Genomic DNA, 57,671 nt, shown 5'->3' on the forward strand with positions numbered 1-57,671 from the left:
TTCCGGGGAGGATTTAATCAGCTACCTCACCGACAGCGGACATTGTCCTTTTCGATCGCGTTACCGGCAGCAGCGCCCGCCAACGCGCCGAGCAGGATGCCCAGCGGCTCCGACCGGCCAGAGGTCACCGCCGCGCCCAGCGCGCCGCCGGCGATGCCGCCGACGATCAGCCCGGTCGTGCCGTCCGAGCGGCGGCAATAATAGCGGCCGTCGCGGCCGACATAGACGCGGTCGTTGCGGCTCAGGCGCCGCTCGCGATACCGCGGACTGTCGACATAATATTGGTCGGCATAATAGCCGTTATAGCGCGGGTCGGGCCGGTTATAATCGTACTGGCGATAGGACCGATAGTCGCTCGCATAGCCTGGCTGGTCATAAGTCTCGGCACAGCCGCCGGTCGTCGCCGCCGTGGCGGCAATCAACGCAAGGGTTAGGGTACGCATTCTACTCTCCTCCTGTAGCCCCGCACTGGCGTATCAATGCGTCGCGACGCGAATAGTTGCGGAGGCGTAAGAATAGCGGCGGGCAACCTAACTCCTCCCCGGGACGGGGAGGGCGCTGGGGCTTTGGTTCGCCCCCGGCGAACCAAGATCGTGTCCGGGGGACACGATCTCGCCCCAACGCAAGACGCGCAGCGGCTTGGTGGAGGGGGTGCGCCGCAAGCGAGTCCGTTGGGGCCCACCCCCTCCACCACCGGCCTGCGGCCGGCGGTCCCCCTCCCCACAAGTGGGGAGGATCTTGCTAGATCAATGCACCGATGCCGGCTTCAGCGCCTCGCGTTCGGCCTCGGTCGGGATCGCTTCCGGATCGGGCCGGAAATCCACCGGCGCGCGGTCGGTGCCCGGCTTGGCGGCGTCGAGCGCGAGGTCGGGCGCTTCATGCCCTTCGGCATCGCTCATCCACGGCGCGCGCGGCATCTTCACCCATCCGCGCCACAACGCGGTGGCCAGTCCCGCGCCGACCGCCAGCACCGCGCCCGCCGCGATCGAGCGGTTGCGCGTGCGGTTGTCGCTCTTGAAGCGGCCGTGGCTGTCGCGGGCTTGCTTGGAATTGGGCATCTCTCGTCTCCCATATCGACTGATGCGGGATCAACGGTGCGCGGGCCCGGCCGTTCCCCGCTCCGCCGCACCGCGCGATCGTGCCGCCGGATCAATCCCGGATCGTGCATTGCTGCTTCTGCCGTTTGTGCCGGTCGAGCACGCGCCGCCGCTGCTCGACTTCATCCAGCAGCCGGGCGAGCCGCGCGCGGTCGCTTTCGTGGCGCTGGCGCATGGCGGCGAGCGCGAGCGAGAGGTCGGTGGTCGGCTCCACCCCGACATGGCGGCAGATTTGCGGCCACATCCGCCCCAGCTCGCTCATCCGGCGATGATTGGCCTGATGCTCGGACATCGTGGGCGAGGGCGCAAGCTGGCTCGACTGCCAGAAGGCGTCGAACACCCCGCGTTGGCCATGCTCCCCCAATGCGAACAGCGTCGCCAGCACCGCGCGGAATTGCGGGGAGGGCACTGCCGGCGCGGTCGCGCACCCGCGCATGATGTCGTCGATCGCGGCGAGGCAGAGGAAGATCAGGCGGTCACGGGCGAGTCGCATTACCGGAACATAGAGGGAACATGTCGCGGCGGCGACATGTTTGGCACCAATCAGGATCAGTCCCGATCGCGCCCGATCCGCTCGGCCCGCCTGAACCTCCCCCAACGACCGGGCCACGGAACATTCAGCGGCGCTCGCGCATACCCCTTTGGTCGCCGCACCCTGGCGTCGCAACTACAGGAGACCCACATGAAAATCGCAACCGCCCTGGTGGCGGCCGCGACGATGGTCGCTTTCCTCCCCTCGACCGCCGGCGCGCAAGGCTGGCAATCGATGAACCAGCGCAAGGTGAATATCGAACGCCGCATCGAAATGGGCGTCCGCAACGGATCGTTGACGCGGCGAGAGGCGTCGAACCTGCGCACGCGCTTCGCCAATCTTCGGCGGCTCGAATGGCGCTACAGCCGCAACGGCCTCAGCTGGACAGAACGCCGCGATCTCGACCGGCGCTACAACGCGCTGAGCAACTCGGTCCGCGTCGAGCGCCACGATCGGCAGGACCGCCACCGCCGCTGGCGGTAACGGCGCAGACCGACGGCGCGGGACGGGGTCCCGCGCCGGGTTCGTGGGGCTATTGAGCGGGGCAATGCTATTTGGGGGCTAGTGCACATGGCGCCGTGATGCCCGTGACAAGGCGATCGAGGCAGAGTGCCGCCACCGCCCACGCCTCGTCTCGGGCAGCGCGATCGATCCGATCTGGACCCATTGCCGCTTGCAATTGCGCCCTCGGCAATCACGATGCGCGCATCGCAATCCGGGGGGATTCCGCATGAAACTGGCCCAGATCGCCGCCGCCGCGGTGCTCGTGACGTTGTCGGGCGGGTGCGCCACGACCAGCTTCGCGCCGCCCAGCGTCAACCTCAACAACAAGACCGGCTTCGGCCAGAGCGGCTATGCCGGCAATTGCATGCCGACCGAGGTGAAGAACGGCACCGCCGTCGTCAGGATCGAGCCGACCGTCGACGGCGCGCAGTCGCTGGTCGACAATTTCACCTATGTCTATCGCTGCAGCCGCAACCGCGCCGCGGACGGGCGGCAGTTCTTCGAGGTGCCCAGCCTGCTGATCCAGATCGGCGCCGCGGCCGCTCTGGCCTTCGGCGCGCCGAAGGAAGTGGCGATCGGCGGCGGCGCGGCGACGGGCGCGCTGGCGGCCGGCAACAAATATTGGTCGCCGCAGCAAAAGGCCGATTTCTACAACAAGGCATTGCTGGCGGTGATGTGCATCAAGAACGAGTCGCTCGGGCTCGATCCGGTGAAGCTCGACACCGTCAGCGTGGCGCAGGACCAGAATCGAAAGGCGGCGCTTCTCGCGGCCGGGGGCGGCGGCGGCAGCACCGTCGGCGTGACCGCCAGCCAGCGCTATTTCGGGCTGATCCAGACCAATCTGTTCGCGGTCGAAAGCGTGCTCGAGCAACGGCTGAGCAAGGCCGGCACGTTCGACCCCGAAGGCGTCGTCGCGCAGATCGAGAAGATCAAGGACGATATCGACGCGAAGAAGCAGCAGGCCCAGGCGAGCGCGCCGGCGGCCGCGAAGGCGCTGGTCGCGGCGCGGGCGGGCGCGGGCGCGCGGTCGCTGACGGCGGGAGAGACGGCGGAAGCGGCGAGCCTGGAACAGACGTTGGTCGATATCGAAACGCTGGGCCCGCGGCTGCAGCAATGCGTGATGGTGGCGAAGGCGACGTGAGCGGGGACAGACTCGTGGACGAACTCACTCGGGTTTGGTGCATTTAGTAAACTGACACCGTAACTCCGGGTCTGGTGGGTCTAATTGAATTGGCACCTATCCGCATTGGTTCAAATCGAACCAATTGAGACCCGCGTCAGCATTGACCAGAGCTCCGCGGTAAGCAAAGCTAACTTACGTTAGTACGAGGGATCGATGCAGCCACCCCGAAACGCTTGGCCAACCGGAATAGCAGCCGATCACGCGTTATTTATTGTCCAGCTTTTCAGAGAGCTGCTTGGACCGAACACTTACGAGAGTTTTCGGGTTTCTTCACTAGACCTCTTTGCTAGATTAGCAGAAGTTCACGGAATCAGCGACGATATCCAATCTGAAAAGGTAAAGTTTCCATCTCTAATTCCTGCTCTTGAAGAGCTAAAATATTCTCTACTGCACGACAAAGTCGTGTCAGCCATCATTCCACGAGAAGTTGAATTTCTTAAGAGAAATTGGCCTCCGAATAGTATATGTGAGGCGGACATACCGCAACTAATTAGATTTATACAGACATTTTTTGACAGAATAAGCGGAGAATATCGTAAATCTCTCGAACAAGAGATTGTTGCGTCGAGATCAAGCCCCGAAAGAAAAGAGCATATTCGGCAGCTAGCTATTTCGTATTGCAGTCACTTGATTAATATAGGATACAATAGGCAGTATATATATCAGGAAGTGAATAAAAGATTCTTCACATGTCCAATAAGAAAGGTAGAAAAAAGAACTCTTGAAGCATTCTTCAGAATTTTTAACGAAGTAAAGAAGAGATTCTATATCACGATACCAGTGAGTGACTCATTCTCGACTTACATATCGAGCTTGAATCAGTTAGCTCTCTCGGTCAAAGTTCACGCCGACCTTCCACCCGACGCGCGGCTTGGGTTTGAAGCGCTTCCCAATTTTAAACTCGAACGGAAATACGTCGTAGGCGTTGTCTCCGGACTTGACGAATTTAGTGCGGCTCGAGAGCTGACAGAGGCGCTCGAGTCTCTTATTGCTATGACTTATCTGAACCGCCGCGGTGTAGAACTCGAATGGGAAAACCTAGCCTACGCCAAAGGAATTAGAAGTCATAGCGGGAATATCTTGAAGATCGATCAGGTGGTTCTTCAAAGCCGCCAAAAGAAATTAAGTGGAAGAACCCTTCGAGAGTTGACGCTGCAGGCTGAGCAAATAATGACTAAATTTGATGAGGCATCTACAGACCGTCTCGTTAGTGCTGTTAACATGAGCGCGATCTCCAGATCATCATATAGACCCGAAAATCAACTTATCACTCTTTGGTCCGCTGTAGAGGTACTAATTGACAATCCTAGACCTGGAGTGGCTCGGATAAGCCATTATCTCGATGCGCTCATCCCAGCGATTTGTGTTAAATACCCTAGAAGATATATTATCGCGGTATTTGACGAACTCTTGCGGTACAACAGATCGCATGTCAGCGCGTTCTTGAAGAGGCCGGAATTCTATCCATCTGATGATCAATACACCAAGTTTACAAAATTGATATTCAGAGACGATCTAAAGTATCTGCATGCGGAATTTTGCGCGGGCCTTCACAGAAGTCCACTGGCTTTGTATAGGCTCTGGAAATTGGAAAAAAGCTTTGAAACGCCGCAAGCTTTGATCAGGGCGATAGAGGGCCATGAGCAACGAGTGCGATGGCAGATATCTAGAATATACAGAACAAGAAACAATATTGTGCATAGCGGGCGGCTGCCGACGTTTCTCGTTCCGCTGGTCATAAATGTATTCGAATATTTCAGGTCGGCGCTGATACCGGTCTTAGTGCGCGCAAGTGCGAATGCAAATAGGGGAAATATTGACCAGATCGTTGCCGAGATCGGATTTGACTATCAAATGCAGAAGAGCGAATTGAAGTCACTGGGCGCGGCGCGGTTCGAAGCGAAAGATATTATGAAATACTTGCGTTAAATATTCCGTTATGGCTGCAAACTTCACTCCGCCGCCACAGCCTCCCGCTTCCCGGCAACCTTCCCGTCTCTCCCCCGCAGCAACGGCCCGAGATACTGCCCGGCAAAGCTCCGCCCGACCTCACCACATCCCCCGGCGTGCCCTCGGCGACGATCTCCCCGCCCTTCACGCCGCCTTCGGGCCCCAGGTCGATGATCCAGTCCGCGGAGTTGCGGTGCCACCTGCAATAACCGCTTTAATACTCAGGATCGCCCGTCGTGCAGCTGCTCACCACCCCAACCACAATGCTCCCTTGCGCAGGAGAGGGTAGGTGGACGTCAAGGAAAGGTGTCGCCGGGTGGAGCGATGCGCTGCGCGACTCTCGTGCACGGTAGGCGACGGCGCCGAGTCCGCGGTGCGCTGAGGTCCCCAGCGATCGCACCAGGGCGTCGCGCGCAAAAGTGGCACCTTTTGTGCACCACGCGACGCTGCCAAATGAAGATTATCACACTGAAAAGTCAGTGCTTTTCCCGCAAATAGATCGCCTTGATGGGTTTCGCGCGAAACGAGCGGATACCGCTTTTCGACAAAAAACCGTTAGGAATATCAGTCGTTTACAGCTGCGTGCGGATAGAAATCACCCCCCGCATAGCAAACCCATCACGCACGCGCATGCCCATGCCCATGCCCATGCGGGTAGGCAATCAAGTCTTCGACGGAAATGCATCAGCCTCGCTGACCCGCGCGAGCAACCGGAGCGCGGCTTCGCAGTCGCGTCGGGTGGGGCTCACTCCGCTGCCACAGCCTCCCGCTTCCCGGCAACCTTGCCGTCCCGCCCCCGCAGCAACGGTGCGAGATACTTCCCGGTAAAGCTCCGCTCGACCTTCACCACATCCTCCGGCGTGCCCTCGGCGACAATCTCGCCGCCCTTCACGCCACCTTCCGGCCCCAGGTCGATGATCCAGTCCGCGGTCTTGATGACGTCGAGATTGTGCTCGATCACCACCACCGTATTGCCCTGCTCGACCAAGGCATGGAGCACCTCGAGCAGCTTGCGCACGTCCTCGAAATGCAGGCCGGTGGTCGGCTCGTCCAGGATGTAGAGCGTGTTGCCGGTCGCGCGGCGGGACAGTTCTTTCGACAGCTTCACGCGCTGCGCCTCGCCGCCCGACAGGGTCGTCGCCTGCTGGCCGACCTTGATATAGCCGAGCCCGACCTCGACCAGCATTTCCATCTTGTCGCGGATCGGCGGCACCGCCTTGAAGAACTCCGCGGCGTCCTCGACCGTCATGTCGAGCACGTCGGCGATCGAATGCCCCTTGAACTTCACTTCCAGCGTCTCGCGATTGTAGCGCGCGCCGTGGCACACGTCGCACGTCACATAGACGTCGGGCAGGAAGTGCATCTCGATCTTGAGCACGCCGTCGCCCTGGCACGCCTCGCACCGGCCGCCCTTGACGTTGAAGCTGAACCGCCCGGGCTTGTAGCCGCGCGCCTGGCTTTCGGGCAGGCCGGCGAACCAGTCGCGGATCTGGGTGAAGGCGCCGGTATAGGTCGCCGGGTTGGACCGCGGCGTGCGGCCGATCGGCGACTGGTCGATGTCGATGACCTTGTCGAGATATTGCAGCCCGGTGATCTTGTCGTGCTTGCCCGACAGGATGCGCGCGCCGTTGAGCTGGCGCGCGGCGGCGGCATAGAGCGTGTCGATCGTGAAGCTCGACTTGCCCGATCCCGACACGCCGGTGATGCAGGTAAAGGTGCCGATCGGGATCGACGCGGTCACCCCGCGCAGATTGTTGGCGGTGGCGTTGTGCACGGTCAGCTGCTTGCCGGTGCCCGAGCGGCGGAGCAGCGGCACCGGCACCGATCGCGTGCCGTTGAGATAATCGGCGGTGATCGAGTCCTTGTGCGCGAGCACTTCGGGGAGCGTACCCTTGGCGACGATCTCGCCGCCATGCATGCCCGCGCCCGGCCCCATGTCGACGATATAATCGGCCGATCGGATCGCATCCTCGTCATGCTCGACCACCAGCACGGTGTTGCCGAGGTCGCGCAGGCGGCGGAGCGTCGCGAGCAGCATGTCGTTGTCGCGCTGGTGCAACCCGATCGACGGCTCGTCGAGCACGTAGAGCACGCCCGACAGCCCGCTGCCGATCTGGCTGGCGAGCCGGATGCGCTGGCTCTCGCCGCCCGACAGGGTGCCGCTGGTGCGGTCGAGGTTGAGGTAATCGAGCCCGACATTGTTGAGGAAGCCGAGCCGCTCGACGATCTCCTTCAGGATGCGCTCGGCGATTTCCTTCTGTTGGCCGTTGAGGTGGTTGGGCAGATCCTGGAACCAGGCGAGCGCGTCGACCACCGACAGATGCGTCGCGTGGCTGATGTCCTGCATCGCGACCTTGACCGCCAGTGCCTCGGGCTTGAGCCGCGCGCCGTGGCAGGTCTCGCACGGCTGCGACGACTGATACTTGCTCAGCTCCTCGCGCATCCACGCGCTCTCGGTCTGGAGCATGCGGCGGTTGAGGTTGCCGATCACGCCCTCGAACGGCTTCTTCACGTCGTACGATTTCTTGCCGTCGACGAAGGTCAGGGTGACCGGCTTGCCGCCGGTGCCGTGGAGGATGATGAGCTGGACTTCGCCGGGCAGGTCCTTCCACGGCGTCTCCAGGCTGAACCCGAATTCGCGCGCCAGGCTGCCGAGCACCTGCATGTAATAGGGGCTGGGCGGGTTCGACTTGGCCCAGGGCACGACCGCGCCCTTCTTCAGGCTGAGGTCGTGATTGGGGACGACGAGATCCTCGTCGAAGATCAGTTTCTCGCCCAGGCCATCGCAGGCCGGGCAGGCGCCCTGCGGGGCGTTGAACGAGAACAGCCGCGGTTCGATCTCGGCAATGGTGAAGCCGGAGACGGGGCAGGCGAACTTCTCGGAGAAGACGATGCGGTTGTCGGGCACGCCCGCGCCCTTCATTGCGCCGCCCAGGGTGGCGATGCCGGAGGTGTCGGCCTGAAACTCCTGCCGCATTTCCCGGACGCTATTGCTCCCGCCTTCGCTCCCTTCCTCCGTTCGTGCTGAGCTTGTCGAAGCACGTGTATCCAGACCCCGTCCTTCGACAGGCTCAGGACGAACGGTGGACGTGGCCGCCACCGTGGTGTCCACCAAATCCACATAAGCCAGCCCCTCGGCCAACTTCAGCGCGGTCTCGAAACTGTCCGCCAGGCGCGTCGCCATATCCGGTCCGACCACCAACCGGTCGACCACCACTTCGATGTCGTGCTTGTATTTCTTGTCGAGCGCCGGCGCCTCGTCGATCTCGTACAGCTCGCCGTCGATGCGGACGCGGGTGAAGCCGGCTTTCTGCCACTCGGCGAGTTCCTTGCGATACTCGCCCTTGCGCCCGCGCACGACCGGCGCGAGCAGATACAACCGCGTGCCCTCGGGCAGCGCCATGACGCGGTCGACCATCTGGCTGACCGTCTGCGCCGCGATCGGCAAGCCGGTGGCGGGCGAATAGGGCACGCCGACGCGCGCCCAGAGCAGGCGCATGTAATCGTAGATCTCGGTCACCGTCGCGACGGTCGAGCGCGGGTTACGGCTGGTGGTCTTCTGCTCGATCGAGATCGCCGGGGAGAGGCCCTCGATATGATCGACATCGGGCTTCTGCATCAGCTCGAGGAACTGACGCGCATAGGCCGACAGGCTCTCGACATAGCGCCGCTGCCCCTCGGCATAGATGGTGTCGAAGGCGAGGCTCGACTTGCCCGATCCCGACAGCCCGGTGATCACCGTCAGCGTGTCGCGCGGGATATCGATATCGACGCCCTTGAGATTGTGCTCGCGCGCGCCGCGCACCTGAATGTGAGTCAGCATGTAGGTATTTGTTCCAGATTTGTTCGCGTCAGGCAAGCGCCTCGCGACGGGGGAGAGATGGGAAGTGTGGCGCGCGGGGGCAAGTTGCGAAAGGATTGATGCAGATCGCATTGACGGGTCGCGGCCCGAAATCCTTCCCCCCTCGCGGGAGAAGGATAGCGTAGCTTGGCGGCTTGCGGCCTGGCGAAGCTTGGATGAGGGAGCGGCGCTTTAGCGCCGCGCCACCGCTTTGCGGTCGCCCCCTCACCTCCCATCGGCCTGATGACTGATGCGCCCACAAGGGGAGAGGGGTTAATCTAAAAAAGCCGGATCGCAGCCGATATGATCGCATTGGATTCACTCGAATCTGGGTCTATTGCTGAACGCCGATCAGTAGAAAGCGTGCGATGTCGCGGTCGGGGGGCAATAAGGAATCCGAAATCCGCGCCGCGCTGGCCAAGCTGCGCGGCGGGTTCGGCGCGATCGTCGCGCTCAGTGCGTTCATCAACCTGCTGACGATTACCGGGTCGCTGTATCTGATGCTGGTCTATGACCGCGTGCTGCCGGCGCAAAGCCTGCCGACCCTGTTCAGCGTCTTCGTGATGATCCTGATCGCTTACGCCTTTTACGGCGTGTTCGACGTGATGCGGTCGAAGATGCTGGCGGACGTCGCCGCATCGCTCGACCGCTCGCTGTCGGGGCGCGTCCAGGCGATCGAGGCGCGGATCGCGCTCGAACGGCCCGAGGCCAAGGAACAGGTCAGCCCGGTGCGCGACCTCGACCAATTGCGCGCGTTCATCGCCAGCGCGGGGCCGCCGGCCTTGATCGACCTGCCCTGGATCCTGCTGTTCCTGATCATCCTGACCGCGGTGCATTACTGGCTCGGCGTCGTGACCCTGGTCGGCATGCTGGGCCTGGCCGCGCTGACCCTGGTCGCCGAACGCGTCAGTAGCCGCCACGTCGCGGCGGTGGCGCGCGCGGCGGCGAAGCGGCGGCTGCTCGCCGATCGCCAATGGCGCCATGCCGAGATCATCACCGCTTTGGGCATGCGCGACCGGCTGATGCTGCAATGGCGGCGGATCCATCATGAGTATCTCGACCAGCAGGCGACGCTGACCGACACCACCGCGACGCTGTCGGGGATCAGCAAGGTGGCGCGGATGGTGCTGCAATCGGTCGTGCTGACGGTCGGCGCGATGCTGGTGATCGACGGCAAGGCCACCGCGGGGATCATCTTCGCCAGCTCGATCCTGTCGGGCCGCGCCTTGGCGCCGGTCGATTCGGCGATCGCCAACTGGAAGCATTTCGTCGGCGCGCGCCAGGCCTGGGCACGGCTCGACAATTTGTTCGGACAAGTCCCGCCGCCGGTCGGCGAGCGCACCGAATTGCCGGCACCGTCCAAGTTGCTGACCGTCGACACGCTGTCGTTGACGCCACCGGGCAGTCAGTTGACCACCGTCGCCGGCGTCAGTTTCCAGGCGCAGGCGGGGCAGGTCGTCGGGATCATCGGCCCGAGCGCGTCGGGCAAGTCGTCGCTGGTGCGCGGCGTGCTCGGCGTGTGGAAAGCGGCCAAGGGTGCGGTCCGGCTCGACGCTGCGGCGATCCAGCAATGGGATAGCGAGACGCTGGGCCGCTCGATCGGCTATGTGCCGCAATCGGTCGAACTGTTCGCCGGGACGATCGCCGAGAATATCGCGCGGTTCGAGGTCGGCGCGCCGTCCGACGTGGTGATCGCCGCGGCCAAGGCGGCGGGCGTGCACGAGCTGATCGTGCAATTGCCGGGCGGATACGATCTCCAGGTCGGCGAGGACGGCCAGCAATTGTCGGCCGGTCAGCGCCAGCGCATCGCCCTCGCCCGGGCACTCTATCGCGATCCGTTCCTGGTCGTGCTCGACGAGCCCAATTCGAACCTCGACCCTGATGGCGAGGTCGCGCTGGCGCGCGCCGTCGCCGGGGTGAAGGCGCGCGGCGGCATCGTCCTGCTGGTCGCGCATCGCCGCGAGATATTGAGCGTGGTCGACCTGTTGCTGGTGATGCGCGGCGGCACCGCACAGGCCTTCGGTCCGCGCGACGAAGTGTTGGCCAAGCTCGCGCCGCCGCCGCAGCAACCGCCCCGGTCCGATCCGGTGGCACGCGGCGGGAGTGGCGGCAAGGCGCCCGGCGGCCTGGTTGTGAGCAAGAAGGCCGGACAATGACCGCGCAGGTTCCGCTCCACGCTTTCTGGCCCGATGCCGAGCCCGATCCCGGCGCCGAGCGGCTGCGCCTCCGTACGCGCCGCGCCTATCTGCTGATCGCCGCGTTGGTGCTCGGCTTCTTCGGCCTGTCGGCGATCCTCCAGGTCGGCGGCGCGGTGGTCGGGTCCGGCGATGTCGCGGTCGAGTCGAACGTGAAGACGCTGATCCATCCGACCGGCGGCATCCTCAAGGCGCTGATGGTCCGCGACGGCGATCATGTCGCCAAGGGACAGCTGCTGATGCGGCTCGACCAGGGCGTGTCGTCGGTCGGCGCCGAGTCCGCGGCGTTGGGCCTCGAGCAATTGCTGGCGCGGCGCGCGCGGCTGGAAGCGGAGCGCGACGGCGCCTCCTCGATCCTGTTCCCGCCCGAGCTGACCACCAAGGCCGACGCCCGCGCCCGCGAAGCGATGGCACGCGAGCGGCAATTGTTCGCGCTCCGCCGGCGCGAGCGCGACGGATCGATCGCGCTGCTCAACCAGCGTGTCCGCCAATATGACGAGCAGATCGCCAGCTATCAGGCGCAGATCGCCGCGATCGAAAGCCAGATGACGCTGATCGAGCCCGAACTCGCCGGGTTGCGCAAGCTCCATGACCGCCAGTTGGTGACGATCAACCGCCTCAACGAAATGGAGCGCACCGCGGTCCAGATGAAAGGCAGCAAGGCCGCGCTCGAATCGAACATCGCCGAGGCGCGCGCGCACATCTCCGAGGCCAACGAGCAGATCCTCAACGTCGACAAGCAGATCCGCAGCGACGCCGGCACCCAGCTTGCCGAGGTGGTCGGCCAGCTCAACGACCAGCAGGTGCGCGTCGCCACCACCACCGACACGGTCGACCGTAGCGAGATCCGCGCGCCGCAATCGGGCGTGGTCGACAAGATCGCCTTCACCACGATCGGCAGCGCCGTGCCACCCGCGCAGCCGCTGCTTCAGATCGTGCCCGACCGCGACAGCATGATCGTCGAGGCGCGGATTCGTCCGCAGGATGTCGATCAGGTCCGCGTCGGCCAGGCGGCGCGGGTCACCTTCTCGGGCTTCAACCGCCAGACCACGCCCGACATTCCCGGCAAGCTGATCTTCGTCTCGCCCGATCTGACCACCGACCAGCGCACCGGCCAGAGCTATTACCGGATCAAGGTGCGGCTCGACGCCGACGCGCTGGCCAGGGCGCCGCAGATCGCACTCAAGGCGGGCATGCCGGCCGAGACGTTCGTCCAGACCGGTGACCGTTCGATCCTGTCGTTCCTGCTCAAGCCGCTGCTCGACCAGTTGCGCTATTCGATGCGCAGCGAGGGTTAGGGTGCAGACCTGCTGGTTGTAACCGTTTACCGGGACGGGGCGGCTGGTCTAAGGTTCGGACAAGGCGCCGCGCCCTCCATCGATCGAGCGCCGTCCGAGGGGATCATTGCATGACCGCGCCCAACGCGCCGCTCAAGACCATCACCATCGTCGGCGGCGGCACCGCCGGCTGGATGACCGCCGGGCTGCTGTCGCATCTGTTCAAGAGCTACAAAATCCGCCTGATCGAGTCCGACGAGATCGGCATCATCGGGGTGGGTGAGGCGACCATCCCGGCGATCCGCGACTATATGACCATCGCCGAGATCGACCAGGTGGAGATGATCCGCGCGACCCAGGCGACGTTCAAGCTGGGGATCGATTTCGTCGGCTGGAAGAATGGCGACGATCGCTATTTCCACGGCTTCGGGCGGATCGGGCAGGACTTCATGTGGCTGCACACGCACCAATTATGGCTGCTCGAACGCGCGGCGGGCAAGGCGCGGCATTTCGACGATTATGCGCTCAATTGCGCCGCCGGGATGGCGAACAAATTCGCCTTTCCCGATGCGCGCAATCCGGCGTCGCCGCTGGCCGGGCTGGACTTCGCCTATCAGTTCGATGCGTCGTTACTGGCGCGCTATTTACGCGTGCGGTCGGAAGCGGCGGGAGTCGAGCGGATCGAGGGCAAGATCGTCGACGTCAGGCTCGACGGCGAGACCGGCTATGTCGATCACGTCGTGATGGAGGACGGGCGAACGGTCGATGGCGACCTGTTCGTCGATTGCTCGGGGATGCGCGCGCTGCTGATCGGCCAGGCGCTCGGCATCGACTATGAGGATTGGAATCACTGGCTGCTCAACGACCGCGCGCTGGCGGTGCCATGCGAACGGGTCGAGCCGCTCACGCCCTATACGCGGGTGACGGCGCGCGATCATGGCTGGCAGTGGCGGATCCCGCTCCAGCATCGCACCGGCAACGGCCACGTCTATTCGAGCAACCATATCTCGGACGACGAGGCGGCGTCGGTGCTGCTCGCCAATCTCGACGGCAAGCCTCTGGCCGATCCGCGTCCGGTGCGGTTTCGTCCGGGCAAAAGGCGCAAGGCGTGGGAGAAGAATGTCGTCGCGATCGGCTTGTCGTCCGGGTTCCTCGAGCCGCTCGAATCGACCAGCATCCACCTCATCCAGACGGGGATCATCAAGCTGCTCGGCCTGTTCCCGCACCAGGGGTTCGCCGCCGCCGATATCGCCGAATATAACCGCCAGCACGATTTCGAATTCACCGACGTGCGCGATTTCATCGTGGCGCATTACAAGGTGACCGACCGCGAGCACACGCCGTACTGGCAGTATCTCAAGCACATGGCGATTCCGGACAGCCTGGCGGAACGGCTGGACCTGTTCGCGTCATCGGGGCGCTTCTACAAGCGCGCGGCGGCCGAACTGTTCCGCGTCGAAAGCTGGGTGCAGGTGCTGCTCGGGCAGGGGTTCGCGATGGGGCACGATCCCAATGCGGCGATCATGCCGGCCGAGGTCCGCAGGTCGTTCCTGGCGGATATCGAGGAAGTGATCGCCGATGCCGCGGGACGGATGCCCGATCACGCCGCGTTCATCGACCGTTATTGCAAGGCGCCGGCGCTCGCTGCCTAATCTCCCCTCCCGCTTGCGGGAGGGGTCGGGGGAGGGTCTGTCAGGTACGTAGGGGAGGAAAACATGCCCTCCCCTAGCCCCGCACTGGGTGAACGATGCCCCGCATCGTTCAGGCCATGCCGGGGGCATGGCCGACCCAGTGCGCGCAAGCGGGAGGGGGATCAGGTTGATCGGCCTCAGAACTTGTAGCGAGCGCCGACCTTGAAGTTGCGGCCCTGGCTCGCGACCTCGCCGAGATTGTACTGGCCGCTCGGTCCGGTATCGCCGACGTTGCGGAAACCGCCACTCCATTGCGAGTAGTTGCGGTTGACGAAGTCGAACGCGTTGAGCGCCTGGAAATAGACGGTCAGCTCATGCGACTTCGCCCAGGGCATCTTGAACGTCTTGGAGAAATTGAAGTCGATGTTCGCGTAACCGATGCCGCCCGGCTTGTAGATGCCGAAATTGGTCTCGGCGCAGCCATCGACGGAAGGAGCGGGGATGCCGCAAATGACCCCGCCATAATAGGGGCCCGACGACAGGGTAATGAAGGTCGTCGCGCGGATGTCCAGCGGCAGGCGGACGGTGCCCGTTCCCACGAAACGCCACCGTTCGAGACCGCTCGACCTGCCCCAGCCCTGCAAGCCGATCGTCGGTGCATCGAAGTTGAACGGATCGCCGATATTGGCACCATTGCGCGAGTCGTTCGACCGGGCGTTCGAAATGGTCAGCGTCGTGCTGAAGCCCCAGCCCGATTCATCGGTGTAGGGCTTGTCGGCCTGCAGATACAGAGCGGCATAGGTCGCCTTGCCATCGCTGTTGCCGATGAAGATGCTGCCATAGCGCCGGCCATCGGTGCCGAACAGCGGCGCCGTGTTGATTGCGGCCGTGCCGTAGAAGATGCCGGACGAATATACGTTGCCGCCGTACGAGAAGAGCGGGCTGAGCGGGCTGTAGCTGCCATCCGGATTCCGGTTGCCGACGACTTCCTGATAGATGTTGTGCGACTTGATGTACGAGAAGCTGATCGAGGTATTGATCTTGCCCAGCCGCTTCCGGATGCCGGCACTGAGCTGGTCGGAATACGGCACCTTGGTGTTGTTGTTCATCAGGTGCACTTCACCGGCCTGCAGCGCGCCCAGTGCGCGCAACTGGTCGATGTTGGTCGGAATCGTCGCGACGCAGCCGGGGCCCGGTGTGCAACCCGTGAGGGCGGAGGACTTGATGGTCGCGACCGATTCATAGACGTCCTTGATCGTCTCCAGTGCGGAATCGATGAACAGTGAGCGGTTGTAGTAACGGCCGCCGCCGATCGTGAAGACCAGATCGCGGTCGCCCTTCACGTCGTAGGAAATGCCCAGGCGAGGCTGGAACGCGCCGAGGAACGCCTTCCGGTTACTCCCTGTGGAGATGTAGTCGTCGGGGTTGATCCCCGCCGCCTTCCAGCCCGGATAGGCGCGGATCGCCGCGGCGATGTCGGCGGGCGTCACGAACTTTTCGTTGCGCGAATTGGACTCATAATCCCAGCGCAGACCTGCGCTGACCTGCCAGTGCTCGTCGGGTTTCCAGTCGTCCTGTACAAAGAAGCCCAGTTCGGTGTTTTTGGCCGTGACGGGGCTGACGGCAGCTGTGTTGATCGTCGCGGCATAGGGAGTCGCGCCAGACAGGCCGGTAAACGTCTGGGCGTCGTAGAAGAAGGTGCCGTTGCCGTTATTGTTCTCCAGGCGCTGCAGCTTGGTGAAATTGACCTTGGCGCCAAGCTTGATCGTGTGCGCACCGCCGAAGAAGGTCAGATTGTCCTTGATCAGCGTCTGATACTGATGGTCGTCCTGCGCGAAATTGGTCCCGCCGAGGACCAGCATCCTCGCATCGCCAATGCTTGGGCAAGTGTAGGTCGTCGGCGAGGTACCGGAGAGGGGGAAGCAGCTTGCGGGAGGGGTCTGCGGGGGCGTGAAGCTCTGCGGCGCGTTATAGGTAACAACCGATGACGACCCATCCACGTTGGGGATCGATCCATTCGCCGCGGCGTCCCGCGCGAAAATGAATTCGTTCAGCCAATTGGACCCGCGGTGGCTCCAGGTCAGTTGGTACCGGTGCTCGTCGTTCCGATTCCTGGTCGACGCCTCGGTCGTCGTCACGCCGGCGTTGATCTGGAGATTGGACTCGCTGCGAATGAACGCGCTGACGTTGATCGTGTCCTGCGACGTCGCGAAGAAGGTCAGTTTGCCGAAATACAGCTTCTCGTTGAAATCCGCCGGGAAGCTACCGTTATATTGCGATCGGGCGCTTTGGGCATAGGTTGCTTGAGGCGCGCGAAGGAGCAGGGTGCCGGGATAAACGCCGACGTCGTTGGAGGCGAAGGTCTTCTTCGTGCCTTCGAAATCGACGAAGAAGGTCAGCTTGTCCTTGATGATCGGACCGCCGAGATTGCCGCCATAATATTTCGTGTCGAAATCGGGCTTCTGCTTGTACGGCCGCGTCGCGTTGTTGCGGCCACCCGGCCGGTCGTCGAAATTCTCGCTGATGAACGCCTTGGGCTGCCATTCCCCAAAGAGCTCGCCGTGGAATTCGTTGCCGCCCGTCTTCGTCACCGACGAGATCACTGCCGACCCGGCCTGTTCGAACTCCGCCTTGAAGTTCTGCGTCTGGACATCGAACTGGTCGACGGCCGATGCCGGGAACGGGTTGCCCGAGGAGAGGTTCTGCCCGAGCGTGCCGCCGTGGTTGACCAGGTTCTTGATGCTGATGCCATCAATGAACGTGTTGGTGTTGTCCGAATTGACGCCGCCCGCCTGAACCCGGCGCGCCTTGCCGCCGAGCGTGGGCGCTTCGACGGTGACGCCGGGCGCCAGCGCGGCAAAGTTCAGGAAGTTGCGGTCGCCGTTCGGCAGGTTCTCGAGCTGGAAGCGCGAGATATTGGTGCTGATGGTCGGCGTCTTGACGTCGCGGGCGCGCGAGCCGGTGACGACGATGTCCTTGGTGTATTCCGGCGCCGCGATCAGATCGGCGGTGACTGCCTGGTTCAGCGGCACCACGACGATGACGGACTTGTCGCCCGACTCGACGCGGTAGGTGCTCGGCGGCACGCCGACCAGGACGTAATTGCCATTGGCGTCGACCGTGACGGTATCCTGATGGCCGGTGTTCGTATCCGTGAGGATCACGGTCGCGCCGGCGGCGGCACCATCGACATGCCCTTGAATGGTCGAGGTCGTCTGCGCCGCGGCAGGCGTTGCCAGTGCGAGCGCGCCGCCGGCCAGGATGGTGGTCGCGAGTGCCGCCCGCAGGCTTGCCCTCATCAGGTTGGTCATCTCAATTCCCCTTGCTCGGGCGCCAGCGCCCTTTGTCCGGTTGTTCGTCGGTTATGATGTCACAATGCTTCGCGCGCGCCGGTCACGGCGGTCGCCAGCGCCGTCCTGGCGCCTCGCAGCTATCGATCGATGTGATTGGCCTGCAGCCATTGCCTTAAATCTGAATCCTCTCCTCCGCCGGCAAGCATCGCCGGGTGGACGGGGCGACTCTAACGGTCGCGTAACCGGTTCCACAGTTGCACCGTAACCGGTTTCATGCGCATTCGCCAAGAAGAAATCGACTGCCGCGAATCGCGCAGTCCGGATTTGCCGGACATGTGGCGGGACGGCATCACCAAGCGGAGTAAAAGCCATGTCCGACCTGTCCCGCCGCGATCTTCTCAAGGGCGCATCAGCGGTCGCGATGGTGTCGGCGGCATTGCCCGCGCTCGCCAAGGCGGTCCCCGCGACCGATCCGTTCATCGAACGGCTGATCGCCAAGATGAGCATCCAGGACAAAGCCGGGCAGCTGTCGATCTATTCCGATCCGCTGGCGGCGCGGACCGAAGGGCCGGTGCTCAATCCGGGCCTCGCCAAGCAAGGCATCGACGAGCTCAAGGCGCGGATCCGGCGGGGCGAGATCGTCGGGCTGTTCAATGGTATCGGCACGACGATCGGGCGCGAGCTGCAGAAAGTCGCGATCGAGGAAAGCCCGAGCAAGATCCCGCTGATCTTCGCCGGGGACGTCATCCACGGGATGAAGACCTCGTTCCCCGTGCCGCTCGGCGAGTCCGCGAGCTTCGACCCCAGCCTCGCCGAGCGCACCGCGCGCGCCGCGGCGGTCGAGGCGTCGGCCAAGGGTATTCAATGGACCTTCGCGCCGATGGTCGATGTCGCGCGCGACCAGCGTTGGGGGCGTGTGGTCGAGGGATCGGGCGAGGACACCTGGCTCGGCGTCCAACTGGCACGCGCCCGCGTCCGCGGCTTCCAGGGCCCCGACATCCGCCGCGACGATTCGATGCTCGCCTGCCCCAAGCATTTCGCGGCCTATGGCGCCGTGCAGGGCGGGATGGAGTACAATACCGCCGACATTCCCGAGACGACCCTGCGCGAAATCCATCTACCGGGGTTCAAGGCGGCGTTCGACGCCGGCGCGATCACCACCATGTCGAGCTTCAACGACATTGCCGGGGTGCCGTCGACCGCCAACCATTATCTGCTGACCGACATCCTGCGCGGCGAATGGGGATTCAAGGGCCTGGTGGTCAGCGATTACACCTCGGAAGAGGAATTGATCCTGCACGGCTATGCCGCCGACGGCCCCGATGCCGTGGTCAAGGCGCTGACCGCGGGGTGCGATATCTCGATGCAGTCGGGCCTCTATTGGAAGCACCTGCCCGATCTCGTGAAGAGCGGCAGAATCCCGATGTCGGTGGTGGATACCGCGGTCCGCCGCGTGCTTTACGTCAAGAAGGCGATGGGGCTGTTCGCCAACCCGTATCGCTCGCTCGATCCCGTGCGCGAGGCGCGCGATGTGCGCCGCCCCGACGCGATCGCGCTGGCGCGCGAGGCGGGCCGCAAGTCGATGGTGCTGCTCAAGAATGACGGCAATCTGCTGCCGCTCAAGAAGCAGGGCAAGATCGCCTTGATCGGGCCGGCGGTGAGCCAGAAGGGCGATTATCCCGGGCCCTGGGCCAATTTCCCGGATTACGAGAGCTGCGTGACGGTCGAGGAGGGGTTCCGCGCCGCGCTTGGCGATAAGGCCAAGCTCAGCGTCACGCGCGGCTCGGACTATGAGGCGCCGATCGACGGCGAGATCGACAAGGCGGTGCGCATGGCGAAGGACGCCGACGTCGTCGTGCTGCTGCTCGGCGAAAGCGCCAGCATGTCGGGCGAGGCGCAGGCGCGCGTCGATATCGGTATCCCCGCGCCGCAGCTCGCCTTGGCTGAGGCGGTCGCCGCGACCGGCAAGCCGATCGTCGTGCTGCTCCGCCACGGCCGTGCATTGGCGCTGACCGGTGCGGTCAGGAATGCGCCGGCGATCATGGCGACCTGGTTCCTCGGCTCGGAGACCGGCAATTCGATCGCCGACGTGGTGTTCGGCGATTACGCCCCCCAGGGGCGCCTGCCGGTGAGCTTCCCGCAAGCCTCCGGCCAGGAGCCGTTCTATTATAATCACCGCCGCACCGGACGCCCGCAGCTGACCGCGGACAAGGCCTATAAGGCGCGCTATCGCGAAGTGACCGACGAGCCGCTCTATCCGTTCGGGTTCGGTCTGACCTATTCGGTCGCGAGTTATTCGGCGACGAGCGTCAGCGCGGCGACCATCCCTTGGGCGGGATCGATCACCGTCACCGCGACGGTCACCAACACCGGCACGCGGGCAATGCACGAAGTCGCGCAGCTTTACATCAACGACAAGGTCGCGAGCCTGACCCAGCCAGTGCGCTCGCTGAAGGGGATGAAGCATCTCGACCTCGAGCCCGGCCAGAGCGCGACGGTGAGCTTCACGCTCAGCCGCGCCGATCTCGGCTTCGTCCATCCCGACAAGAAGAGCTATGCCGAGCCCGGCGCGTTCGATGTATGGATCGCGCCCAACGCGATGGCGGGCACCCCCGCCACCTTCGTCCTCAAGGCTGGAGCATAACCTTGCGCCTCAGGCACCTGATCCTCGCCACCGCCGCTCTGGCTCTGCCCGGTGTGGCGGCGGCGAAGTCCGTCGATCATTACACCGCCTCCGCCAACGGCATCAAAATCGAGATCAGCGCGCCGCGCGCCGACATCATCCGCTTCCGTGCGGGCGAGGGGGCCTTGCCCGAGGACGCCTCTTGGGCCGTGCTCCCGCAATCGCGCGAGACCCGCGTCCCGCTGGTGGTGAGCGACAAGGGCGACGCTACCGAAATCCGCACCTCGCAACTGATCGTCCGCGTCGACGACAAGTCGCTGGCGATCACTATCACCGACCTCACCGGCAAGACGATCCTGGCCGATGCCGCTGGCACCCCGATCCGCTTCGACAATGGCGGTTTTCGCGTCCGCAAGGCGATGCCCAATGACGAGCATTTCTTCGGCCTCGGCGACAAGACCGGCCCGCTCGATCGGCGCGGCGGCGCCTATACCTTCTGGAACACCGACCAGTTCGGCTATTCGCCCGCGACCGACCCGATCTACAAGTCGATCCCCTTCGTCATCGGCCTGAACGAAGCCGGCGGCACCTACGGCCTGTTCATGGACAATAGCTGGCGCGGCTTCATGGATCTCGGCAAGTCCGAGCGCGCGGCCTTCTCGTTCGGCGCCGAAGGCGGCGGGGTCGATTATTACGTGATGACCGGGGCGACGCCCAAGGACGTGGTCCAGGATTACGCCTACCTCACCGGCCCCGCGCCGCTGACGCCGAAATGGGCGCTCGGCTTCCAGCAATCGCGCTGGAGCTACATGACCCAGGTCCAGGCGCAGGGCATCGCCGACCGCCTGCGCAACGACAAGATTCCGGCCGACGTGCTGTGGCTCGACATCGATTATCAGGACAGGAACCGCCCGTTCACCGTCGACAAGAAGGCCTATCCTGACCTGCCCGGGCTGGTGAGCAAGCTCGACGCGATGAAGATGAAATTGGTGGTCATCACCGACCTCCACATCGCGAGCGCGCCCAACCAGGGCTATGCGCCCTATGACAGCGGCATGGCGGCGGACGTGTTCATGAAGAACCCCGACGGCACGCCGTTCGTCGGCCCGGTCTGGCCGGGTCCTGCGGTGTTCCCCGATTTCACCCAGGCCAAGGCGCGCGAGTGGTGGGGGCGGAACTATGCCGAGTTCATCGGCATGGGCGTCGCCGGCTTCTGGAACGACATGAATGAGCCGGCGGTGTTCAATTCGCCGACCAAGACCATGCCGATCGACGTGGTCAACACGATCGACTCGCCGGGCTTCAAGACGCGCAAGACGACCCAGGCCGAGACGCACAACATCACCGGCATGCTCAATTCCTGCGCGACCTATGAAGGCGTGAAGAAGCTCGCGCCCGACCGCCGGCCGTTCGTGATGACCCGCGCCTCCTATGCCGGCGGCCAGCGCTGTTCGGCGACCTGGACCGGCGACAACACATCGAGTTGGGCGCATCTGTCGCTGTCGACGACGCAGCTCTCCAGCCTCGGCCTGTCAGGCTTTGCCTATTCCGGCGCTGACATTGGCGGCTTCGCCGGCAACGCGCCGTCGCCGGAATTGCTCACGCGATGGATCGAAGTGGGCGCGTTCAACCCGATCATGCGCGACCATTACCAGAAGGGGAAACCCGAACAGGAAGTATGGGTGCACGGCGCGCAGCAGGAGAATATCCGGCGGCGCTATATCGAGGAACGCTATCGGTTGATGCCGTACCTCTACGGCCTGGCCGAGGAGAATAGCCGCACCGGTCTGCCGCTGATGCGCCCGGTCGTGCTCGAATATCCCGCGGTGGTGAAGGGCGGCGATCGCGTCGGCGGCACCGAGGACCAGTTCATGCTCGGGCGCGATCTGCTGATCGCGCAGCCGCAGACCTGGGAATCGGCCGCGCCATATGACGTCGGCCTGCCCGGCGTCGGCTGGTACGATTACTGGACCGGCGAGCAGGTCCAGGGTGCGTCGGTCAGGGAAACGCCGCGGCTCGACCGCTTGCCGGTATTCGTTCGTCCCGGCGCGATCATCCCGCGCCAGCCGCTGGTCCAGTCGACTGGCGAGACGCCGAAAGGGGCGCTGGAGATCAACGTCTATCCGGGCAATGATTGCTCAGGATCGCTCTATCTCGATGACGGGGTCAGCTTCGCCTATCAGCGCGGTGGCTTCCTGCGCCAGGCTATCCGCTGCGACGCGGGTTCGCTCAGTTTCGATCCGCGCAGCGGCGGCTACAAGCCGTGGTGGACCGGGTTCGACGTGGTGATCCACGGCTGGAAGGGCGGCGTGCCCAAGGTGGCGATGGGATCGAAGCGCATCGCCGCGCGCGTGGCCGACGGCGCGCTGCGCTTCTCGCTCCCCGATCTGCCCAGGGGAGCCCGGATCGCTATCCAGCAATGACGCCGGAGCTGCGCCACGTCGGCGAGGCCCAGAGCCCCGTGGTCGTCATCGACGACTTTACCGGCGCGGTGGATGACGTGGTCGAGCTGGCTGCGGCGATGGCGCCGTTCCCGTCGAGCAGCGGAACCTATTATCCCGGGCTGCGGCGTCCGATCACGGTCGGGGACGCAGCTTATGGCTATGTCGAGCGCCTGCTTCAGGCCGCGGGGCCGTTCGTCGGCGGAGGCTTCGACGTCGACACGTTCGAGTTGCTCGAGGCCAGCTTCTCGATGGTGACCGTGGCGCCCGGTACGCTCGATCCCGCGCAACGCGCCCCGCATTTCGATTCGACCGATCCCGATTATCTCGCGGTGCTTCACTATCTGAGCGACACGCCGGGCACGGCCTTCTTTCGCCAGCGTGAGACGGGAATCGAACTGGTCGATGACGGCAATCTGAAAAGGTTCGTCGCGACGGCACGGCGAGTCAGTCGCGACCTGTCCGGCTATACCTACGGTTCCAACCAGCATTACGACCAGATCGGGCAGGTCGAAGGCGTGCGCGATCGGCTGGCGATCTATCGCGGGTCGATGCTCCATTCGGGGATCATTCCGCCCGACATGATCTTCAGTGCCGATCCGCGCCTGGGGCGGCTGACCGCCAACATCTTCATCAAGGGCCGCAGAGGATAATATGAGATTTGCCATCCTGCTCGCCAGCGCCACCATTGTGTCGCTCGGCAGCGCCGCCCTCGCCAATTCGGTCTATGAGCGTCACGTCGTGTTCGACAATACGCGTGGAACCGGTTGGTATCTCTATTCGGCCGGAGAGGCGGTGGCGCCGAGCCGTATCGAGCTCGTCAATGGCAAGCTTCCGCTCGAGACCAAGGTCACGCATTCGCCGCCCAATGCGATCCGGCTGAGCTGGACGTCGAAGCAGGGGGGGAATTGGTGGGCGTCGATCGAGACCGCGCGGATCTGGGGAACGCAGACCGATTTCAGCGGCGATGCGCTGACTTTCTGGGTCTATGCCGACAGCAACATCGACGCGGGATCGAGCCCACGCATCCTCCTCGGTGATCTGAAGGGCGTGAGTAATCCGGCGATCGATCTGATCGGCTCACTGCCCAAAATTCCGGCGAAGACGTGGACCAAGGTCGTCCTGCCCTTCGCCGGTTTCAAAGGGGCGACGGAAGGCACCAGCGACGAGAAGTTCGACCCCGGCCAATTCGCGCGGATGACGATCGTCCAGGGCCTCGACGACGGTCGGCCGCATTCGATGGTGATCGACGATGTCCGTGTCGAGAACGCCGCGACGGCGGATGCCACTCCGCCGGCCGCGCCGGCCGCGCTGACCGCGCGTGGATTCGAGCGCCACGTCGAATTGTCGTGGGTGGCGAGTCCATCGTCCGACACCGAAAGCTACCGCATCTACCGCTCGGTCGGCGGCAAGCCGTTCGAATGGGTCGCGAGCCAGCGCGTCGGCTGGAACCGCTATCAGGATTTCGTCGAGCCGGTCGGGGTCAAGCCGGCCTATCGCATCACCGCGGTCGATGCGGCGGGCAACGAGAGCCCGGTCACGCCGACGGTCAAGGCGCAGACGCGTGCGATGACCGACGACCAGCTGATGACGATGATCCAGGAAGCGCAATTCCGTTATTATTGGGACGGCGCGCATCCCAAGGCCGGGATGGGGCTCGAGATCACCCCGGGCAATCCCGATCAGGTCGCGATGGGCGGATCAGGATTCGGGGTGATGGCGCTGATCGTCGGCACCGACCGCGGCTTCGTAACGCGGGCCCAGGGCGCCGAGCGGATGCTCAAGATCGTTCGCTTCCTCAAATCGGCCGATCGCTTCCACGGCGTGTGGCCGCATTTCCTCAATGGCAATACCGGCAAGGTCATGCCCGTGTTCGGCAAGTACGATGACGGCGGCGACCTGATCGAGACTGCGTTCATGATGCAGGGCCTGCTCACCGCGCGGCAATATTTCACCCGCGACACGCCCGCCGAACGCGAAATCCGCGACACGATCACGTCCTTATGGAAGGGCGTCGAATAGGACTGGTACCGCCAGAAACCCGACAGCGACTTCCTCTATTGGCATTGGTCGCCCGATTACGGCTTCCACATCAATCATCCGCTGATCGGCTGGAACGAATCGGCGATCGCCTACATCCTCGGTATCGCCTCGCCGACCCACGGGGTACCGGCGAGCCTGTGGCATAGCGGCTGGGCGGGGACTTCGCCGCTGGCGGTCAACTATCGTCAGGGTTGGAGCCGGACGACCGACGGCGACCATTTCGTCAACGGCCACAGTTATTATGGCTACAAACTCGAGGTCGGCGAGGGGAATGGCGCGGAACTGTTCTTCACCCAATTCTCGTTCCTGGGTTTCGACCCGCGCGGCAAGCGCGACGCCTATACCAACTATTTCAAGAACAACCGCAATATCGCGCTGATCAGCCATGCGTATGCGATCGAGAATCCTCGTAAATGGACCGGCTATGGCGACGACGCATGGGGCCAGTCGGCGGGCGTGAATACGGGTGGCGGCCGCGCCCAGCCGCGCGACGATAACGGTACGATCACGGTCCATGCCGCGCTCGGCTCGATGCCCTACACGCCCGAGGAATCGCTGAAGGCGCTACGCCATTACTATCGCGACCTCGGGCCGCGCATCTACGGCACCTATGGCTTTTCGGATTCGTTCAACCAGAGCCAGGGTTTCTATGACGAAGCCTATATGGCGCTCGACCAGGCGCAGACCGTGGCGATGATCGAGAATTACCGGACCGGATTGTTGTGGAAGCTGTTCATGTCGAACCCGGAAATCCAGCCGGCGCTCGACAAGATCGGGTTCAAGCCCGACCCCACGCCCTAGAATCGTTTTCAGCGTCGCTCGGCCGGCAACTCTAGGACAATCAACCGCGGTTCGCGGCGATCCAGCGGGCAATCGCGTCGAGCGGGATCGGGGTGTTGAAGGCGAGCCCGGCATTGCTCGAATCGTGCCAGCGCGCCGTGCCTTCGATCGGCGGCAGGCCAGTCACCGACAGCACGATCGGCCCGTCGATCTTTTCCCAGACATTGGGGTCGGCCGAGGTGATGCGCGCGCCGCCCTGCGAGATGTCGCGCAGGTCGACGGCATAATAATGCGCGCCGCAGCGCAGGCGCCCGCGCGCCGCGATGTTGATGCGCGGTGCGCGTGCGTGGAAACCCGGCGCGGGATCCTCGTCGCCGCCCAGCACCATCGGCACGTCGATATCGTCGTCGAATTGCATGCCGATCCGATTCTCGCGCCGCCATACGACATGGCCCGAGGCGCGGTGCCCGGATTTGAACTCGGCGATCAGCAGGTCGCCGATCGTCAGGTCGGACCAGATATTTGCCATCAACCCGCCCGCGGAGATGTTGCGGACCAGGCAGAGTTCCTCGCCATGGCGCGTATGCAGCTTGGCGACACGCATGACCGCGATATGGCGCGCGCCGTGGCGGCGTTCCGCATCGAGTGCGGCTGCGCTCGACGGCATACTGCCGCGGGGCGCATCGTCGTGCGATTCGAACATGCGGCCCTCCACTTCGAAACGTCACTCCAACGGTACCTGCGCTCACCACGACAACGGGCAGCCGGCTCCAACTTCGTCCTACGCGATACACTTCCGGCGGGGCCGCGTCTCCTCCGGGAAAGTCCCATTGGCCGCAGTCCACCGGTGTCCACTCTGACGCGGGTTTGTTAATGAAGTGCTGACGGGCGGCTCAAGTAACGGCGATTGTGACGAAAAACCCTCGAATGAGCGATTTCTGCGCACGATTGTTACGCTTGCCCCGCAACAGCGGATGGTCGAAAGTCGCATTCGAACAACAAAGGGATGGTCGATGAACAAGCTCGGACTGGCCGCGATGGCGGCGGCGTTGGTGGCAACGGCGGGTGCGGCGGCCCCCAAGACGACGGCGCATCCCCAGGCCGAAACAGAGGCGCTCGAGCTCGCCAAAAAAGCGATCGCGTTGCGGTCGGTGACGGGCCCGAACAACCAGACGCCGCAGGTCGCGGCGCTCTACAAGGCGGCTTTGGTCGCCGGTGGTTTCGCCGACAAGGATATCGAGATCACCCCGGTCGACGATACCGCATATCTGATCGCGACCTGGCCGGGCAGCGATCCCAAGCTCAAGCCTTTGGTCATTTCGGGCCATATGGACGTGGTCGAGGCCAAGCCGTCCGACTGGCAACGCGATCCGTTCACTCCAGTGGTCGAGAATGGCTATCTGTTCGGCCGCGGCGCGACCGACATGAAGCTCGACGGCACGATGGCGATCGCCGCGCTCAACGAACTGCGCCGTGAGGGCTACAAGCCCAAGCGGACGATCGTCATCGAATTTTCAGGCGACGAGGAAACGCGGATGAAAACCTCGGCGATCATCGCCGAGAAGCTCAAGAATGCCGACCTCGTCCTTAATATCGACGGGGGCGGCGGCATTCTCGACGAAAAGACCGCCAAGCCCAAATACTGGACCTGGCAGGGCGCGGAAAAGACCTATGCCGATTTCGAGCTGACCGTGACCAATCCCGGCGGCCATTCCTCGGCGCCGCGGCCGGTCAACGCGATCGTCGAATTGTCGCAGGCGCTCGAGAAGATCGGTGCCTATCATTTCAAGCCCGAGCTGAGCGATTTGACGCGCGAGGCGCTGAGCAAGGCCGCGCCGTATGAGGAGCCCGACGTGGGCGCGGCGCTCAAGGCGTTCGTCGCCAATCCCAATGACGAAAAGGCGCTGGCGGTACTGCGCAACAACCCGAGTACGGTTGGACGGATCGGCACGACCTGCGTGCCGACGATGGTCAATGGCGGCCACGCCATCAACGCGCTGCCGCAAAAGGCGACGGCCAATATCAATTGCCGGATCTTCCCGGGCCATAAGCCCGCCGACATCATGGCCGAGCTGCAGCAGGTCGCGGGCGATCCCGCGATCGCGTTCAAGGACGTGACCGAAGGCTCGGTCGCCAACGACGCCTCGCCGATGCGCCCCGACTTCATCGCGGCCGTGAATCGCGCGATGGGCAAGGTCTATCCTGGTGTGCCGGTCTTCCCGGCGATGTCGTCGGGCGCGTCGGACAGCATGTGGTTCCGCTATCACAACGTGCCGAGCTATGGCGCCAGCCCGACCTTCATCAAGGAATCGGAGGATTTCAGCCACGGGCTGAACGAGCGCACCCCGATCAGCAACATCGCCCCGGGGATCGATTATTATCTGTCGCTGTTCGCCGATCTGACGAAATAGGTCGTCAGGGTCTGCACTCAGTTACCGCGAGGTCGTGACGGAGCCTATTTTGGTGTCCGGCGAGGAGCAAGGAGGGAGCGATGCTGATAGCATCGTGACCGACACGCGACGACGTCCGGGCGGCAAAATCGGCCCGCCGCTTCGCGGTTGCCCGCAGGAGCCCGCCGGTGAAGCAGGTCGCCATGCCCCCGGGCATGGCTGAAACTGTCCGGGGGACAGTTTCACCTGCTCACCGTCGCTTGCTTGCGCGTAGCTTTAGCTACGCGTCTGCGCTGCGCTCCTCGTCGGCGGGCTCCTGCGGGCAATCACGACCCTCACGGCAACTGAGTGCAGACCCTAGTTGCCGCTCGGCGAGGCCGCGTGCCTCGTCGGCGGTGAAGCTGTCGGGCGACAGGCACAGTTCGAGCCATAGCCCATCGACCAAGGCGGTGATCGCGATCGCGGTCAGCCGCAGCTCGGTCTGTGCGATGCCGCAGTCGGCCAGCAATGCCTCGAGATCCTCGCGATACCGCGCGTAGATCGCGTCGTGACGCTCGGCGATCTGCGGCTTCCCGGTCAGGCTCCAGAAGGCGATCCAGGTCGCGAGCAACGCGCGATCGGCGATCGGCGGCGCGAAGCTCGCGGTGACATAGGCAGTGAGGCGTGCGCGCGCGTCGTCCCCCGCGGCGGCGACCGCGGCGGCCAGCGCATGGCTGACCTGATCGCCGACCGATGAATACGTCGCCGCGATCAGCGCCTCGATCCCGGCGAAATAGTGGTTGATCAATCCCGGCGACACACCCGCCTCGACCGCGATCGGCCGAACCGAGGCGCCGGTAGCGCCGTCACGCGCCAACACACGCGCGGTCGCCTCGATCAGGCTCTGGCGGCGCACATCGGGTTCGGCGCGCTTGCTTAGCCCTCTCCCGCCTGCGGGGGCATCGGGTCGGTCATCCCCCCGGGATGACCTGGACAGCGCGGGGCGCTGTCCACCCGATGCCGGTTGGGAGAGGGTCTTCTTTCTTCTTGTATCCAAAAGACCCTCACCGCTGCGACTAAGGCCGGCTGCGCCGACCTAAGTCTCGCTCCTCTCCCGCAAGCGGGAGAGGGTATTGCCCATTGCGAAACCTTATTATACGATCGTCCAACAAGCAACGGGAGTTCGCGCATGGCGCATCGATACGCGGACATTGAGGATCACGATCCCGACGCCGACTGGAGCCTGCCCGGCTGGCTCTATACCGACCCCGAATATTTCGAGGTCGAGATGGCGCGCGTGCTGCGCCCGTCGTGGCAGATCGTCTGTCACGAGAGCGATATCGCGAAGCCCGGCGACTTCCACACGCTCGACTATCTCGGCGAAAGCGTGATCGCCATCCGCGGCCAGGACGGCCAGGTCCGCGCGTTCGCCAATGTCTGCCGCCACCGCGCGATGCGGCTGGTCGAAGGGCCGGCGGGATGCGCGAAGAAGCTGGTCTGTCCGTATCACGCCTGGGCCTATGAGACCGACGGGCGGCTGTCGGGCGTGCCGATGAAGGGCGATTATCCCACGCTACGGCTCGAGGATAACGGGCTCGCCGGAGTAGACGTCGAGATCTGGCGCGGCTTCGTCTTTGTCCGGCTGGAGGATAATGGCGGCCCCTCGGTCGCGGCGATGATGGCGCCGTACGATCATGAGATCGCGCCCTATCGCTTCGAGGATATGCGCTGCATCAGCCCCGTTCGGTTGCGCGAGCGCCAGGTCAATTGGAAGAATGTCGGCGACAATTATTCGGACAACCTGCACATTCCGGTCGCGCATGACGGGCTGACGCGCCTCTTCGGGAAGAGCTACGCGATCGAGGCGCAGCCCTGGGTCGACAAGATGTCGGGCGGGATCGTCGATCGCGTGTCGGACAATGTGTGGGAGCGCTTCTATCAGAAGCATCTGCCGCGCGCGGATCATCTGCCAGAGGCGAACCAGCGGCTGTGGCTATACTATAAGCTCTGGCCCAACATGGCGTTCGACATCTACGCCGACCAGATCGACTTCATGCAATGGCTGCCGCTGACGCCGACCACCAGCGTGCTGCGCGAAATGGCGCTCGCGCTCCCCGATGACCGTCGCGAGATGAAGCTGGTCCGCTACGCCAATTGGCGGATCAACCGCGTGGTCAATGCCGAGGACACCTGGCTGATCGAGCGCGTCCAGCAGGGCATGGCGAGCCAAAGTTATACCGCGGGGCCGATCGGCGCGAGCGAGGTTTGCCTGCGCAGTTTCGCCAGGAAGATCCGGCACCTCATCCCCGAGGCGCGCCAGCACCGCGCACCGGCGCCGGGATGGTCGCGGCGGCCGAGGGTGGCCTAAACCCCTCTCCCGCTTGCGGGAGAGGGAGGGGCCCGCGAAGCGGGAGGGTGAGGGTCTTCTTCCTTCTTCGGGCGACTTGAAAAAAGAAGAAGACCCTCACCCAACCCTCTCCCGCAAGCGGGAGAGGGCTAGAAGAGTAAGGTGAGCAAATGACCAAGAAATACGACGCGATCATCATCGGCGGTGGCCATAACGGCCTGGTCTGCGCCTTCTACCTCGCGCGCGCCGGTCTCAAGGTCCGCGTGCTGGAACGGCGCGACATCGTCGGCGGTGCGGCGGTGACCGAGGAATTCCATCCCGGCTTCCGCAACTCGACCGCGAGCTACACGGTCAGCCTGCTCCGCCCCAAGGTGATCAAGGACATGCGCCTGCACGAGCGCGGCTGGCGGATCATCGAGCGCACGATCAGCAACTTCTTCCCGCATGAAAACGGCTATCTCAAGCTCGGCGGCGGCGAAGACCGCACCCGCGCCGAATTCGCGCGCTACAGCCAGAAGGACGCCGATACCTTCCCCAAATATGAGGAAGCGCTCGAGCGCGTCGCCGACGTGCTGCGCGACCTGTCGCTCAAGACGCCTCCCAATGCGGGTGGCGGCCTGCGCGCGCTGATTGCTGCCGCTGTGCAGGGCAAAAAGCTCGCCGGCATGCCTATCGAGGCGCAGCGCGACGTGATGGACCTGTTCGTCAAGTCGGCGCGCGACTTCCTCGATGGCTGGTACGAGAACGAATATATCAAGGCGGCGTTCGGGTTCGACGCGGTGGTCGGCAATTACGCCAGCCCCGACACGCCGGGCAGCGCCTATGTCCTGCTCCACCACGTCTTCGGCGAGATCAACGGCAAGAAGGGCATGTGGGGCCATTCGGTCGGCGGCATGGGCGCGATCACCAAGTACATGGCCGAGGCGTGCGAGGAGGCTGGGGTCGAGATCAGCCTGGAAGCACCGGTCGCGCGCGTGCTGGTCGATGGCGGCAAGGTTGCCGGCGTCGTGCTGGAAAGCGGCGAGGAGATCGCCGCCTCCATCGTCGCCTCAAACGCGGGCCCGGCGTTGCTTTTCCGCCAATTGGTCGACCGCGCCGACCTGCCCGCCGAATTCGCGCATCGCATGGATCGCTTCAAGACCGGATCGGGCACGTTCCGGATGAACGTCGCGCTCAGCGAATTGCCCGATTTCACCGTGCTGCCGGGCAAGGAAAAGGCCGAGCATCATACTTGCGGCATCATCATCTCGCCGACGCTCGATTATATGGATCAGGCATTCACCGACGCGAAGGCGTTCGGCTGGTCGAAAAAGCCTATCGTCGAGATGAAGCTGCCGACCTCGGTCGACGACAGCCTGGCGCCGCCGGGGATGCATATCGCCAGCCTGTTCTGCCAGCAATTCGCACCCAGGCTGCCTGATGGCCGCTCATGGGACGACGAGCGCGAGGCGGCGGCGGACCTGATCATCGACACGGTCAACGAGCACGCGCCGAATTTCAAGGCGGCGATCATCGCGCGCCAGATCCATTCGCCGCTCGACCTCGAGCGCAAGTTCGGGCTGATCGGCGGCGACATCATGCACGGCAACATGTCGCTCGATCAGCTCTGGGCGGCGCGCCCGGTGCTCGGCCACGGTGATTATCGCTCGCCGATCAAGGGGCTCTATATGTGCGGCGCGGGCACGCATCCCGGCGGCGGCGTGACCGGCGCGCCCGGGCACAATGCCGCGCACGAAATCCTGCGCGACCGCTCGGTGCTAGGCCGGCTGTTCGGCTAGAGAGGTTTTGGGGCGCAGGAAATAGAGCGGGACGGCGGTCAGCATCAGGACGACGCTGAGCCCGGCCGCTTCCCATCCGGCTCCCCAGAAAGCGAACAGCGAAAACGCCAGGCCGATCGCCGCGGCGGGGACCGCGATGCGCCGGACCAATGCAGCCACGCACACAGCGAAATAGAGCCACAAGGTCGCGCAGGACGCCAGGATCGCCATGAACTGGAACACGCCGCCCAGGGTCGGGCTCGCGGTGCAGAGGATCAATGCGGTCGCCAGCGCCGACGAGACGACCAGGACGCGGATCGGAACATCGCGCCTCGATACGCGCGCGAACCAGGCGGGCAGCAATCCGGCCCGCGCCATGCCGAGCGGTACCTCGCCCTGGATCAATACCCAGCCGTTGAGCGCACCGATCGCGGCGATCGCGGCGAACAGCGCGACCAGCAGCGAGGCGCCGCTTCCCCAGAACTGGCCGACGAACAACGCGAAGGGCGCCGACGATTTGGCGACCGTGTCGGCAGAGAGGATCAGCACGATCGCCGAGCAGACCAGGATATAGAGCAAGCCGGTGACGGCGGTGCCCGCCATGCTGGCGCGCATGATGTTGCGCGCGGGATTGCGTACGCGTTCGGCGGCGACGCCGGCGGATTCGAACCCCACCAATGGGAACAGTGTGAGCGTCACTGCGGTAGCCATGCTGACGATCACCGCATGACCGGTCGGCAAGGCTGGCAAATGCACATCGCCGCCTACGCCCAGCGACACCGCGATCACGATGACCGCGATCAACGGCGCCAGTTTGAGGATTGTCGTAACCACCTGGAATCGCCCCGCGGCGCGCGCGCCGGCAAGGTTGAGCAAGGTCAGCAGCCACAGCAAGGCGATCGATGTCAGCGCGCCCGACCAGGGAGTCGCGTTGAGCGGCGGGAAGATCGCCGCCAGATAGCTCGCCGCGGCGGTGGCGATCGCGGCGTTCGCGCACCATACCGACACCCAGTAGCTCCAGCCGACCAGCACCCCGGGAAATTCGCCCAGCGCCGCACCGGTGATCGCAACGGCGCCGGTCGCTTCCGGCATGGCCTGCGCCATCCGGCCGATCGTATAGGCGATGGCGAGCGCCCCGGCGATGCTGACGATCCAGGCGAGCGAGCCGGTCCAGCCGAACGGTGCGAGCGCCGCCGGCATCATGAAGATGCCCGATCCGATCATTCCCCCGACGACCAGCGCGGTCGCGGTCCAGAATCCGAAAGGCCTTTTGTCGCTGGTATCCATCGCCCGGCTCCCCTCGACGCGCAGCAAAGCACGTCATCCCGCGCGGCGCCACTGGTCCTTTTCCCGCGACCTGGGCTAGGACACTCATCATGGCGAGCGGGGCACAGAGCGGAGCGGGCGGGATGGCAATGGCCGGGCGCTATCATCCGCGCCTGGTCGAGGCAGCGATGGCGCTCAACGACAACGCGCTGCACGTCGCCGAGCCGTTGCTCAAACAGCATCTCAAGGACGACCCGTTCGACGTCGCGGCGATGCGCATGCTGGCGGAGCTTGCTGGGCGGATCGGCCGCTATCGCGATTCCGAAGCGCTGCTGCGCCGCGCGATCGAGCTGTCGCCGGCCTTCACCGCCGCGCGCGCCAATCTCGCGCTCGTCCTTTATCGCCTCAACCGTCCGGCCGAGGCGATCAAAGAACTCGAGCAAGTGGTCGCCGAGGATCCCGACAATCCCGGCCATGCCAATCTTCAGGCGGCGGCGTTCGGCCGGGTCGGCGATTTCGATGGCGCGATCGCGCTCTATGACCGCGTGCTCAAGGACGCGCCCAACCAGCCGCGTGTGTGGATGACCTATGGTCACATCCTGAAGACCGTCGGACGCCAGCAGGACGGCATCGCCGCCTATCGCCGCGCGCTCGCGCTGATGCCGGCCCTGGGCGAGGCGTGGTGGAGCCTCGCCAATCTCAAGACGGTCAAGTTCGACGACGCGGATATTGCCGCAATGGAAGGCGCGCTCGCCGATCCGGGGATTTCGGACGAGGATCGCTTCCACCTGGACTTCGCGCTGGGCAAGGCGTTCGAGGATCGCCGCCAGGCGGAAGCCGCGTTCCGCCATTACGATGCCGGCAATGCGTTGCGGCGCACGAAGCTGGTCTATGAGCCAGACGAGACGCGGCGCTTCGTCGATCGTTCGATCGCACAGTTCACTCCCGATTTCCTCGCGGAGCGCGCCGGCCAGGGGTGCGACGCACCCGACCCGATCTTCATCCTGGGCATGCCGCGCGCGGGGTCGACCCTGATCGAGCAGATCTTGTCGAGCCACAGCCTGGTCGAGGGCACGTCCGAACTGCCCGATATCCCGACCCTGGCGCGGCGTGACCAGAATTATCCCGAGGGCATGGCCGATTTTGCGCCCGACAAACTGCGCGCGCTGGGCGAGGAATATCTCAAGCGCACCCGGATCCAGCGCCGCACCGACCGGCCGTTCTTTATCGACAAATTGCCCAACAACTGGGCCCACCTGCCGTTCATCCACCTGATCCTGCCCAAGGCGAAGATCATCGACGCGCGGCGGCATCCGCTCGGCTGCTGCTTCTCCAATTTCAAACAGCATTTCGCGCGCGGCCAGGCGTTCAGCTACGCGCTGGAGGATATGGGGCGCTATTATCGCGACTATGTGCGGCTGATGGCGCATGTCGATCGCGTGCTGCCCGGGCGGGTCCATCGCGTGATCTACGAGGACATGGTCGACCATACCGAGCGCGAAGTGCGCGGCCTGCTCGCTTATTGCGGGCTGGAGTTCGAACCCGCGTGCCTCGCCTTTCACGAGACCGAGCGCGCGGTCCGCACGGCGAGCTCGGAACAGGTGCGCCAGCCGATTTTTCGCGAGGGGACTGAGGCTTGGAAGCCGTTCGAGCCGTGGCTGGATCCGCTCAAAACCGCATTGGGCGACGTGCTCGACGCCTATCCGGCCGCTCCGGCCGCGTTGTAAAAACGCAACGCGTCGGCACGTAAATATCGTGCCCGCCGCTCTTCGCTTGACGAATGCTGCGTCTGCTAACACGCTAGCGTAACAAAAACGACATTGGGGACTTCGATGCTCTTTGGCCGCCGCCTCGCCGTCAGCGCGCTGCTCGCTTCCGCGGCGCTCGCCGCTACCCCGGCCATGGCGCAGGACGCCCCGCCGGCACCCGATGGCCAGGCCAATAACCAGCCAGACAATGGCGACATCATCATCACCGCGCTGAAGCGGTCGGACAGCCTGCAGAACGTGCCGATCAGCGTCCAGGCGCTGAGCACCAAGAAGCTCGACGAGCTCAACATCTCGAACTTCCAGGATTATGTCGCGTCGCTGCCGTCGGTGTCGTTCCAGGCATTGGGCGGCACGCCGGGCACCAACGTCGTCTATATGCGCGGCGTCGCATCGGGCGGCGACGGCAACCATTCGGGCTCGCTACCCTCGGTCGGCGTCTATCTCGACGAACAGCCGGTGACGACGATCGGCGGCAATCTCGACGTCCACATCTACGACATCGCGCGCATCGAGAGCCTGTCGGGGCCGCAGGGCACGCTGTACGGCGCCTCGTCCGAAGCGGGCACGATCCGCATCATCACCAACAAGCCCGATACGTCGAAGACCTATGGCCGCATCGATCTCGAGGGCAACAAGGTCAGCAAGGGCGGCTGGGGCGGCAAAGCGGAGGGGATGATCAACCTGCCGCTGTCGCCCAACATCGCGTTCCGTGCGGTCGGCTATTACGAGAAGGACGCCGGCTTCATCGACAATGTGCCGGGGACGCGGGACTTCATCTCGCCCGCGGTTTTCGGCGGGCCGCCGGCGGTCACGACCTATCCCAACAACACCATCCGCCCCGATGGCGGGATCAGCGTCAACAACGCCCCCTTCGTCAAGAAGGACTATAACGACACCGAAATCTGGGGCGGCCGCGCCGCGCTCAAGGTCGACCTCGACAGCAATTGGACGATCACGCCGAGCTTCCTTTACCAGGACACGCGCAGCCACGGCTCATACGGCTTCGACCCGAAAGTCGGCGACCTGGAAGTCCAGCATTTCTTCCCGGAATATCGCCGCGACAGATTCTGGCAGGCGGGGCTGACGATCGAGGGCAAGGTCGGCAATTGGGACGTGACCTATGCGGCGGCCTATCTCGACCGCAAGGATCTGCAGTCGAGCGACTATACCGACTATTCGGAAGCCTATGACCATATGTATTCGTCGGTCGGCGGCCTGGCCTATTATTTCGCGTATTGGGATAAGAACGGCAACAATATCGATCCGCGCCAGCGCGTCGTCGGCACCGACCATTTCAAGAAAATGAGCCAGGAATTCCGCGTCGCGTCGCCGTCGACCGACCGGTTCCGGATTGTCGCCGGTGCCTTCTACCAGCGCCAGAGCAACCTCATTCACCAGGATTATCAGATCCAGGGGCTCGACCCGTTCTTGTCGGTCAACGGCTCGCCGGGCACGCTCTGGCTGACCCAGCAGCATCGCGTCGACAAGGATTACGCGATGTTCGGCGAAGCCAGTTACGACATCACGCCGACGGTGACGTTTACCGCCGGTGGCCGTGCGTTCATCTATGACAATACACTGATCGGATTCTTCGGCTTTGGCCGCGATCCGCGCAACGGCTTTACCAATTCGCCGCCCAATGCCGCCTTCAGCAACCGCACCGGCGTGGCGCAATGCTTCACCACCGCCGGCGAACGGCTCTATAACCGCGATACGGACACTTATAGCAGCTCGCTGACATTGCTGCCGCCCGCGGTGGCGGGCGGTCCGTGCACCAATCTCGGCGTTTATACCAATGGCGGTGTCATCCCCGTCGAAGCATCCGGGCAAGGCGTGACCTATCGCTTCAACCTCAGCTGGAAGCCCCGGCCCGGGTTGTTGATGTACGGCACGGTGTCGCGCGGTTTCCGCCCCGGCGGTATCAATCGCCGCGGCGATGTGCCTCCCTATCAGGCCGACTTCCTGACCAATTACGAGGTCGGTGCGAAGACCACCTGGCTGGGCGGAAAACTCCGATTCAACGCCGCAGTCTACCGACAGGATTGGGACGCGTTCCAATTCTCGTTCCTGGGCGCGAACAGCTTCACCGAAATCCATAACGGCCCGAATGCGCGGATCTGGGGCGCCGAGTTCGACAGCTCACTGACGCTTGGCGGGCTCAGCCTGACCGCATCGGGATCCTATACCGATGCCAAGACGCAGAAGGATCTGTGCGGCTATGACGACCGGACGTTCACTTGCACCACGCCGGGCCCCGATGGCCAGATCAACTATGTTTCAGCGCCGGCGGGCACGCGCCTTCCCATCACACCGCGCGTCAAGTTGAACGGAACTGCCCGTTATTCCGTGCCCTTGGGCGACGCCGTGAAGGGTTATGTCCAAGGCGTGGTGAACTATCAGAGCTCGGCGTCGAGCGATGTGCGTACCAAGGTGTTTGTCTCTGCGTTGAACGATCCGACGGATCCGGCGACCGTCGCGAACCCGGCGAATTTCATCAACCCCGCGGCGCTGCTGGGTCGATTGAAGTCGTTCACCACAGCCGACTTTGCGCTCGGCGCGGAATTCAAGAGCTTCAGCATCGAAGTCTTCCTCGAAAACGCCTTCGACACGCGCGGCCAGCTGTCGCGTTTCCAGGAATGCGGAAGCTGCGGACAACGGCCTTATATCGTGCCGATCCGGCCACAGACTGCTGGCATCAGGCTGGGGTCGAAGTTCTAGGAAAAAGCGGCGCGGTCGTCGGGTGACGGTCGCGCCGTCGATAGTTTCGCTAGGGCGATCTTCACTTTCGACATGCTAGCGCGCGCTGGACTTTGTGCGTATCGCGACCGCGATGGAGCAATATGACGTCCTTATCGTCGGCGCGGGCCATGGCGGCGCGCAGGCGGCGATCGCCCTTAGGCAAGGCAAGTTCGCCGGGTCGATCGCGGTCATCGGCGACGAGCCCGAACTGCCCTATGAACGCCCGCCGCTGAGCAAGGAATATCTGGCCGGCGACAAGAGCTTCGACCGTATCCTGATCCGCCAGCCGGCTTTCTGGGAAGAACGCCAGGTGACGATGCTGCCCGGCCGCCGCGTCGTCGCGGTCGATCCGGCGGCGCACCGCGTCGCCACCGCCGACGGTGCGGAGATCGGCTATGGAAAACTGATCTGGGCGGCCGGCGGCCGTGCCCGGCGATTGTCGTGTCAGGGCCACGATCTGATCGGTGTCCACACCGTCCGCACGCGCGCCGATGCCGATCGCATGATCGCCGAATTGCCCGCCGTGACCAACGCAGTCGTGATCGGCGGCGGGTTCATCGGGCTGGAAGCGGCGGCGGTGCTCGCCAAGTTCGGCAAGCACGTGACCCTGCTCGAAGCGCTCGATCGCGTGATGGCGCGCGTCGCCGGTCCGGACCTGTCCAACTTCTATCAGGAAGAGCATCGCGCACACGGCGTCGATGTCCGGCTTGGCGTCGCGGTCACCGCGATCGAGGGCGAGGGCAACGTGACCGGCGTGCGTCTCGCCGACGGCAGCGTGGTGCCGGCCGATCTGGTGGTGGTCGGGATCGGCATCGTCCCGGCGGTCGAGCCGTTGATCGCCGCGGGTGCGGAAGGCGGCAATGGCGTCCGCGTCGATGCGCAATGCCGCACCTCGCTGCCCGACATCTTCGCGGTCGGCGATTGCGCGCTCCACGCCAATCGGTTCGCCGACGGCGCCGCGGTGCGGCTCGAATCGGTCCAGAACGCGACCGATCAGGCGAGCGTCGCGGCCAAGACGATCCTGGGCGAGGATGTCGCCTATGACGCGACGCCATGGTTCTGGTCGAACCAATATGACCTCAAGCTCCAGACGATCGGACTCTCGATCGGTTACGATCAAGCGGTGGTGCGCGGCGACCCGGCGACGCGCAGTTTCTCGGTCGTGCACCTGAAGCAAGGCAAGGTGATCGCGCTAGACTGCGTCAATGCGACCAAGGATTACGTCCAGGGCCGCAAGCTGGTCGAAACCGGCGCGGTGATCGACCCGGCGCGGCTCGCCGACACGACGGTCCCGCTCAAGGAAATGGTCTCAGGTTAAGTCAGCGCGACGTCCCGTTCGATCCCGATCGCGTCGAGAAACGCGGGATCGTGGCTGACCACCAGCAGCGCGCCGTCATAGCCGCGCAATGCCGCTTCGAGCATTTCGATCGAGTCGAGATCGAGATGGTTGGTCGGCTCGTCCAACAGCAACAATTGCGGCGGCCGAGCGGCGGACAGGACGCAGGCGAGTCCGGCGCGCAGGCGTTCGCCGCCCGACAAGGTGCCGACCACGCGTAGCGCCGCCTGGTTGCGAAAAGCGAAGCGGGCGAGTGCGGCATAAGCCCCGTTCTCGCCGAGCCCCGGATTGAGCGCGCGAAGATTGGCGAGGATCGTCGCGTCGCTATCGAGCAGCCCGACATGCTGGTCGAGCAAGGCGACGCGGTCGGACCGCGTTACCGTCCCGCCGATCGGCTCGACCGCCCCCGCCGCGAGCAGCAACAGGCTGGTCTTGCCCGTGCCATTGGGTCCCGTCAGCGCGATCCGTTCGGGGCCGCGGATGGTCAGATTGACCGGACCGATCCGCCGCTCACCGCGCGCGATCACCGCGCCCTCCATCCGCAGCAATTCGCGCGACGACGACAGCCCGCTGGGCGGCAAGTCGATACGGAGCGGCGTCACGATCTCGATCCGCTCGCGCGCGGTCGCCCGTGCCGCCTCCGCCTCGCCGATCAGCCGCCGTGCAATCTCTCCCTCGCGCGCGCCGCTACCTTCGGCGCGTTCCTTCATCATGCCAGCGACGATACGCGGTACGCTGCCCGAGGCGCCGAACGCACGGCCGACCCTGTCGCGACGCGCCTTTTTCTCGCGCTGCTCCTGCGCGCCGCGCTCGGCCTGACGCAGTCCGGCCTCCGCACGGTCGACCGCCTGCGCCGCGCGCTCGCGATCGGCATCGCGCTGCGCGACGAAGTCGGACCAGCCACCCTCGACCGACCGGCAGCCGATCGGAGTCAGTTCGACGATACGCTCCATCGTCTCGAGCAGCGCGCGGTCGTGGCTCGCGACCACCACGCCGCCTTTCCACCCGGCGACCAGGCCCGCGATCGCGGCGCGGCCATCGGCATCGAGATTGTTGGTCGGCTCGTCGAGCAGCAGCAGATCGGGCGCCGCGATCACGGCACGGGCAATGGCGATCCGCGTGCGTTGTCCGCCGCTCAGGCTGGCAAGCGGGCGATCGAGATCGAGCCCGGCCAGGCCAATCTCGCCGAGCGCGCCGCCGATCCGCTCTTCGAGCGTCCAGTCGGCGGCGGCGAAGTCATCGGTATCTCCCTCACCCGCTTCGATCCGGCGGAGCAGGGCGAGCGGGCCGGCGACTTCGAGCGCCGACGCGATGGAGATCGTGTCGTCGGGCCAATCCTGGCGCAGCAGCGCGACGCTGCCGGAACGCGCGATACTGCCGGCAGCGGGCTCGACCTCTCCCGTCATCGCGCGGAGCAGGGTCGATTTGCCGCAACCGTTGCGGCCGACCAGACCCGTGCGCTGGCGGCCGAAGGAAAGCGTCAGATCGGAAAAAAGCGGACGGCCGTCAGGCGTCGAGAGCGACAGCGAATCCAAGGTTACGAACGAAGACATAAGGCACCTGGGCAAGAGAAACGGATCGGGCGATCGCGGTCTTGTCCAAGGTCGGTCTCCTTCGCTGGCGGGCGGACATGCCCGTCTTGGGGCCGTCACATAGGGATGGTTGAAGGAGCACGCAAACCCGCGCCCGGTTGACCATGCGACGGGTTGGGTATTTCCTCCATGCCGTTCGATACAGGGAGTCGTCCGATGATCATCCGCAAGCTCGCTTTCGCCTCGATCCTGATCGCCGCCGGAATCGCCGCCGCTCCGGCCCAGGCCCGGATCGCGCGCTGCGTGATCGATTCCGAGGGGACCAGCTATCGCGGACCGTGCCAATACAATGTCGCGCGCGGCGGTACGTTCACCCTGAGCCCGGCGCATGCCCGCTCGTTCGGCGAAGGCGTGGTGAGCGTCACGGTCTACGTGACTCAGCGCGGCGTCGCGGACGTTCGCGGGCTGACCCGCGACGGGATCAATTCGCGCTGGGGCCGCGCGGTCCGCTCGCGCCGTGACAGCGCCTGCTGGGTCGGCGAGGACTTCTCGGTCTGCGCTTATTGAGATGGCGGAGCCCGGCGCCAATCCACGCCGTATCCCACCCGGGCTGATCGCGATCGCCGTCGTCCTGGTGATCGCCGGATCGGTGTTCAACAATTGGCATCGCGAAGCGCTGCTCGCCGCGATCCGGGAATCGGTGCTGACATTGGCGATCGTCGCCGTCCTGCTCGCGATCCTCGCGGCGATCGAGATCCTGCTGCACGGCCGGGCGCGGCTATGGGGCCGGATCGGCGGGCTGGCTATCGTGTCGGGCGTCGTCCTGTGGCGGCTGTTCCATGGCGGCAGCACGATCATCGCCTCGATCGCCGGCATCGCCTGGGCCGCGGTGATCGGGTTCATGGTCGTGACGATGCTGCGCAATCCCGACCACGGACGCTAGGCTCCAGAAAATCGTTCGATGTCATGGGACTGTCACGCACGCCTAACCCTCGCTTAACCTCGATCGCCCTAGGTCGTCGGCGTAACGAAAGGGGCGAAATGGGTCGCGGCAGTTTCCAGGACGATGGTGGCGATCGGTCGGTCGCCGGCCATATCGGCGACCGCCGGTCGATCGCCGCCGACGCTACCCTGATCGCGGCGGTCGAGATATTCCGCCACGCGCCCGACCTGCGGATGCTCGCGGTGACCGACAGTGCCGGACGGCCGATCGGCGCCTTGCTCGATCGCGACATTCGCCGGTTGCTGTTCAGTCCGTTCGGCTTCGCGCTGCTGTCCAACCCCAGCTATGGCGGCAATCTGGCCCAGCATGTCCGGCCATGCCCGACGGTCGATCGCGTGGCGGGGATCACCGCGATCCTGCGCGCCTGGCATCGCGACGGCGGCGGCGAGGGCGTGATCCTCACCAAGGCCGGCCGCTTCGACGGCGTCATCGACCAGCCCAGCCTGTTGCGTCTGGCCGCCGAGCGCAACGCCGCCGTGGTCGCCGGCCGGGCGGCGCGCGCTGACCGCATCCAGGCGGCGGGAGAACGCTTCAGGGCCGCCGCGCGCGACCTTGCCGCCGACCTGGCCGGCGCGTCGACATTGGTGGTGAGCACATCGGGCCGCATGGCCGAGCGCGCGGACCAGATCGGCGGCGCCACCGCCAATGCCGCGGCGGCGGCATCGCAAGCGGCAACCCATATGGCCGAGATCGCCGATCGCGGGAGCGCGCTGGCCGATTCGCTCCACGGCGTCGAGCGGCAGACGGCCGAGGCCAAGCGCGCCACGCGCGCGGCGGTCGAGCTGGTGTCGGGCGGGGCGCGCCAAGTCGGCCAATTAGCCGGGGCAGCCGATCAGATCGGATCGGTCACCGCGCTGATCGTCGATATCGCGCAACGTACGACGATGCTCGCGCTCAATGCGACGATCGAGGCGGCACGCGCCGGCGAGGCAGGGCGCGGCTTCGCCGTCGTCGCTGGGGAGGTCAAATCCCTCGCCACCCAGACCCGCGTCGCCGCGGGCAATATCGGCAAGCATGTCGAGCGTATCCGCCACGCGGTCGACCAGGTCTCGCTCGCCCAAGGCGGCATGGTCGATGCGGTCGGTGCCGTCGATACGCTATCGGACATCGTCGCCGGCGCGGTCCACGACCAGGGTGCTGCCACGCTGCATATCTCGACGAATGTCGCCGAGGCGAGCCTCGCGACCGACCATATCGACCGGAGCGTGCGCGCGATCCTGGATGTCGCCAGCGCGACCGGCGACGATGCGGCACGGATGCGCGATATGGCGGACGCGCTGGGCGGCAGGGCTCGCTCGCTCGAAACGCACCTGACCAACTTCCTCGAGGAACTCGAGGCCGCTTAGAGCCCTGATCGTATCGGCGAGCTTTCAATTCTCCCCCGCCAGGGGGAGGTGGCAGTCCGAGCGGTAGCGAGGAATGACGGAGGGGGCGGAAGCACAACGGCAAGTGAGTCGCCGTCCGCCCCCCTCGGCACCACCTCCCCCTGGCGGGGGAGGATTGTGTGAATGTCGATATGCCCAAGCCGCCAACCTTGACTTTTTGCGCTGCAGCAAATACATGGCGGGCATCGAGGCGTACGCAGCGTGATTGAATCCCATGCCTTTGGCTGGGGTTCAGGCTCCGCCTCGGTCGTTTAAGCGACAGGCTTCCCAAGTCACGCGGGGTGTCATTTCTCCCCGCCGCCCGTATGTCCATCGGACATGCGAGAGGCATTTTTGCATAAGGTTTCCATGACCAATTTTACCGATCTCGGCCTTGCCGAGCCGCTCGTCCGCGCGCTCGAGGCCAAAGGCTATTCCACGCCGACGCCGATCCAGGCGCAGGCCATTCCCTACGTCCTCGAAGGCCGCGACCTGCTCGGCATCGCGCAGACCGGCACCGGCAAGACCGCGGCGTTCGTGCTGCCGTCGATCCAGCGCCTGGTCGAGAGTGACAAGCGCGTCCTGCCGACGCATTGCCGCATGCTGGTCCTCGCCCCGACCCGCGAGCTCGCCAGTCAGATCGCCGAGAGCGCGCGCGCCTACGGCAAGTTCAGCCGCATGACGGTCGCGACCGTGTTCGGCGGCACCAGCATCAACAAGAACCGCCAGGACATGAGCCGCGGCGTCGACATCCTGGTCGCCACGCCGGGCCGCTTGCTCGACCTGATCGAGCAGCGTTTCGTCAGCCTCAACCTGATCGAGACCCTGGTCCTCGACGAGGCCGACCAGATGCTCGACCTCGGTTTCATTCATGCGCTGCGCAAGATCGTGAAGATGGTTCCGCGCCAGCGCCAGACCCTGTTCTTCTCGGCTACCATGCCGCAGTCGATCCGCGAGCTGGCCGACCAGTTCATCAAGGACCCGGCGCTCGTCTCGATCAAACCGGCGTCGACCACCGCCGAGCGCGTCGACCAATATGCCACCCTGGTCAACCAGGCCGAAAAGCAGGCGCTGCTGACGATGACCCTGCGCGATCCGTCGTTCGAACGCGCGCTGGTCTTCACCCGCACCAAGCACGGCGCCGACCGGGTCGTCCGGCTGCTGGGCGGCAACGGCATCGCTGCCAACGCGATCCACGGCAACAAGAGCCAGGTCAATCGCGAGCGCGCGCTTGCCGCGTTCAAGAGTGGCGAAGTGAAGGTCCTGGTAGCGACCGACATCGCCGCGCGCGGCATCGACGTGTCGGGCGTCAGCCATGTGATCAATTTCGAGCTGCCCAACGTTCCCGAGCAGTACGTCCACCGCATCGGCCGTACCGCGCGCGCGGGCAATGACGGTATCGCCATCAGCTTCGTGGCCGATGACGAGCGTCCCTACCTGCGCGACATCGAGAAGCTCATTCGCCAGAAGGTGCCGCTGAAGGCGCTGCCGGAGAATTTCCTGGCCGAGGCGGCGAAGATCGTCTCGACCCGTTCGAAACAGTCGGTCACCGCGCAACAGGAGCGCGACGAGCGCCCGCGCGGCCCGCGTGGCGTCCGTCCGCCGCGCAAGACGCACGAGGCACGGCCGGCCAATCCCTACGCGCCGCGCGGCCGGGGCGGCAATCGCCGCCGGGGTCGTGGTGGCCAGGGCGGCGGCGGCCGGACCCAGGCCAGCGCCTGATTTGAGATTCCTCCCGGGCTTCGGCCCGAGGGAGGGAGAGTAGAGCGTACCGAAAGGGGCGTCGGAGCGATCCGGCGCCCTTTTTTGCGCGCGCATTGTGTTAGTCTCGCAGGCCAATTAGGTAGCGCTATCACTAGCGAAGATGGGGGGCCGCGATGCGAATGGCACCAACTCTATTCCGTATCGGATCAGTGCTGATCGCGATAACCCTAATGGCGTCCCACGCTCAGGCGAGGCAATGGCCTGGCGGCAGAAAGGCGGCCGTGGTGCTGACTTACGACGACGCCTTGCCCTCGGATCTCGACATTGCGATTCCCGCGCTCGATGCGGCCGGCCTGAAAGGAACATTCTTCCTGGTCGGCAATGCGTTGGTGCCGGAGCAGATCGAGCGCTGGCGGGCGGCGGCGGCCGAAGGCCATGAGCTCGGGAACCACACCGTTCGCCACGCCTGTCCGCAGGCCAGTTATCCGCCGGCGAGGAAGCTCGACACCAGTGAATCCTATGATGTGCCGATGATGCTTGCCGAAATTCGGACGATGAACACCATGCTGACGGCCATCGACGGGAAGCTGCAGCACAGCCTTGCCACGCCGTGCGGTCAACATCTGGCCGGTGGCGTGGACTATCTCCCTGAACTGCGCATCAGCGGGTTGGTGCGCTATACCCGCAGCGCCGGCTGGCCGGGCGGTAAAGTCCTGGATCCGATGGATGTGCCGTGCCGTTGGTTCGACGAAAAGGCAACGGGCGCCGACATGATCGCGGCCGTCGAAAGTGCCGAGCGGTCCGGCGGTCTGTTGGTTATTGGCTTTCATGGGGTCGGCGGCGACTATTTGAAAGTGTCCGCAGAGGCGCACGCGCAGCTCCTCGCTTATCTCAAGGCACATGCCGACACCATTTGGGTGGCGCCGTTTTCGACCGTGATGGATTACGTCGCCAGCCACCCGGAAAATTAGGTTGCCCATCATGATCATGCCGCCCGTCACCTGACCCTGTCGCATGAGCGGCTTCGTCCCGCGATGTCGCTGCCCTGTGCGCACGGCAGATATCCGGTTGCCTCGGCGAGCGGTCCGCGTCAGTCTCGGCGCGCCTGCACAGGGGGATAATATGCGCCGGATTCTGCTCGCGTCACTGCTCGCCGCCACTGCGTCGATTGCCGGGGCCGCATCGACGCCCAAGGAACAGCTGATGGCGCCGCCCGCCGGCGCGCGCCATTACACGATCAGCTCGGTCGCCGGGAAGCATGGCGACATCTGGTCCTGGACCATGCCCGACGGCCGCGTCGCCTATCGCATGTCGATGTCGCTGCGCGGCTGGGTCACCGAGACCGACGAGCTCGTGACCCTGGCGCCCGACAAGCGGCCAGCGGCGATCGCGATCCGCGGCTATACCGATTCGGGCGACGCCACCGAGAATTTCGACGTCGATGCCGGCGGCGTCGCGCACTGGAAGACCGCGGTCGATTCCGGCTCCGCGCCGTTCGCCGCGCGGCGCTACAACACTTATGGCGGCCCGTGGCTCGCCAGTGAGATGGACGTCAACGCGCTGGTCGCGGCGGGCGACAAGGGCGTCGACCTGCTGCCGACCGGCCATGCCAGCATCAAGATCGGGCAATCGATGGAGATCGACGGCCCGCAAGGCAAGAAGACCGTCAAGCTCGCCTTCATCACCGGCTATGGCTTCTCGCCGTCGCCGGTCTGGCTCGACGGCGACAATCGCTTCTTCGGCAATGCCGGCGTGGTGGCCTTGCTGCCCGAGGGGTATGAGGCCAACGGGCCCAAGCTCAAGGACATCCAGGACAAGGCGACTGCCGACATGGTTCGCGATGTCGCGCACGGCTTCCTCGCGCCGGCAAACCGCACCCCGACCCTGGTCGACCATGTGCTGATGTTCGATTCGGTCGCGGGCACCTATCTGCCCGACCGCGCGGTACTGATCTCGAACGGCAAGGTCGCGGCGGTCGGCGCGGCCGGGTCGATCAAGGCGCCGGCGGGAGCGGTCGTGATCGACGGCCAGGGCAAGACGCTGCTCCCCGGGCTGTGGGATTCGCACCAGCATGTCGGCGACGACTGGAACCTGCTGCAGAACCTCGCCACGGGCATGACCAATTACCGCAGTCCGGGGTCGCTGATCGAGGATGCGCTCAGCATCTACAAGCGCCGCGCCGCTGGCGACCTGCTCGCGCCCGACGGCAAGATATCGGTCATCATCGACCGCAAGGACCCGCTCGCCGCGCAGGGTGCGCTTACCGTCTCGTCGGCGGCCGAGGCGATCGCCGCGGTCGACAAGATCAAGGCGGCGGGGCTGTGGGGAGCCAAATTCTACACCTCGATGAATCCGGCCTGGATCGCCCCGGCGGCGGCCGAGGCGCACAAGCTGGGGCTGCATGTCCATGGCCATGTGCCGGCCGGGATGCGCCCGCTCGACGCGGTGCGCGCGGGCTATGACGAAGTCACCCACATCAACTTCATCATGATGCAGGCGATGCCGCAGGAGGTGGTCGACAAGGCCAACACCGCCGCGCGGCTCGAAGGGCCGGCGAAATACGGCAAGGATGTCGATCTCGACTCGCCGGCGATGAAGGCCTTTTACGCCGAACTGTCGAAGCGCGGGACGATCATCGATCCGACACTGACCGTGTGGGAGCCGCTGATGACCTCGGACGGGACGGCGCTGTCGCCCGAATATGCGCCGTTCGCCGACGTCGCGCCGCCCTCGGTGGTGCGCGGCTGGAAGATCCCGGGCTATCCGCTGTTCGGTGGGCTGACGCGCGACGATTTCCGCAAGAGCTTCGACAAGATGGTGGGGTTGGTCGGCCGCCTGCACCAAGCCGGCGTCCGCATCGTCGCCGGTACCGACGGCTATGGTCTGGAGCTGGTGCGCGAACTCGAACTCTATCAGCAGGCCGGGCTGACCAATGCGGAATCGCTCCAGACCGCGACGATCGTGCCGGCGCGGATGACCGGGATGGACGGCCGCGTCGGATCGATCGCCCCGGGCAAGACCGCCGACATCATCCTGGTCGATGGCGACGTGTCGAAGGACCTCACCAACCTTCGCCATGTGCGGACGGTGTTCCTCGACGGCTATCGCCTCGACGGCGCCGCGCTGCGGCAGGCGAGCGGGCTGAGCGGCATGCCGAAATAGCGATCACGCATGACCGGCGGCGGCGAGCCGACCGGTATCTCAGGGGAACATCAATGATGGAACATCGCTGGACGGCGATCGTCACGATCGTGGCGCTGCTGGTCTATTTCTACATGAGCCTGCAGGTCGGCCGCGCGCGCGGCAAATCGGGCATCGCCGCGCCCGCCATGACCGGCGACCCGCTGCTCGAACGCGCATTGCGGGTGCACCTCAACACGCTCGAAGGGCTGCCGTTGTTCCTGGGCGGACTGTGGCTGTTCGCGATCTATTGGAACGAGTACGTCGCCGCCGGGCTGGGCGTGGTGTGGATCGTCGGCCGGCTGGTCTATGCCGCGGGTTACATGGCCGATCCGGGCAAGCGCAGCACCGGCTTCCTGATCCAGTTCGCAGCCAGCGGGATCCTGCTGCTCGGGGCCTTGGGGAAGATCGTTTATAGTATAGTCGCGGGTGGGGTCTGAGGGACCCTGCGTCGCCGGCTTAGAATTTATTGGAATGCCGGTCTCTGGACAGGATGATCGTATCGCCCTGTCGATCCATTCTCGCATCGAATATGGCGGCAACGGCCCGGCTGAATCCCGCCGGATCGTTCGCGGCGAACAGGCCGGTGACCGGCTCGCGGGCCAGGCTGGCATCGCGGATCTGGATACGAGTGTCGCTATAGCGGGCGAAGCTGTCTGCTGCTGCCTGCAGCGTCTCGCCTTCGAACGCGATCTTGCCCTCCAGCCATGCCAATCCGCGCGTTACCGCGTCGGAGGAAACCGGCGACGGCCGTTCGGGCTGCGACGGCCGAAACAATCGCGGCTCGGCCAAATCCAGGTTCATGTCGGATTTGACCGCGACCACGCGCTGATCGCCCCATGACGGCGCGGCCAGCCTGACCACTCCCTCGTGAACCAGCAGATTGACCGGCGCGCCGGGCAGCTTGCGGAGGTTGAACGTGGCCTGGCCCGTTGTCAGGCGACGCCCGTCGACCTCGACGACGAGCGGCTTCATCCTGCCCCGCGCGACGGAGAAGAAGGCCTCGCCCTTGAGAAGAGTCACGCGCCTTTCGTCTGCGCCGTCGCGAATTCTGATGCTGGTATCGGTGTTGAGCATCACCGTCGAACCGTCCTTCAACGGCACCAGGCGGAGCTCGCCCCGGCCGGTGCTGATCGTCGTGCCGGCAGCGGGCATGCCGACGCCCAACGCGATCAACGTAGCACCCGCGACGGCCGAGCCCGTCCAGATGAAGGTCCGGCGGCGCGAGATTCCTCCCTTGTTCGCGGGCGCGGACAAGGGCGCGGGCGGGGCGAAATCGGCGGGGTCGAAGCGCGACCCCAATGCCTGGGCGGACTCGCTCTTCAGCGCGATCGCCTGTGCCCGCAACAACGCGCCGCGCCGTCGCGGATCGCCCTGGAGCCAGGTTTCGAGTTCTGCCTGCTCACCTGGAGTTAGCTGTCCACGATCAAGCCGCGCCGTCCAATCGGACGCGGCTTCATCAATGTCTCGACTGGATTCGAACGTCGGCATCTAGCGAGGCAATCTCCACACCCTTGCTTCTAGAGCCTCGAGACAGCGCTCTTCCGCCATGCCCAAACCACTCGATCAGGAAACGAATGCCTCGGGATATATGCTTTTCGACGGTATTCTCTGAAATGTTCATTTGGGAAGCGATTTCGCGTTGGGGCAGGCCGTGGACCCGGCGCAGGATGAAGGCCTCGCGCATTTTTTCGGGCATCGCCGCGATCGCATGGGCCAGCTCGCGCAATTCGTCGCGATCCACGGCATATTGTTCGGGCGATGGGCTGTCGTCCGGACAATCGAACCGCTCGATATCGTCGATCGCGTGGAGCGGCACGATCCGGGCCCGGCGGATGTGGCGGGTGATCAGCGAGCGGGCAATCTGGAACAGATAGGCGCGCGGATAGCTGATCGTATCGACGCGCTCCATCTCGGCGAAGATCGCATAGGATTGCTGGATGACGTCGTCCGGCTCGAGCCCCACGACGGTCGATCGGGACAGCCACGCGCGCAGTTCCGGCTCATGCGGCAGGATGTTTCGAAGAAACCAGCGTGTGCGTTCCTGGTCGAATCCGCTCATCTAGCATCCGTGGTCAAGGGAAATGGGTGCCGCGCGACCGCCCCTGGCCCACATGTGGAGACAGCTGCGCCGCGCCGATTCGAGCTTCAGCTAGCCTGAATATGTGACAGTCTGTCGCGCGGGCGGCGCTTCCCGGCGCGGCGCGGCAACAGGCGGCGGACTGCCGGCCTCAGCGGCGCGACGGTCGCGATCGGTCTTTCCGGCCCTCATCATCCTGGCGGCCCAAAAATTTCCGCCGGCGGTGGCGGAAGCGGTCAACCCAAGGCTCTCAGTCCCCGACAGGGCGACGATCGTCGCCTGCAAAAGGGGGATGAAGATGTTTTCGCGTCATACCATTCTGTGCGGCAGCGCCATCGCCGCCAGTGTCGTGTCGGCGCCCGCTTGTGCGCAGGGCCGCAGCTTCGACATTCCCGCGCAGGCCGCGGTGAAGGCGATCCCGGAGCTTGCTCGCCAGGGCCAGATCCAGATTGTGGCCTCTGCGCGCGATCTGGCCGGCGTTCGTACGCCGGCGATCAAGGGAACGATGAACGCACGCGACGCGCTCCGCCGCCTGATCGCGGGGACGCCGCTTCGGATCGTCGGCGACGATGGGCAGACGGTCACGCTGCGGTCGAACCGTGCGTCCGACAATGGCAATGGCAATGGGCGCAGCGCCGGGAGCGGCGTCGTCCGCGGCCGCGTGCTCAACACCGTGACCGGCCAGTATCTGCACAATGCCGAGGTGCGCGTCGAAGGCACCGATATCGTGACCTATACCGACGATGACGGCAGCTTCCGCATCACCGACATCCCGAACGGCGACGTCACGATCGTGGTGCGCTATGCCGGTTTGCAGGACATCAGGACCACCGCCAATGTCGCCGCCGGCAAGCCGGCGCGGATCGACGTCGAGATGCGACCGCAGTCGCTCAATGCCGGGAACGAGGGCAGCCAGGATATCACGGTCGTGGGCGTGCGCTCCGGCGAAGCCGCCGCGCTGATGAAGCGCCGTTCCTCGCCCAATGCCATGAATGCGGTCGACGCGGACAATTTCGGCGCGCTGACGATGGGCGATGTCGGGGAATTCCTGAAGAACATGCCCGGCATCTCGCTCGACTATGTCGAGGTCGATACCAACGCCGTGCGCATTGGCGGGCTCGATCCCAAATACTCGCTCTTCACGACGGACGGCGCTCGTATGGCGACCGCGACTTCGAACAACAATGCCGGCCGCCAGAACTCGTTCGAGCAGATGTCGATCACCGGCATCTCGCGGATCGAACTCAACAACACGCTGACCGCCGGGATGGACGCCGACGCCCCCGGGGGCTCGATCAACCTCGTCAGCAAATATGCGTTCCAGCGCAAGAAGCGGCTGCTGCAGCTGCAAGTCGGCGCGATCGGCACGTCCGATTCCCAGTTCGCCGCGCGCTACATGCCGGACGACAAGAAGCACGCGACGATCTTTCCGTCCGCGCAGGTTTCCTTCGCCGACGTCTTCCTCAATGGCCGCCTCGGGGTCGCGCTCAGCGGCAGCTACAACGCCAATTATGTCGAGCAGGATCGCGTGCAGACCGACTGGTCCTACCTCAAGGACGGTACGGTCCTGCCGTATCAGGTGATGTGGCGCCCCGGACCGAAGTTCACGCACCGCGAAGCAGTCAACGGCGCGATCGACTACAAATTCTCCGACAAGCTCGCTTTCTCGCTGCGTGGCACCTATTCGTTCTACGACGTCGAATATTTCAACCAATACACCTTCCTGGTGTTCGGCACCTCGGCCAAGAGCTATGCTGCGGCGGGCTCGACGCCGACCCATATCGTCGTCAATCCGAACGGCGCCAATACCAACGTCAACACGCAATATTCGCATCGCTACGCCGGCACCCCGGCCGGGATCGTCACGCCCAAGCTGGAATATCAGGACGACACCTGGGACATCGTGTTGCGCGGCGCCTATTCCAGCTCGGAATATCATTTCCGCGACGGCAGCAAGGGCTTCTTCCAGCGCGACGACACCAAGGATTCGGGGATCGGCTTCACGCTCGACCGCGCATCGTCGGAATCCCCGGCTTATACGCTGACCCAGACCGCCGGGCCGTCGTGGAGCAATCCCGACAACTGGCTGCCGGTGAGCAATACCGTGCGTTCGGCGGAGTCCAACGCGACCGGCCGTCAATATGGCGGCAATCTCGACATCAAGAAGAAGTTCGATATCGGGCCCGTCCGCGCCACCTTGTTGACCGGCGGCGGAATCCGCACCAACGAATGGTCGACCACCGAAGGGTCCTACGATCTGTTCAATTATGTCGGCCCCAAGGGGTCGACCCTCCCGGCCACCGGGAATTACCAGTTCCAGATCCGCGGTTTCGACGCCGGCAATTTCAACGATCAGGGCTGGCGTGCCGACAGCAACTACGCGACCTGGGCGCTCTATCAGCAGCATCCGGAATATTTCGTGCCCGACGTCGTGGGCAATTTGCAGCGCCAGTATCTCAACAATCATCGCGTCCGCGAAACGATCAGCTCGGGCTATCTCGAGCTCCAGGGCCAGGTCGACAAGCTGAAGTTCGACCTCGGCCTGCGATATGAAGGAACCCGTGAAGGCGCGCTGATCGCGAAAGTCCGCCCGGCGAAGGACGTCGTGGCCGCAGGATATAAAGCGGGCACGGTCGATTATGTGAATTATCAATATTATAACGGCCAACAGCTGTGGAAGACCGGCAATTACGACGACTGGTTCCTGAGCGGCGGGCTCAAATACGATTTCAACCGACACCTGGTCGCGCAATTCGCCTTCAGCCAGGCGATCCTGCGTCCTGACTACGGCAATTTGGGGGGCGCCATCTCGGTGAACGACACGACCCAGATCGTCACCGTGCCCAATCCCCTGCTGAAGCCAGAGCATTCGACGAAATATTACGCCAGCCTGCAATATTATCTCGAGCCGGCCGGCATCATCGCGATTTCGGCCTATCGGCTGGACGTCAAGGACATGCAGGTAACGGGCATCACCATCGATCCCAAGGACGCCGGCTACAGCGACAGTGACTATAGCGGCTATACCTTCGTCAGCACGGTGAACCGGCCCGGCGTGAGCAGCACCAACGGCGTGACGGTCGAATATGACCAGCAGCTGACCTTCCTGCCGGGGGCACTGAAGGGCTTCGGGCTTCGCGGATCGTTCAACCTGGTCGATCCCGATGGCGTGCGCGTGAACCTGCCCAAATATTCGGGCAATTGGGGCATCCGTTATGGCCGCGGTCCGATCGATTTCCAGCTGACCGGCAACTACCAGTCGTCCTACCGCACCAGCGCGCTGAGCAACACGCCGACGACCGCGACCAACGGCATTCTTTATCACGCCGACCGCACGCTGTGGAACGTCAGCGCGACGTACAAGATCTCCAAGAAATACGCGTTGCAGGTCGCCGGCCGGAACATCTTCAACGCGCCGGACATCGTCTATTCCAACATCCGCAGCCGGGTGCAGCTCTACAGCATCTATGGATCGATGTGGAACGTCGCGTTCAAGGCCACCTTCTGAGCCGCCATTTCATCGATCAGTTTTCGGAGCTTTCATGATGTTGACGATCGATCGTCGCAGCCTCGTTCTGGGTGCCGGCTTTGGCCTGGGAGCGCTGCTGGTCGCTCCGGGTCGGGGCCTTGCCCAATTGCTCGCCGCCAAGGGGTTCACGCATAGCGTGGCGAGCGGCGAACCCGGCCCCGATTCCATGCTGTTGTGGACGCGGTACGTGCCCGCGACAGGTGAGGACATCGTCCGGCTCGATGCCGAAGTCGCGCTCGATCCGGATTTCACCAAGGTGATTTCCGGCGGAAGCGTGCGCACGGGCATCTATCGGGACTGGACGGCGAAGATCACGGTCGACGGGCTGAAGCCGGGAACGGTCTATTGGTATCGCTTCGTCGCTCCCGATGGCAGCCGCTCGCCGGTCGGCCGGACCAAGACCTTGCCGGCGGACGATGCCACCCGCTTCGGGCTGGCGGTATTCTCCTGCTCGAACATGCCGGTCGGCTGGTTCAACGCTTATGGCCATGCGGCCAGGCGGACCGACATGGACCTCTGGATGCATGTCGGCGACTATTTCTACGAATACGGCAACGCCTCCTACAAGGACAAGCTCATCCCCGGCCGGGCGGTGGAGCCGGATCACGAGATTCTCGCCATCGCCGATTATCGCCTGCGCTACGCCTGCTATCGCGCCGATGCCGATCTGCAGCGGCTGCATCAGATGGCGCCCATGGTCGCCTTTTGGGACGATCACGAATCCGCCAACGACAGTTGGGAAGGGGGCGCGCAGAACCATCAGCCGAAGACCGAAGGCGATTGGAACCCACGTCGCGCCGCCGCGATGCAGGTCTATCGCGAATGGATGCCGGTCTCCGACGAACCGTGGAAATCCTATCCGATCGGGACGCTGGCAACGCTCTACCGAACCGAATCCCGCTTGCTGGCGCGCACCAAACAGGCCGATATCGCCGCCGCCTATCGTGCCGCCGATCCCGATGCCGCGCTCAAGGCGTTCCGGGACGGCGTGTGGCAGGACCCTTCCGCCACCATGCTCGGGTCGACCCAGGAAAGCTGGCTGGCGCATTCGTTGAAGGCCAGCGCCCGGTCGACGGCCTGGCAGCTGGTCGGCATGGGCACGATCATCGGCCGGACGGTGATGCCCGGCGACGCGGTCAGCTGGCTCCGCCCCGACGCCAGCGATCAGGCCGTACTCCGCTTCAAGAACGATAGTCGCGCGGCGCGGATCGGCCTGCCGATGTGGATGGATCGCTGGGACGGCTATCCCGCCGCGCGGTCGCGGCTGCTGAAATCCGCGCAGGAGGCGGATGCGGATCTCGTCATGCTGTCGGGCGACAGCCATAACGCCTGGGCCTATTCGCTGACCGAGGATGGGAAGCGTGCGGGCGTCGAGTTCGCCGGGCACAGCGTCACCTCGGGCGGCCTGGAGGGTGGTTTCGGCGCTGATCCGACAGTTGTCGCCCGGGGCTTCGTCGCCGCCAATTCCGAGATGCAATGGGCCGACACGAGTCAGCGGGGCTATATGATGATCGACATCACGCCCCAGCGCGTAACCGGCGAGTGGCTGTTCATGCGGACGATCCAATCTCCAAGCATCGAGCTCGCAGGGTCGCATCGCATGCACGTCGACCGTGGTCGAAGGGCATTTGCCGGTTGAAAAACCCTTCCGGCGTCGCCGCGACAATCGATGTGGCTCGGCGGCCAGGGTATCGAGCTTAATGTTGGAAGCTGGCGCGGTATTGGGCCGGCGTGATGCCCAGCCGCTCGACGAAGATCATGCGCATCCGGTCGGCCGTGCCGAAGCCGCAGTCGAACGCGACCGCCTTTAGCGGCAGATGCGTCCCTTCGAGCAGCTTGCGGGCGGCGTCGACGCGCGCACGTTCGACGAATTCGTGCGGCGTAATTCCCGTCTCGCGCACGAAATGCCGCGCCAGGTTGCGCGAACTCATCCCGACTGTCGCGGCGAGTGAGCCGAGCGTGTGACGCTGGCCGATATGCTCCATGACATGGGACTGCAAACGGGCGATCGGCGACTCCGGGTCAGCCGGGGCCGAGAGGTAGGGGCTGAACTGCGATTGCCCTCCCTGGCGCTGGGCGAGAACCACCAGTCTTTTGGCGACGGCAACGGCGACATCGGCGCCGTGACGCTCTCGCACCAAGGCCAGCGCAAGATCGATCCCGGCCGTCACCCCGGCGGAGGTGATGATCGTCCCGTCCCGCACATGGATCAGATCCGGCTCGACCCGGGCGGCCGGAAAGCGCGCGGCAAGTTTCTGCGCGACCTGCCAATGGGTGGTGACGCGCCGATCGTCCAGCAGTCCGGCATGACCCAAGGCGAAAGCGCCGGTGCAGATCGAGCCGAGCATTCCCGTCCGCGAAGCGACTGAGCGAAGCCAGGCGACCATCGCCGGGTCGGGATCGGCATAGGGCAGGTCCGGACCGCCCGCGACCAGGACGAGATCGTATCGGCCCGACGCTTCGTCGAAGCTCAGATCGGGCATGATCTGCATGTTGTTCGATGCGCGCAGCGGCGCCCGATCGCGCGCGACGAGCAGCGTCTGATAGCGGTCCGCTTCGGGAATGAAGGCGTTCGCCTCGGCGAAGACGTCGCTCGGTCCGGCCACGTCCAGCGCCTGGACGCCGTCATGGATCACCACGGCCACTTTCTCCGCAGGCACGGTCCTCTCCCATTTGGCGCGAATCGGCGCGCTCTTGTCCTGAATCGCAGGTTCGCCGCAATTGAGTCGAGAGACGCGCATGGCCAAGTCCAAACGGTCGGAGCGCATCGACCACTCCACGCCGATCTAACGATCAATAGTCCAACCCTGTCGCGTGCCGGTTCACGCCACGCGACGTCGTGTCGAAAAGGAACTTGCGATGAACGTTGCAATTGCCGGCATCCCCGTCCCCGATAGCGGGATCGCGCGTGCCGCCACTCAGTTGGTGCGCGACACCGAAGACGATCTGCTGTTTCACCATAGCCGCCGCGTGTTTTTCTGGGGCGCACTGACCGGCGAGCGCCGGTCGCTGAAATACGATCCGGAACTCCTCTATCTGGGCGCGATGTTCCACGACATGGGCCTGACGCGCGCGCATGCCAGCGCCGATCTGCGGTTCGAGGTCGACGGCGCCAATGCCGCGCGCGACTTCATGGCCAGCTATGGCGTCGCGGAACGGGATATCGAGGACGTCTGGACCGCGATCGCGCTCCACACCACGCCGGGAATTCCCGAGCATATGCGCCCGACCATCGCGCTGGTGACCGCGGGCGTGGAGATGGACGTGCTGGGCATCGCCTATCGCGATTTTACCCAGGAACAGCGCGACCAGGTTTGCGCGTGCCATCCGCGCGAGCCCGATTTCAAGGAAAGCATCATCGATCATTTCGCCAAGGGGATCGCGAGCAAGCCGCTGACCACGTTCGGCAACGTCAAGGCCGACGTGCTCGCGCTCAAGGACCCGAATTATGTCCGCCAGAATTTCTGCGCGCTCATCCTCGGATCGGCCTGGCCGAATTGAAGAATCGCAATCGGAGGTTTCGAAATGACCATGCGCATGGACTATGAAGCGGCGGCCCCCGCCGCGATCAGGGCGCTCGGCGGCGTCTACGGCTATATCGGCCAGAGCGGGCTGGCCAAGCCGCTCGTCGACCTGGTCTATCTGCGCGTCTCGCAGATCAACGGCTGCGCTTATTGCATCGACATGCATTCGCGCGAGCTGGCGCACGGCGGCATGCGCCCCGAAAAGCTCGCGCTTGTGCCGGTGTGGCGCGAAGCGGGCGATCTGTTCGACGATCGTGAGAAAGGGGCGCTCGCCTGGGCGGAGACGGTGACGCGCGTCGCAGACACCGGCGTCCCCCAGGGTGATTATGATGCAGCGGCGGCGCTGTTCGGAGAAAAGGAATTGGCCGATCTCACCGTCGCGATCGGATTGATGAATGCCTATAACCGGCTGGCGATCAGCTTCCGGCGTCCGCCCGCCGCCGTGACCGGCAAGGCCTAGTACCGAGCACCGCATATCCAGAGGAAATCGCCATGTCTCCCACCATCATTTGCGGGGTGTCCGTCCCCGACAGCAAGATCGCCCGAGAGGCGACCGAAATGCTCCGCGACACGTCGAGCGAGCTGTTGTTCGACCACTCGCTGCGGGTCTTTTTCTGGGCCGCGATCGCGGGCAATCGCCGGGAACTGACGTACGATCCGGAGCTGCTCTACGTCGGGGCGATGTTCCACGATTTCGGCCTCACCGATCGCTATCGGACGAGTCAGCAGCGGTTCGAGGTCGATGGCGCCAATGCCGCGCGCGACTTCCTGCGTGGCCACGG

The 57,671-nt window shown here is 64.6% G+C and carries 41 protein-coding genes and 1 pseudogene (1 of these 42 running past the window's edge); 29 read left to right on the forward strand and 13 right to left on the reverse strand.

Annotated features, from left to right (window positions below; all coding sequences use genetic code 11):
- Positions 1-26: 26 nt before the first annotated feature.
- From SMA01S_RS09530 to SMA01S_RS09540, 3 genes are all read right to left on the reverse strand, one after another.
- On the reverse strand, positions 27-443 hold the full coding sequence (locus SMA01S_RS09530) for a glycine zipper 2TM domain-containing protein (protein ID WP_066820752.1): 417 nt from the start codon (positions 441-443) through the stop codon (positions 27-29).
- A 303-nt stretch (positions 444-746) separates the two neighbouring features.
- Entirely contained in the window at positions 747-1,058 is a 312-nt protein-coding gene (locus SMA01S_RS09535; RefSeq protein WP_066820755.1) for a hypothetical protein, read from the reverse strand.
- A gap of 91 nt (positions 1,059-1,149) precedes the next feature.
- Positions 1,150-1,590, reverse strand: a complete 441-nt coding sequence (locus SMA01S_RS09540) for a hypothetical protein (RefSeq protein ID WP_066820758.1) — start codon at positions 1,588-1,590, stop codon at positions 1,150-1,152.
- A 189-nt stretch (positions 1,591-1,779) separates the two neighbouring features.
- Here SMA01S_RS09540 and SMA01S_RS09545 point away from each other — a divergent pair, with 189 nt between their 5' ends.
- The 3 genes from SMA01S_RS09545 (at position 1,780) to SMA01S_RS24525 (ending at position 5,245) form a co-directional block, all read left to right on the forward strand.
- Positions 1,780-2,112 carry a hypothetical protein gene (locus tag SMA01S_RS09545; protein WP_066820761.1) on the forward strand — a complete coding sequence of 111 codons (333 nt, stop codon included), beginning with the start codon at positions 1,780-1,782 and terminating at the stop codon, positions 2,110-2,112.
- A 247-nt stretch (positions 2,113-2,359) separates the two neighbouring features.
- Positions 2,360-3,274 (forward strand): hypothetical protein, encoded by a 915-nt coding sequence (locus tag SMA01S_RS09550; protein ID WP_066820763.1) that lies wholly within the window; start codon positions 2,360-2,362, stop codon positions 3,272-3,274.
- 822 nt (positions 3,275-4,096) lie between these two features.
- On the forward strand, positions 4,097-5,245 hold the full coding sequence (locus SMA01S_RS24525; RefSeq protein WP_157093883.1) for a hypothetical protein: 1,149 nt from the start codon (positions 4,097-4,099) through the stop codon (positions 5,243-5,245).
- 23 nt (positions 5,246-5,268) lie between these two features.
- Here the strand turns inward: SMA01S_RS24525 and SMA01S_RS25435 are convergent.
- Both SMA01S_RS25435 and uvrA read right to left on the reverse strand, forming a co-directional pair.
- Positions 5,269-5,453: pseudogene (locus SMA01S_RS25435) on the reverse strand (hypothetical protein); the annotation flags it as partial.
- Positions 5,454-6,011: 558 nt separating this feature from the next.
- Positions 6,012-9,089, reverse strand: a complete 3,078-nt coding sequence (gene uvrA / locus SMA01S_RS09560; RefSeq protein WP_066820772.1) for an excinuclease ABC subunit UvrA — start codon at positions 9,087-9,089, stop codon at positions 6,012-6,014.
- 386 nt (positions 9,090-9,475) lie between these two features.
- Here uvrA and SMA01S_RS09565 point away from each other — a divergent pair, with 386 nt between their 5' ends.
- From SMA01S_RS09565 to SMA01S_RS09575, 3 genes are all read left to right on the forward strand, one after another.
- Complete coding sequence (locus tag SMA01S_RS09565; RefSeq protein WP_066820775.1) at positions 9,476-11,263, forward strand: type I secretion system permease/ATPase; 1,788 nt, start codon at positions 9,476-9,478, stop codon at positions 11,261-11,263.
- Positions 11,260-12,600 carry an HlyD family type I secretion periplasmic adaptor subunit gene (locus SMA01S_RS09570; RefSeq protein ID WP_066820778.1) on the forward strand — a complete coding sequence of 447 codons (1,341 nt, stop codon included), beginning with the start codon at positions 11,260-11,262 and terminating at the stop codon, positions 12,598-12,600. Before SMA01S_RS09565 ends, SMA01S_RS09570 begins: the two co-directional genes overlap by 4 nt.
- A 110-nt stretch (positions 12,601-12,710) precedes the next feature.
- Positions 12,711-14,231: a tryptophan halogenase family protein gene (locus tag SMA01S_RS09575; protein WP_066820780.1), complete on the forward strand. Its 1,521-nt coding sequence runs from the start codon at positions 12,711-12,713 to the stop codon at positions 14,229-14,231.
- Between the two features lie 176 nt (positions 14,232-14,407).
- Here the strand turns inward: SMA01S_RS09575 and SMA01S_RS09580 are convergent, their stop codons facing one another.
- A complete protein-coding gene (locus SMA01S_RS09580; protein WP_066820782.1) occupies positions 14,408-17,521 on the reverse strand; it encodes a TonB-dependent receptor in 3,114 nt (1,037 codons plus the stop codon).
- A gap of 352 nt (positions 17,522-17,873) precedes the next feature.
- Here SMA01S_RS09580 and bglX point away from each other — a divergent pair, with 352 nt between their 5' ends.
- From bglX to SMA01S_RS24535, 5 genes are all read left to right on the forward strand, one after another.
- A complete protein-coding gene (gene bglX, locus SMA01S_RS09585) occupies positions 17,874-20,147 on the forward strand; it encodes a beta-glucosidase BglX (protein ID WP_157093884.1) in 2,274 nt (757 codons plus the stop codon).
- A gap of 2 nt (positions 20,148-20,149) precedes the next feature.
- Positions 20,150-22,549: a glycoside hydrolase family 31 protein gene (locus SMA01S_RS09590; RefSeq protein WP_245649218.1), complete on the forward strand. Its 2,400-nt coding sequence runs from the start codon at positions 20,150-20,152 to the stop codon at positions 22,547-22,549.
- The gene (locus tag SMA01S_RS09595; RefSeq protein WP_066820787.1) at positions 22,546-23,220 is read left to right on the forward strand and encodes a DUF6445 family protein; all 675 of its coding nucleotides are present in this window, start codon (positions 22,546-22,548) and stop codon (positions 23,218-23,220) included. Before SMA01S_RS09590 ends, SMA01S_RS09595 begins: the two co-directional genes overlap by 4 nt.
- Before the next feature lies 1 nt (position 23,221).
- Positions 23,222-24,589 (forward strand): hypothetical protein, encoded by a 1,368-nt coding sequence (locus SMA01S_RS24530; protein WP_066820790.1) that lies wholly within the window; start codon positions 23,222-23,224, stop codon positions 24,587-24,589.
- A gap of 123 nt (positions 24,590-24,712) precedes the next feature.
- On the forward strand, positions 24,713-25,411 hold the full coding sequence (locus SMA01S_RS24535) for a glucoamylase family protein (protein WP_245649228.1): 699 nt from the start codon (positions 24,713-24,715) through the stop codon (positions 25,409-25,411).
- Between the two features lie 40 nt (positions 25,412-25,451).
- On the opposite strand, the gene SMA01S_RS09610 is transcribed toward SMA01S_RS24535, so the two are convergent.
- Positions 25,452-26,093, reverse strand: coding sequence for a PilZ domain-containing protein (locus SMA01S_RS09610; protein ID WP_066820795.1), 642 nt, complete (start codon positions 26,091-26,093; stop codon positions 25,452-25,454).
- 310 nt (positions 26,094-26,403) lie between these two features.
- Between SMA01S_RS09610 and SMA01S_RS09615 the strand changes: the two genes are divergently transcribed.
- A complete protein-coding gene (locus SMA01S_RS09615) occupies positions 26,404-27,801 on the forward strand; it encodes a M20/M25/M40 family metallo-hydrolase (RefSeq protein WP_066820798.1) in 1,398 nt (465 codons plus the stop codon).
- A gap of 259 nt (positions 27,802-28,060) precedes the next feature.
- Here the strand turns inward: SMA01S_RS09615 and SMA01S_RS09620 are convergent, their stop codons facing one another.
- Positions 28,061-28,675 carry a TetR family transcriptional regulator C-terminal domain-containing protein gene (locus SMA01S_RS09620; protein WP_245649219.1) on the reverse strand — a complete coding sequence of 205 codons (615 nt, stop codon included), beginning with the start codon at positions 28,673-28,675 and terminating at the stop codon, positions 28,061-28,063.
- Positions 28,676-28,948: 273 nt separating this feature from the next.
- On the opposite strand from SMA01S_RS09620, the gene SMA01S_RS09625 reads away from it, so the two are divergent.
- Both SMA01S_RS09625 and SMA01S_RS09630 read left to right on the forward strand, forming a co-directional pair.
- Positions 28,949-30,127 carry an aromatic ring-hydroxylating oxygenase subunit alpha gene (locus SMA01S_RS09625; RefSeq protein ID WP_066820801.1) on the forward strand — a complete coding sequence of 393 codons (1,179 nt, stop codon included), beginning with the start codon at positions 28,949-28,951 and terminating at the stop codon, positions 30,125-30,127.
- 149 nt (positions 30,128-30,276) lie between these two features.
- Positions 30,277-31,884: a phytoene desaturase family protein gene (locus SMA01S_RS09630; protein ID WP_066820804.1), complete on the forward strand. Its 1,608-nt coding sequence runs from the start codon at positions 30,277-30,279 to the stop codon at positions 31,882-31,884.
- Here the strand turns inward: SMA01S_RS09630 and SMA01S_RS09635 are convergent.
- Entirely contained in the window at positions 31,864-33,150 is a 1,287-nt protein-coding gene (locus tag SMA01S_RS09635; protein WP_066820807.1) for an APC family permease, read from the reverse strand. The two genes, SMA01S_RS09630 and SMA01S_RS09635, sit on opposite strands and share 21 nt — an antisense overlap.
- 89 nt (positions 33,151-33,239) lie before the next feature.
- On the opposite strand from SMA01S_RS09635, the gene SMA01S_RS09640 reads away from it, so the two are divergent.
- The 3 genes from SMA01S_RS09640 to SMA01S_RS09650 all read left to right on the forward strand — a co-directional run bounded on the left by SMA01S_RS09640 (position 33,240) and on the right by SMA01S_RS09650 (position 38,955).
- Positions 33,240-34,856, forward strand: a complete 1,617-nt coding sequence (locus tag SMA01S_RS09640; protein ID WP_439654307.1) for a tetratricopeptide repeat-containing sulfotransferase family protein — start codon at positions 33,240-33,242, stop codon at positions 34,854-34,856.
- Between the two features lie 105 nt (positions 34,857-34,961).
- Positions 34,962-37,616, forward strand: coding sequence for a TonB-dependent receptor (locus tag SMA01S_RS09645; RefSeq protein ID WP_066820812.1), 2,655 nt, complete (start codon positions 34,962-34,964; stop codon positions 37,614-37,616).
- A gap of 112 nt (positions 37,617-37,728) precedes the next feature.
- Entirely contained in the window at positions 37,729-38,955 is a 1,227-nt protein-coding gene (locus SMA01S_RS09650; RefSeq protein ID WP_066821013.1) for an NAD(P)/FAD-dependent oxidoreductase, read from the forward strand.
- Here SMA01S_RS09650 and SMA01S_RS09655 read toward each other — a convergent pair.
- The gene (locus SMA01S_RS09655; protein WP_066820814.1) at positions 38,952-40,526 is read right to left on the reverse strand and encodes an ABC-F family ATP-binding cassette domain-containing protein; all 1,575 of its coding nucleotides are present in this window, start codon (positions 40,524-40,526) and stop codon (positions 38,952-38,954) included. The two genes, SMA01S_RS09650 and SMA01S_RS09655, sit on opposite strands and share 4 nt — an antisense overlap.
- A gap of 195 nt (positions 40,527-40,721) precedes the next feature.
- Here SMA01S_RS09655 and SMA01S_RS09660 point away from each other — a divergent pair, with 195 nt between their 5' ends.
- The 7 genes from SMA01S_RS09660 (at position 40,722) to SMA01S_RS09690 (ending at position 48,196) form a co-directional block, all read left to right on the forward strand.
- Positions 40,722-41,072 carry a hypothetical protein gene (locus tag SMA01S_RS09660; RefSeq protein WP_218016864.1) on the forward strand — a complete coding sequence of 117 codons (351 nt, stop codon included), beginning with the start codon at positions 40,722-40,724 and terminating at the stop codon, positions 41,070-41,072.
- A 1-nt stretch (position 41,073) separates the two neighbouring features.
- Positions 41,074-41,448, forward strand: coding sequence for a hypothetical protein (locus SMA01S_RS24820; RefSeq protein ID WP_066820816.1), 375 nt, complete (start codon positions 41,074-41,076; stop codon positions 41,446-41,448).
- A 98-nt stretch (positions 41,449-41,546) separates the two neighbouring features.
- Complete coding sequence (locus SMA01S_RS09670) at positions 41,547-42,854, forward strand: methyl-accepting chemotaxis protein (protein WP_066820819.1); 1,308 nt, start codon at positions 41,547-41,549, stop codon at positions 42,852-42,854.
- A 387-nt stretch (positions 42,855-43,241) separates the two neighbouring features.
- Positions 43,242-44,594 carry a DEAD/DEAH box helicase gene (locus tag SMA01S_RS09675; RefSeq protein ID WP_066820822.1) on the forward strand — a complete coding sequence of 451 codons (1,353 nt, stop codon included), beginning with the start codon at positions 43,242-43,244 and terminating at the stop codon, positions 44,592-44,594.
- A gap of 212 nt (positions 44,595-44,806) precedes the next feature.
- Positions 44,807-45,547, forward strand: a complete 741-nt coding sequence (locus SMA01S_RS09680) for a polysaccharide deacetylase family protein (protein ID WP_066820831.1) — start codon at positions 44,807-44,809, stop codon at positions 45,545-45,547.
- A 151-nt stretch (positions 45,548-45,698) separates the two neighbouring features.
- Positions 45,699-47,738 carry an amidohydrolase family protein gene (locus SMA01S_RS09685; RefSeq protein WP_066820834.1) on the forward strand — a complete coding sequence of 680 codons (2,040 nt, stop codon included), beginning with the start codon at positions 45,699-45,701 and terminating at the stop codon, positions 47,736-47,738.
- Positions 47,739-47,791: 53 nt separating this feature from the next.
- Positions 47,792-48,196: an MAPEG family protein gene (locus SMA01S_RS09690; RefSeq protein ID WP_066820837.1), complete on the forward strand. Its 405-nt coding sequence runs from the start codon at positions 47,792-47,794 to the stop codon at positions 48,194-48,196.
- A 19-nt stretch (positions 48,197-48,215) separates the two neighbouring features.
- On the opposite strand, the gene SMA01S_RS09695 is transcribed toward SMA01S_RS09690, so the two are convergent.
- Both SMA01S_RS09695 and SMA01S_RS09700 read right to left on the reverse strand, forming a co-directional pair.
- Entirely contained in the window at positions 48,216-49,247 is a 1,032-nt protein-coding gene (locus SMA01S_RS09695; protein WP_066820840.1) for a FecR family protein, read from the reverse strand.
- The gene (locus SMA01S_RS09700; protein ID WP_066820843.1) at positions 49,216-49,818 is read right to left on the reverse strand and encodes an RNA polymerase sigma factor; all 603 of its coding nucleotides are present in this window, start codon (positions 49,816-49,818) and stop codon (positions 49,216-49,218) included. Before SMA01S_RS09700 ends, SMA01S_RS09695 begins: the two co-directional genes overlap by 32 nt.
- A 316-nt stretch (positions 49,819-50,134) precedes the next feature.
- Between SMA01S_RS09700 and SMA01S_RS09705 the strand changes: the two genes are divergently transcribed.
- The gene (locus SMA01S_RS09705) at positions 50,135-53,344 is read left to right on the forward strand and encodes a TonB-dependent receptor (RefSeq protein WP_066821018.1); all 3,210 of its coding nucleotides are present in this window, start codon (positions 50,135-50,137) and stop codon (positions 53,342-53,344) included.
- A 34-nt stretch (positions 53,345-53,378) separates the two neighbouring features.
- Positions 53,379-55,004, forward strand: a complete 1,626-nt coding sequence (locus SMA01S_RS09710; RefSeq protein WP_066820845.1) for an alkaline phosphatase D family protein — start codon at positions 53,379-53,381, stop codon at positions 55,002-55,004.
- 58 nt (positions 55,005-55,062) lie between these two features.
- Here the strand turns inward: SMA01S_RS09710 and SMA01S_RS09715 are convergent, their stop codons facing one another.
- Complete coding sequence (locus SMA01S_RS09715; RefSeq protein ID WP_066821021.1) at positions 55,063-56,025, reverse strand: GlxA family transcriptional regulator; 963 nt, start codon at positions 56,023-56,025, stop codon at positions 55,063-55,065.
- Positions 56,026-56,224: 199 nt separating this feature from the next.
- On the opposite strand from SMA01S_RS09715, the gene SMA01S_RS09720 reads away from it, so the two are divergent.
- The 3 genes in view from SMA01S_RS09720 to SMA01S_RS09730 are tightly spaced (at most 32 nt apart) and all read left to right on the forward strand, a layout consistent with a single transcriptional unit that may run on beyond the window.
- Positions 56,225-56,866: an HD domain-containing protein gene (locus tag SMA01S_RS09720; RefSeq protein ID WP_066820848.1), complete on the forward strand. Its 642-nt coding sequence runs from the start codon at positions 56,225-56,227 to the stop codon at positions 56,864-56,866.
- A gap of 24 nt (positions 56,867-56,890) precedes the next feature.
- Entirely contained in the window at positions 56,891-57,349 is a 459-nt protein-coding gene (locus SMA01S_RS09725; protein ID WP_066820851.1) for a carboxymuconolactone decarboxylase family protein, read from the forward strand.
- 32 nt (positions 57,350-57,381) lie between these two features.
- Positions 57,382-57,671, forward strand: partial view of an HD domain-containing protein gene (locus tag SMA01S_RS09730; protein WP_066820854.1) — the start only. 388 nt of this gene lie beyond the right edge of the window; only the first 290 of its 678 coding nucleotides appear in the window; its start codon is at positions 57,382-57,384; the stop codon falls past the right edge of the window.

The sequence above is a fragment of the Sphingomonas mali NBRC 15500 genome (assembly GCF_001598415.1).
Classification (GTDB): Bacteria; Pseudomonadota; Alphaproteobacteria; order Sphingomonadales; family Sphingomonadaceae; genus Sphingomonas; species Sphingomonas mali.

Excerpts from the sequence above, each read along its gene's own strand:
- SMA01S_RS09530 (WP_066820752.1), bottom strand. The coding sequence starts at position 443 with ATGCGTACCCTAACCCTTGCGTTGATTGCCGCCACGGCGGCGACGACC.
- SMA01S_RS09535 (WP_066820755.1), bottom strand. The coding sequence starts at position 1,058 with ATGCCCAATTCCAAGCAAGCCCGCGACAGCCACGGCCGCTTCAAGAGC.
- SMA01S_RS09540 (WP_066820758.1), bottom strand. The coding sequence starts at position 1,590 with ATGCGACTCGCCCGTGACCGCCTGATCTTCCTCTGCCTCGCCGCGATC.
- SMA01S_RS09545 (WP_066820761.1), top strand. The coding sequence starts at position 1,780 with ATGAAAATCGCAACCGCCCTGGTGGCGGCCGCGACGATGGTCGCTTTC.
- SMA01S_RS09550 (WP_066820763.1), top strand. The coding sequence starts at position 2,360 with ATGAAACTGGCCCAGATCGCCGCCGCCGCGGTGCTCGTGACGTTGTCG.
- uvrA (WP_066820772.1), bottom strand. The coding sequence starts at position 9,089 with ATGCTGACTCACATTCAGGTGCGCGGCGCGCGCGAGCACAATCTCAAG.
- SMA01S_RS09565 (WP_066820775.1), top strand. The coding sequence starts at position 9,476 with ATGTCGCGGTCGGGGGGCAATAAGGAATCCGAAATCCGCGCCGCGCTG.
- SMA01S_RS09570 (WP_066820778.1), top strand. The coding sequence starts at position 11,260 with ATGACCGCGCAGGTTCCGCTCCACGCTTTCTGGCCCGATGCCGAGCCC.
- SMA01S_RS09575 (WP_066820780.1), top strand. The coding sequence starts at position 12,711 with ATGACCGCGCCCAACGCGCCGCTCAAGACCATCACCATCGTCGGCGGC.
- SMA01S_RS09580 (WP_066820782.1), bottom strand. The coding sequence starts at position 17,521 with ATGACCAACCTGATGAGGGCAAGCCTGCGGGCGGCACTCGCGACCACC.
- bglX (WP_157093884.1), top strand. The coding sequence starts at position 17,874 with ATGTCCGACCTGTCCCGCCGCGATCTTCTCAAGGGCGCATCAGCGGTC.
- SMA01S_RS09595 (WP_066820787.1), top strand. The coding sequence starts at position 22,546 with ATGACGCCGGAGCTGCGCCACGTCGGCGAGGCCCAGAGCCCCGTGGTC.
- SMA01S_RS24530 (WP_066820790.1), top strand. The coding sequence starts at position 23,222 with ATGAGATTTGCCATCCTGCTCGCCAGCGCCACCATTGTGTCGCTCGGC.
- SMA01S_RS09610 (WP_066820795.1), bottom strand. The coding sequence starts at position 26,093 with ATGTTCGAATCGCACGACGATGCGCCCCGCGGCAGTATGCCGTCGAGC.
- SMA01S_RS09615 (WP_066820798.1), top strand. The coding sequence starts at position 26,404 with ATGAACAAGCTCGGACTGGCCGCGATGGCGGCGGCGTTGGTGGCAACG.
- SMA01S_RS09625 (WP_066820801.1), top strand. The coding sequence starts at position 28,949 with ATGGCGCATCGATACGCGGACATTGAGGATCACGATCCCGACGCCGAC.
- SMA01S_RS09630 (WP_066820804.1), top strand. The coding sequence starts at position 30,277 with ATGACCAAGAAATACGACGCGATCATCATCGGCGGTGGCCATAACGGC.
- SMA01S_RS09635 (WP_066820807.1), bottom strand. The coding sequence starts at position 33,150 with ATGGATACCAGCGACAAAAGGCCTTTCGGATTCTGGACCGCGACCGCG.
- SMA01S_RS09640 (WP_439654307.1), top strand. The coding sequence starts at position 33,240 with ATGGCGAGCGGGGCACAGAGCGGAGCGGGCGGGATGGCAATGGCCGGG.
- SMA01S_RS09645 (WP_066820812.1), top strand. The coding sequence starts at position 34,962 with ATGCTCTTTGGCCGCCGCCTCGCCGTCAGCGCGCTGCTCGCTTCCGCG.
- SMA01S_RS09650 (WP_066821013.1), top strand. The coding sequence starts at position 37,729 with ATGGAGCAATATGACGTCCTTATCGTCGGCGCGGGCCATGGCGGCGCG.
- SMA01S_RS09655 (WP_066820814.1), bottom strand. The coding sequence starts at position 40,526 with ATGTCTTCGTTCGTAACCTTGGATTCGCTGTCGCTCTCGACGCCTGAC.
- SMA01S_RS09660 (WP_218016864.1), top strand. The coding sequence starts at position 40,722 with ATGATCATCCGCAAGCTCGCTTTCGCCTCGATCCTGATCGCCGCCGGA.
- SMA01S_RS24820 (WP_066820816.1), top strand. The coding sequence starts at position 41,074 with ATGGCGGAGCCCGGCGCCAATCCACGCCGTATCCCACCCGGGCTGATC.
- SMA01S_RS09670 (WP_066820819.1), top strand. The coding sequence starts at position 41,547 with ATGGGTCGCGGCAGTTTCCAGGACGATGGTGGCGATCGGTCGGTCGCC.
- SMA01S_RS09675 (WP_066820822.1), top strand. The coding sequence starts at position 43,242 with ATGACCAATTTTACCGATCTCGGCCTTGCCGAGCCGCTCGTCCGCGCG.
- SMA01S_RS09680 (WP_066820831.1), top strand. The coding sequence starts at position 44,807 with ATGGCGTCCCACGCTCAGGCGAGGCAATGGCCTGGCGGCAGAAAGGCG.
- SMA01S_RS09685 (WP_066820834.1), top strand. The coding sequence starts at position 45,699 with ATGCGCCGGATTCTGCTCGCGTCACTGCTCGCCGCCACTGCGTCGATT.
- SMA01S_RS09690 (WP_066820837.1), top strand. The coding sequence starts at position 47,792 with ATGATGGAACATCGCTGGACGGCGATCGTCACGATCGTGGCGCTGCTG.
- SMA01S_RS09695 (WP_066820840.1), bottom strand. The coding sequence starts at position 49,247 with ATGCCGACGTTCGAATCCAGTCGAGACATTGATGAAGCCGCGTCCGAT.
- SMA01S_RS09700 (WP_066820843.1), bottom strand. The coding sequence starts at position 49,818 with ATGAGCGGATTCGACCAGGAACGCACACGCTGGTTTCTTCGAAACATC.
- SMA01S_RS09705 (WP_066821018.1), top strand. The coding sequence starts at position 50,135 with ATGTTTTCGCGTCATACCATTCTGTGCGGCAGCGCCATCGCCGCCAGT.
- SMA01S_RS09710 (WP_066820845.1), top strand. The coding sequence starts at position 53,379 with ATGATGTTGACGATCGATCGTCGCAGCCTCGTTCTGGGTGCCGGCTTT.
- SMA01S_RS09720 (WP_066820848.1), top strand. The coding sequence starts at position 56,225 with ATGAACGTTGCAATTGCCGGCATCCCCGTCCCCGATAGCGGGATCGCG.
- SMA01S_RS09725 (WP_066820851.1), top strand. The coding sequence starts at position 56,891 with ATGACCATGCGCATGGACTATGAAGCGGCGGCCCCCGCCGCGATCAGG.